This window comes from Myxococcus eversor, from assembly GCF_010894455.1.
Taxonomy (GTDB): domain Bacteria; phylum Myxococcota; class Myxococcia; order Myxococcales; family Myxococcaceae; genus Myxococcus; species Myxococcus eversor.
Genome location: NZ_JAAIXY010000034.1, coordinates 1 through 57671, shown reverse-complemented (window position 1 = coordinate 57671; position 57671 = coordinate 1). Strand labels below are relative to the sequence as shown.

Here is a 57671-nt window from a genome sequence, read left to right as displayed (position 1 = left end):
GAGGATGATGGCCGCGCCGGGTCCACCGCCCAGCACCGCCGCCGCGCGCCCCACTGGCACCGAGACTCGCTCCATGACGAGCGCACCACTCGCGGAGAGCGACAGCACTGGAACCTCCGCCGTCGCGAACGCCGTGCCTCCCATCGTCTTCGCGACGCCACTCGCCGTTCCCCACGCCGTGATGAGGCCCGTCACCAGCTTGGAGACCACTTGAATCTGCTCTCCCCGGGGCAGGTACTGGAAGTGCTCCAGGTACTCCGGCGATGACGCCAGCAAGGCCGACAGCGTGGCGGGCATGTGCTGAAGCGCGGCGAGATGGTTGGCGGGAGAAGTCGAGAAGAACTGCCCCACGGCCAGAGCAAGCTCGACGAAGGACTCCTCCGCTCCGTCCAGGACCCGGCTCACCGTGTCGGCGTCGTCGTGGACGTCGGTGAACGCACCGCCTCGCAGCTCCTCCAGTCGTGAACCCAATGGACGGAAGACGCCCCCCTTGCCCGTGTAGAAGCGCCCCAGCTCGAACAGCCCCGCTCGGAAGTTGGCGTCCTTCCACTCGACCTGACCCACGCGCTGCTGCGTCTGTCCGCTGCGCACCCAGGCGAGGCATCCATCGGGCCTCAACACCGCCACCTGCTCGAAGCGCTCCGTCCGGCGGACCAGCTCGGCGCGTGACGCCTCTCCCGAAGCCATCACCTCTCGCAGCATGAAGCCCACGGCGACTCGCGCCGGAAACTGTCCCAGCGTCACGGCCTTGTCGGGCAGTCTCGCCAACAGCCGTGCCGCTTGAGTGGGCGTGAGGGACTGACCGGACAACGGGCGCTCATCCCGTTCATCCAGCCCCGCCACCGCGAGCAACCGCTCCCAGGCATCTACACCGACGACGGCTGAATCCACCGACCGCGCACTGGATGCGAGGAGGCGCGTGTCGCGTCGACGGTGGCTTCGAGAATCCGCGCTCGACAGTGCATCCGAGCGCAGCGCTCCGCCAGGAGGAGGCGGAAGTGATGCGCAGCCCGTGCTCAACAGCACCACGCTCAACAACACGACCTTCATGTCCATGGACTGGTTCCCCAGAAACTCCGAGGCGGAAGACCCGTGATGCAAGCTCACGGTGAACCTCGACGCACCCGCGTGGGCCACGGTGTCGAGGCGAAAGCCTTTCGCCTCACGTTCACCGCGCGCCGCGACGAGCGGGCCCTCGGGCCCGCCGCGCGTCCGTATCGCTCAGCTCCCGCTCGTCGCCGGTGTTTCCGTGCGCGGCAACAGGCGCCCACCCAGCATGGTGATGCGCCGTGCCGCCAGTCGCTCACGCGCCTCGGGCTGGATGTCCTGCGGCGTCCACTTCAGGTCGTGGTCGAACTCCACGTGCACGGACTCGACGCCCTCCTGGCCCGTGAGACGCTGCTCGATTTCCCGCATGAAGTACGCGGCCATCATGCACATGGGAGACGTGATGTGCAGGCGCACCGTCACCTTCCCATCCTCGTGCTTCACGCTCTGGATGAGCCCCATCTCCCCAATCCCCAACGGCACGCCCGTCGCCAGGCTGCACGGGTCCGGAATCGACTGGATGCGCTCTCGCAGCGCCGCTTCCGTCGTCACGGCCGCGCCTCCGGCTTGTAGCTGTAGGGCTTGATGTCGCCCTTGGCGCGCTTGCGCGAGAACTCGTCGTTCTCGATGCGCTTCTTCACCGCCTCCACGTCCACCCCGGCGTAGCGCGCGTAGTTGTCGCAGAGAATCATCCGCTTCACCTCCGGCGTTACCTGCATGCCCGCCATCTGCACCAGCTCCTCGGGCAGTTGGAAGTCGTGCCAGAACTTGTGCAGCGCCGGCTGCGGATGGCTGAACACCGTGCCGGAGCCCCACATGATTTTCGCCGGGCCCGCCCACTTGAGCAGCGCCGCCAGCGACTCCGCGAACCAGCGCTCCCGCTTCACCAGCAACGCCCCCGTCACCTCCAGGTTGACGTACACGTTGGGGAACAGCGACAGCTGCATGCCCGTCTCGTCCAGGAACGCCATGCCCCCATGGACGATTTCGAAGTTCAGGTCCGGGAACGCATCCGCCGCGCCGCCGATGTCGTCGACCTTGTACGGCTCCAGAGGCACCGCCCCCATCGGCAGGCCCTTGTGCACCGCGATGTTCTTGATGCCCAGCTTGCGCGCCCGCTCGAACAGCGGAAACGCGATGCTCGGGTCATCCATCCGCCAGCCGGTGTGCTTGAACGAGTCCCCCAGCCACGCGGCTGGATAGAGCTTCAACCCCGTGGGCTTGAGGTCCTCCGCCTGGCGCTCCAAATCCTCCAGCGCCGCCGTGCCCCGCAGCGGGTCCACGCCCGCGTAGACGAGGAAGCGGTCCGGGAAGCGCCGCTTGATATCCACCGTCTTCTCGTACGAGCACAGCCCGTCCGTGTAGAGCGTCTGGAGCGGCAGCACGTGGTGCACCGCCAGGTCGATGTCGCTCTCCACGAAGAGGATGTGGGCCAGCTCGTCCACGGACCAGTCCTTCATGAACTGGTCTGCCTGCGGGACGCGGTGCGAGTCGTTGGACAACCCGCTGTGCAGTCCGAAGATGAGCTGTGCCAGGGACTCGGCGTACTTCCCCGCGCGCCAGTTGGACGGGTGCAGGTTGTACGCATGCGTTACCGCATCGATGACGAAGCCGCCGCCAATCACCAGGAACTCCCTTCGGTTGCGCGCCGGGAAATCCGGCACGGTGAAGTCTCACTCATTCGTGGCAAGCGCGGCGACGTCAGGAGAGTCGACCGCCAGCACTTCTCCGACGATTTGTTGAATCATCTGCGCATCGAAGGGCTTCTCGATGCGTGGATTCGGAATGCGCTCCAGGAACTGGCGCGCCCGGGTGGTGTACGAGCCACCGGTGATGAAGATGAAGCGCAGGCTCAGCCCGGGCTCACGCTCCCTCACCCGCTCGTACACGTCCATGCCGGTGATGCCCGGCATCATCAAGTCACAGAAGATGGCGTCGAACGGGCCTCCGGAGGACAGCTTCGTCAGCGCCTCCTCGCCACTGCCCACCACCGTCACCTGGTGCCGCTTGCCGATGATGCGCGCCAGCGAGCGTCCCACCGCGGGCTCGTCGTCAATCACCAGCAGCCGACCGCTGCGCTCCGACGAGGGCGCGGGCAACGCGGGCACCTCGCGCGGCGTCGCGTCCGCGGGCGCGGGCGGCAACTGCACGGTGAAGGTGGTGCCCCGCCCCGGCTCGCTGCGCACGGTGATTTCCCCACCCAGCCCCCGGATGATGCCGTGGCAGATGGACAGCCCCAGCCCCGTGCCCGAGCCCACCGCCTTCGTCGTGAAGAACGGGTCGAAGATGCGCGCGAGCACGCTGGGCGGCATGCCAGAGCCGGTGTCGCTCACGTCCACCGCCACGCCGCCATGCACGCCCGGACGCACCCAGATGGTCACCTGCTGGTTCGCCGGGTCTCCCTCCGGAATGGCCTGCGCCGCGTTCACCACCAGATTGAGGAACACCTGCCCCAGCCGGGACGCGTCCGCGTGCACGGGCGGCACGTCCTCGTAGCGTTTGACGACCTGGGCCCGGGGACGCAGCTCGCTGGAGGCCAGCTTGAGGGAGAACTCGAGCGACTCGCGCACGTCGAGCAGCTCCCGGCGCTCCTCGTCCTGACGGGAGATGTACTTCAAGTCCCGGACGATGTTGCGCACGCGGGTGGCGCCCTCGAGCGCCTCCTTGAGCAGCTCCCCGGTGTCCTTCAGGGACCCGGACCAGCCCGGCGCGAGCGCCCCATCCGGGAGCATCCGCCCCAGCTCCCCGCCCAACCGCTGCATGGACTCCATGGCCGACTCCAGATTCGCCATGACGTAGGTGAGCGGGTTGTTGATTTCGTGGCCCACGCCCGCCGCGAGCGTGCCGGCGAGCACCATCCGGTCCGACTGGAGGAGCTGGGCCTGCATGTTCTTGCGCTCGGTGATGTCGCGCGCCATGACGACCACCGCGCCCACGCCGTCGAAGTCGACGGGCAGGCCCGCGCTCTCCGCGTCGAACCAGGTGCCGTCGCGGCGCAGGTAGCGAATCTCGCGCAGCGGGGCCAGCTCGCCCCGCGCCACCACCGCATGCACGCGCTGGCGCACCACATCCAGGTCGTCCGGGTGGACGATGGTCCAGATGGGACGGCCCAACAGCTCGCTGGCGTGCTCGTACCTCAGCGCGCGCAGCAGCGTCGGGTTGACGTAGACGAAGCGCTGGTCCCGGTGGACGAAGATGGCCTCGGGTGCCGTCTCGATGAGCTTGCGGAAGCTCTGCTCGGAGCGGTGCAGCGCTTCCTCCGTGCGCTTGCGCTCGGTGACGTCCTCGAAGGCGAACAGCCGGTAGCGGGACTCGTCACCGCTGGCGCCCATGGGCGTGGAGAGCCGGCGCAAGGTCCGCCCGTTGGAGAGCACCGCCTCGTCCCCGTGCAGCGGCGGGGGCGCGTCCGTCTCCGTGGTGGCGGGATTCAAGCGCAGGAAGGCGGCGGCCTCACCGGCGCGCAGGCAGTGGCCCAGCACGTCCTCGTGAGAGACCTGACCCTTGCGCATGGCGGCCTCGAGCGACTCGATGCCCCACAGCTGGCAGAAGCGACGGTTGGCGTAGAGGACGGTGCCGGAGCGAACCTCCACCACGTACAGGCCCAGGGGCAGGCTGTCGCTCATCGCCCACGGCGGCACCGGACCACTCGAATCGGCGACGGGGCTGCGGTGCTTGTCCAGCGCGGGAGGTGACTCCAGCCTCCGCACCGTGCAGTACAGCGGCCCCCCCGCCGCGGAGCACGCCGCGCTCCACACGAGCCAGGCCCACGTCCCATCGCGACAGCGCCACCGACAAGAAAAGCGCATGGTGCCCGTCGTGCGCGCCAGCGACTCCAGCCGCGCATCCACGGCGGAGACGTCCTCCGGGTGGACGAAGCCCCGGTAACCTTCCAGCCGCAGCTCCGTGGGAGACCAACCCACCGTCACCGTCCATGCGGGATTGGCCTCCAGAATCCGGCCCTGCGCACCCAGCACGACGAACAGCTCGGTGGAGAGCTCGAAGAAGCGGTGAGCCCACTGCTCCATCAACATTGCGTTCCTTCAACGCCCAGGGGCGCGAGACGCCACGGCCCTGGGGGGAGGGGGCCGCACGTCGCTTGGTGCATGACGGGGTGAAACGAGTCTTCGCGGACATAGACACCATTTCAGGAAAAAATGCATGTCCGTAATTCATTGGGGCAGGCGCGCGGGTGTGTGCCCGGATGCAGGGCAACCACAGGGGCGAGCGTCGACGGCTCAAGCCAATTCCTGTCGCATTCCTGAGGAGTCGCGTCGAGGTGGGTAGGAATCCACCGCGATGGGTGCGCGTGGCTCCGGTCCACACCCCGCGTCTGTCTTCGGACGACCGAAACCCTTATCCATTCCGTCAGGGATGAGCGGAGGCTTGGGCAGACGTCATGGGGTAGCGTGGCTGTCCGCGAGTCCGCCGTGCGCTCGGCATGAGACAGCCCCATGCCTTGGGTCGCCGCGGCGGCATGGCAGGCTTTGGATCTCCACGGGAGGTTCAAACCACACTTGCGCACCTTGATTTGGTGGTGTGGCTGTAAAATTGAACCCCTTTCCGGGAAATAACGTCCGCTTGTACGCTGAGTGAGGCACCGGGCTTGACGTCGTTGCGAATGATCTTCAACATGCCCGGCACGTTTCCTCCCAAAGAGTGAGACGCAGCGGCGGTAATCGCCTCCCCCAAAAGCGATATCGCCGTATGAAGTCCCAGTTGAGCCCCGCGCGCCGCGTTCCCCCTCTCGGCGCGCGGTGGCCCCTGGGATTCCCCACGAAGTCCTGAAGAATCCCTTCGGTCCCCACCAGGCAGGCATCCGGCGCTCGCACCGGGCGTGGAGAGCATCTCGCTTGCGAGGCCCGGAGGCCGGGCGGAGAGTGGGCGCCTCTTCCGGAGGTCCTCTTGCCCGTCTCCACGTTCATCCTGTCGTCATCCCTCGCGCTCCAGCTCGTCTCGGGTGCCGCGCCGGCCGCCACGAAGTCCACGCCCGCGGCGAAGGCCTACGCGCCGCCCCTGGCTGTCGCGGAGAAGCTGGTGGGGCCCGCGCTGACGGAGGGCCATTCGTATGCGCGGCTCGCGGAGCTGACGGATGGGATTGGCCCGCGCTTGTCGGGCTCGGAGGGCGCGGCGGCGGCGGTGCAGTGGGCGCTGCGCAGCTTCAAGGCGGACGGGGTGAAGGCGTGGACGGAGCCCGTGAAGGTGCCGCGCTGGGTGCGCGGCGAGGAGCGCGGCGAGGTGCTCGCGTCCGAGCGCACGCGCGGCCATCCGCTGTTCCTGCTCGCGCTGGGTGGCAGTCCTCCCACGGCGCCGGAGGGGCTCACGGCGGAGGTGGTGGAGGTGACGTCGCTGGAGGGGCTCACCGCGCTGGGTGACTCGGTGAAGGGGAAGATTGTCTTCTTCAACCACACCATGACGGTGGCCGCGGACTACGGGCGCTTCGCCGGACTGCGCGGCCGAGGCCCCGCGATGGCGGCGAAGGCGGGCGCGGTGGGGGCGCTGGTGCGCTCGCTGGCGACGGCGTCCCTGCGCACGCCGCACACCGGCTCCACGCGCTTCGAGGACGAAGGCCCGCGCATCCCCGCGGCGTCCGTCACGACGGAGGACGCGGACCTGCTGCATCGCCAGCTCGGGTTGGGGCCGGTGCGGGTGAAGCTGGTGCTGGGGTGCTCGGAGCTGCCGGACGCGGACTCGCACAACGTCGTCGCGGAGATTCGCGGCCGGGAGAAGCCGCAGGAAATCGTGCTCATCAGCGCGCACCTGGACTCGTGGGACGTGGGCACGGGCGCGCATGACGACGGCGCGGGCGTGGTGATGGTGATGGAGGCGGCGCGACTCATCGCGAAGCTGCCGCAGGCGCCTCGGCGCACGGTGCGCGTGGTGCTCTACATGAATGAGGAGAACGGTCTGCGCGGTGGCCGTGCGTACGCGGAGACGCATGCGGCGGAGCTGTCCCGGCACGTGGCGGCCATGGAGATGGACGCGGGCGGTGGGCGTCCAGTGTCCGTGAGCCTGCGCGCGGGCGCGGGTGGGCAGGAGCTCATCAAGCCCTGGCTGACGCCGCTGGTGGCGCTGGGCGCGGCCAACTTCTCCGCGCGCGAGGCGGGGGGCGCGGACATCAGTCCCCTGGTGCCGGCGCGGGTTCCGTTCTTCGGCGTGGAGGTGGACTCCAGCCGCTACTTCGATGTGCACCACACGCACGCGGACACGTTGGACAAGGTGGATCCGCAGGACCTGGCGCGCAGCACCGCCGCCACCGCGTGGGTGACGTACGCCATCGCCGAGTCCCCGGACACGCTCGTCCGCCCGGAGGCGCCCACCTCGCCGCAGCCCGGCTCGGCGCCCGTGGCGACTCCCCCGAAGGCCAGCGCGGGGCACTGAGCGGGGGCCCCCGCGGTTCGCTGCGGGTGGAGGCACTCAATTTTGTCGATATCGGGCGGTTTGCTTTCAATCCGCCGCCGGATTGCTGTCAGAGCCGCCGATATCGACAAAATTGGATGAAGCCTGAGCGCCCGCATCTCAGGGAAGAGCTCTGGGAGCATCCGCCCGCGTCTCCATAAGGCGTGGCGCTGATGCGCAAGGAGGCATTGGTCGTTCAAGATCGTCAAGGAACCCTCGTCCCTCCACGCCGAGGGGCATCTCTTCGCGACGACCGCGTTCGACGTGTGGCTCGAGTCGAGGCCTCTCCCTCCTTGCGTCCGGGATGGGGCGAGGCCGGGCACCTGCCCGTGCACATCTACACGCTCGAAGCCTGGTCCACCGCGCGCACCTTCGCGTGAGCCCCGCTCACTCCGAGGGCGCCGGCTTGCGTCCGCGCTGCAGCGGCTGCTCCGGCAGTCGCAGCGTCACCAGGAACGCGAGCAGCGCGACCAGGATGGCGCAGCGGTACACATCCGACACCGCGCGAGTGAAGGACTCCTTCAGCGCCCGGCTCGTCCGGTCCACGGCCTCCAGCGCGCTCTGCTCCTGTGCATCCACCTGCGCCACCGCGGAGTCGGACGCCTTCACGCGCTGACGCTCGGCCTCCAGCTCCGCGCGCACGCGCTGCTTCACCTCCTCCGCCTGGAAGACGGTGCGCGCCGAGCCCCCTTCACCTCCCGCGCCGGGTGTGGCGGAGGCCAGCTCGGCGCGAAGATGCGGAGGAAGTCCCTCGGTGGCCTGGGCCACGCGGGTCCCCATCTCATGGGACAGCGTCGTCGCGAACACCGCGCCCATCAGCGCCACCCCGAGCGTCATCCCGAGCTGCCGGAAGAACGTCGCCGCCGACGTGGCCACGCCAATGTGCTGCGGTGACACCGTGTTCTGGATGGCCAGCGTGTAGAGCGGAATGGTCGGCCCCAGGCCCACGCCGACGAGGACCATCTTCACGGTGACTTCCGCCTGCGTGGAGTCCGGCGTCAGCGTGAAGCCCATCACCGTGAAGCCCACCATCAGCAGCACGAGCGCGCCGAGCATCAACACCTTGTAGTGGCCCAGCCTCGAGACGAGCTGCCCGCTGAGCACGTTGCCCGCCACCACGCCCAACGTCAGCGGCGTCAGCGTCAGCCCCGAGTGCGTCGCCGACAGCCCCACCACGTTCACCATGAACAGCGGCAGGAACACGACGCCCGACAGGAACACCGCGCCGATGATGAACACCGCCAGGTTGCCCAGGGCGAAGGTCTTCTGTCGGAACAACGTCAGGTCCAGGAGGGGCTCGTGCGCGCGTCGCTCCTCGCGGATGAAGAGCGCCGTGCCCACCGCCGCCAGCGCGAACATCCCCAGCACCTGCCAGGAACTCCACGCCCAGCCGCCCCCGTGCGCCACCTGCTCCGCGCCGCGTCCCAGACTGAGCGCCATGAGCAGCGGCACCACCGCCAACGCCAGCAGCACCGCGCCCACCAGGTCGAGCTTCCCCCGAGGGATGCCCTCCGGCCGCAGACGGGGCATGCGCAGCAACACCAGCGCGAGCGCCACCGTGCCCACGGGGAGGTTGATGAAGAACACCCAGTGCCAGCCGAGCCTGTCGGTGATGAAGCCACCGGCGAGCGGACCCACCACGCTCGACAGGCCGAACACCGCGCCGAACAGGCCCTGGTACTTGCCTCGCTCGCGGGGCGAGAAGAGGTCGGCGACGACCGACAGTGCGCCGGTGAACAGCGCCGCGCTGCCCAGCCCCTGCACCGCGCGGAACAGGATGAGCGCCACCGTGGAGCGCGACACGCCACACAAGAAGCTGCCGAGCAGGAAGATGACGATGCCCGCGGCCAGCACCGCGCGGCGGCCGAGCAGGTCCGACAGCTTCCCCCACACGGGCACCATCATCGTCGACGCGACGAGGTACGCGGTGGTGAGCCACGGGTAGAGCGCCGGAGAGATTCCCAGGTCCGCCTGGATGGACGGGCCCGCGGTGGCGACAATCGTCTGGTCCAGCGCCGCGAGCAGCAGCCCGAGCAGCGCGCCCAACAAGCTGAAGACCTTCTGTGAGCGCGTGAACGCGGGGAACGCGGCGGGCGCTGCCTCGAAGGACGTGGGCGCGGCGGACGGAGCCATGTTCGCGAGCAGGACTTCCAGCGCGGAAGCCTTCGCGCGAAGGTGAGCCCTGTCCGGTGGATGCGCCACCGCCCTCGCACGACAGGTTGCTCGGCGAACATCCGACGTGCGCGCCGCTCGAGTCCGCCACGTCGCGCCCGCGTGTCGCGCGGATACGTGTCAGGCCCTGCCCACACCTCGGGGAGCGCTCCTCCAGGGTGCGAAGACAAACACTCTGGACGACTCGGAGTAGATGCTTGTCACGTGACAAGCATTTGTCCGCGTCGCGGGTCCTTGGGAATAGCCTCCGGTCCCCTTCATCCCGGGCCGGGGGTTCGTGCGCTTCGGCGCATGACAAGGAGTGGCATCGATGCGTCTGTCCGCTGTCCTGTCCCTGTCCACGCTGATGGTCGTCTTGTGTGGCTGCCCCGACGACCCGGACCCCGCACCCGACTCGGGGACTCCCGATGCAGGTGCACCCGACTCGGGGACCCCCGACGCCGGTGCACCTGATGCGGGCGAGCCTGATGCCGGTGCTCCCGATGCAGGGACGCCCGATGCGGGCAACGAGCTCTCCGAGGTGCCCCTGTGGCGGGTGGACCATGACGCCACCTACGCGGCGGGGTGCTTCGGCCGCACCATCGCGATGGGAGACCTGGATGGTGACGGTCAGAAGGACCTCGTCGTCGGTGCCCCGCCCTGCATGGGCCAGACGCGTGAGCCCGGCCGCGTGTACCTCTTCCCCGGACAGGCCCCGTACTTCGCGAAGCAGGGGCCCTCGTGGACCATGGACTGGCGCAACAGCAACTCGCGCACCACCGGTAACGGCATGACGGTCTCCGTGGGCAACATCGACGGAGACGCCTACGCGGACCTGCTCATCTCCGGTCTGTATGGCGCGCTCGTCTTCAAGGGGCGCCCCGTCCTGTCGGAGCTGCTCTCCGAGGTCGCCTTCCAGGTGCCGGGCGGTGGCTTGTACGGCAACACGCTGCTGACGGATGTCACCGGCGACGGCCTGGATGACCTGGTCAGCTCGAAGGGCGGCATCGTGTCCGTCTATCGGGCGCAAGCAGGGCAGGTGCCCTTCGTCCTGGTGTCCCGGACGGCCTCTCTCTTCGGGACGAGCTTGCGTCGCGTGGGAGACACCAACGGCGACGGCGTGCAGGACGTGGTGGCCTACAGCGCGGAGACCTTCCGCCTCTACCTGGGCTGCAAGCAGGACAGCGCGCTCACGTGTGACGGCGCGCTGACGGCCGAGCCCGTGTGGTCCCTGAAGGCCTGGGCCATGGGCCTGTTCCCCGACCTCAATGGAGACGGACAGCCCGAGCGCTTCACGGGACTCGGCGGTGGCACCTGGCAGCTCTACCTGTCGGACGCGCAGTCAACGGGTGGCTATGGGCCGATGCCCACGTGGCAGTTGGTGGAGGACCCGCTGTTCTCGCTGCTCGGCTCACCGCAGCCGGTGGGGGACCTGGACGGAGACGGACAGGCGCACGACTTCATCGCGAGCTCGATGGGCCGGCTGTACTTCTTCTCTCCCGGCGCGGCCATCTCCTCGGACTTGAAGCCCTCCTTCGCGTGGCCTCGCGCGGACGCGCTGCCCTCCAACTTCGAGGGCTTCATGAGCCACGCGGTGCTGGCGCCCGGAGACCTGGACGGCAATGGCTTCCGTGACCTCGTGGTGGGCATCGCTCCGCCGACGGGGCTGGTGGATGGGCCCGCGGGCCGCGTCGTCATCCTCGGGGGCGGGCACGTCCCCGCGCCGCCCGCGCCGCGTCCGCACCTGCCGGAGTCGAAGAGCTGCGGACTGGTGGTGGACCCGGTGAATGGCAAGCCGGACCTCACCGTGGATGGAGACGTGCTCGCGCGCTCGCTGTACGTGGAGCGGAAGACCTTCAAGGCGGACGCCTGCGAGGTGCTGGAGGGCTGCGTGCCGGCCGCGGGGCAGCGGCGCCTGCTGCGCTTCAGCACCTCCATCCTGAACCTGGGCAACGCGGTGGCGGACGTGCCCACGTCCGAGGAGCGGCCCGACCTCTACGTCTACGACGAGTGTCACGGACACGAGCACCTGACGGACTTCGCCGGCTACGCGCTGCGCGACGCCCAGGGCAACGACGTCGTCACCGGCCGCAAGCAGGGCTTCTACCTGGTGGACTACCACCGGCAATGCTCGGACGCCGCGCCGATTACCATCGGTGAGCGCATGAGCATCTCCGCCGGCTGGTCGGACATCTACGTCGCGGATATCCCCTGCCAGTGGATTGACATCACCGACCTCACCGACGGCACGTACACCCTGCGCGTCGGCGTGGACGAGAAGGACATCATCGAAGAGGCGAACGCGATTCCCAACGAAGTGAAGCTGGATGTCCGCATCGACGGAGACACCGTGACGGTGGTGCGCTGACCCCGTCCGCCGAGGCGGCAGGGCCGGGCGCGCTGAGTCCTCGCGCGCCCGGCTCGTGACACGAGGTGTTTTCCCCGCGGTACCCCAGAAGAGGAGTCGCTCATGCGTGTGCCCTCGAGGTCGCTGGTCGTCGTGTGTCTGCTGTCGGCGCTGGTGGGCTGCAAGGATGACGACCCGCCTCCCGCGCCGAAGCCCACGCTCTCCGAGACGCCGCTGTGGCAGGTGAAGGCGGACCCGAGCTTCCCCAACGAGTGCTTTGGCGGCGCCGTGGCGCTCGCGGACTTCAACGGGGACGGGCGCAAGGACCTGGTGGTGGGCTCTCAGGCCTGTCAGTTGCTGCTCACCAGCACGCTCAACCCCGGGCGCGTGTCCATCTTCGTGGGACAGGAGAAGTTCTTCTCCACCCAGGCCGTGTCCGCGCCGATGACCTGGCAGAACACGCACCCGAGAACCTCCGGGCAGGTGCTCCGGGTGGCGGCGGGCGACGTGAATGGAGACGCCTACGCGGACCTGCTGGTGCATGGCCGCTACGGCTCCTCCGTCTTCCTGGGCCAGGCGGACCTGGCGGCGATGCTGGCCGCGCCGACCTTCCGTGTGCCGGGAAACGGCATCTTCTTGAGCTCCCTCTTCGTGGACTTGAATGGAGATGGCCGGGATGACCTCATCGCCACCCGCGGCACCGAGCAGCTCTTCTACCTGTCCACGCCTGGGGCCCGGGAAGAGGGGCTCTTCACGCTGGCGCGCACTCGCACGGGCTACTTCTCCGCTTCGGCCGCGGGGGACCTGAATGGGGATGACGCGGGGGATGTGGCGCTCTCCCTGGAGGATGGCCGGCGGGGCTACTTCCTCGGCTGCAAGCCTGGCAGTGCCTTCGCGTGCGATGGCCCCATCTCCACGGAGCCGTCGCGAATCGAGACCCTCCTCGGGCCCATCGACCTCCTGCCGGACTTGAACGGAGACGGGCATCCAGAGGCCTTCCTGTTGGCGGACTCGGGCCCGTTCCAGTTCCACTTCTCCCAGCCGGACGGCGCGTTCTCCTCCACGCCGGCGTGGTCCACCCTGGGGGACCCCTCCTTCCCCTTCTTCGGCGCGTTCTCCGGCGCGAGCCTCGTGGGCGACATGGATGGCGACGGCCAGCGCAACGACTTCGTGGTGGGCTCCGCGGGGAGGCTCTACTTCTTCTCACCGAAGGACGGCATCTCCCAGGCGCTGCAGCCCGCCTGGTCCTGGCCCCGGGGTGACGTCGTCCCCAACGGCTATCGGACGTACCGGCGCTATTCCGTGGTCGCGCCAGGAGACCTGGACGGCGACGGGTTCGAAGACCTGGTGGTGGCCTCCACCGAATTCGGCGACGTCCTCGACAAGCCCATGGGCGACGTGTCTGTCTTCGGAGGAGGTCAGGTGCCGACGACGCCCACCGCGCCTCCCTACCTGCTCGCGCCGAGGATTTGCGGCCTGGGGATAGACGAGGTGAACGGCAAGCCGGACCTCACCGTGGACCAGGACGTGCTCGAGCGCACGGTGCACGTGGTGTGGAAGGACTTCCCCGCCGACTCCTGCGAGGTGAAGGAGGAGTGCGTGCTCGCGCCGGGTCGTCGCAAGCTGCTGCGCTTCAGCACCTCCATCCAGAACCTGGGCAGCAAGTCCGCGGTCCTCCCACCCATCGAGGAGAACCCGGACCTGTATGTCTATGACGCGTGCCATGGGCACGACCACCTCACCAACTTCGCGGCCTACGAGCTGAGGGACTCCGGCGGCAACGCGGTGATGAGGGGGCGCAAGCAGGGCTACTTCCTGGTGGACCTCCAGAGCTACTGCGCGGAGTCGCCGGTGTGGACCGTCCACGAGCCCATGGGCATCTCCCCGGGCTGGTCGGACATCTACACGCTCGACACCCCGTGCCAGTGGGTGGACATCACCGACGTGGCGGACGGCACCTACACGTTCCAGGTCAGCGTGGACACGCGCGATATCGTCGAGGAGGGAACGGTCCACCCCAACACCGTGGGCTTCCCGGTGCGCTTGGAGGGAGACACCGTCACGGTGCTGCCGTAATCCTGCGGGGCCATGAGCCCCGAGCGCCCGCTGTACCTGGACCACAACGCCACCACCCCCGTGGACCCGGAGGTGGTGGACGCCATGCTGCCGTACCTCCGCGAGCACTTTGGCAACCCGTCCAGCGGCCACCCCTACGGACGCCGCGCCCACCAGGCGCTGGAGGCGGCCCGCGCGCAGGTCGCCGCGCTCATCGGCGCGAAGCCCTCTGAAATCCTCTTCACCTCCGGCGGCACGGAGGCCAACAACCTGGCCATCCGTGGCACCGCCGAGGCCCGCGCGGAGCGGCGCCACCTGCTCACCTCCACGATTGAGCACCCCGCCACGAAGCTGCCCTGCGACGCGCTGGAGTGGCGGGGCTGGCGCGTGACGTGGCTGCCCGTGGACACAGAGGGCCGCGTGCGTGTGGAGGATGCCGAGCGCGCGCTGGACGCGGAGGGAGATGAAACCGCACTCGTGTCACTGATGCATTCCAATAACGAAACGGGCGTGTTGCAACCCGTGGCGGACATCGCCGCGCGGGCCCACCGTCACGGCGCCACCGTGCACACGGACGCGGCGCAGTCGGTGGGCAAGGTGCCGGTGGACGTGAAGGCGCTCGGCGTGGACCTGCTCACGCTGGTGGGCCACAAGCTGCGGGCACCCAAGGGCGTGGGCGCGCTGTACGTGCGTGAAGGCACTGCGCTGCGCGCGGTGACGTTGGGCGGAGGCCAGGAGCGCGGGCTGCGGCCGGGGACGGAGAACGTGCCCTACGCGGTGGGGCTGGGCGTCGCGTGTGAGCTGGCGGGCCAGCGGCTCGCGCGGGGTGGAGACGCGGCGCTGGTGGCCCTGCGGGAGCGACTGTGGGCGCGACTCTCCGAGGCGGTGCCGGGCGTGGCCTTGAGCGGGCAGGGGGCCCAGCGGCTGCCCAACACGCTCAATGTCCGCTTTCCGGGCGTCCGGGGCGGCGCGGTGCTGGCGGCGACGCCGGAGGTGGCCGCGTCCACGGGGTCCGCGTGTCACGACGGGGGCGAGTCCGCCTCCCTGGTGCTGCGGGCCATGGGAATCCCGGAAGCGGACGCCCTGGGGGCGGTGCGACTGTCCCTGGGGCCGGACACCACCCAGGAAGAAGTAGATCGGGCGGTGGTTGTGCTGGCGCGCGGGTGGCGGCAGGTGGCGGGCTGAATTCTCCGTGCAATCATCGCCCCGCTTCCGGCGTAGGGCGTGGTACCGGAGCGTGCCGCCGGTGCGGCGCCACCGCCGACGCGAGAGGGTGTTTCACGTGAGCATCAGGGTCGACGTGTGGGAGGGCGGGCGCATCGCGCTGTTTTCGCTGCGAGCCAACCGCCTGCGGACGGTGCTGACGACGGTGGGGATTGGCGTGGGCGTGTGCACGCTCCTGGCCATCGTCGGCATCATCCAGGGCATCAACCAGTCCTTCGCGGACCAGCTCGCGCAAATCGGCGCCAACACCATCCAGGTGTCCAAGTTCCCCTGGGCCATGGGCGGCGACTGGTGGGAGTACCGCAACCGGAAGAACCTGTCCGTGGACCTGATACCCGCCATCCTCCAGTCCTCGGAGCACGTGGTGGCGGCGGCGCCCGTCTTCTTCGACCGGGCGGAGGCGCGCTTCCTGGACCGGCGCATGGCGGGCGTGACGGCGATAGGGACGACGGCGGACTACTCCCTCATCTCCTCCTACACCGTGGACAAGGGCCGCTTCCTCACCGACGCGGACGTGAACACGCGCTCGCCGGTGGTCGTCATCGGCGCGGAGTTGACGCGCACGCTGTTCCCCGGATTGGACCCGGTGGGCCACCGCATCCTGCTCGCGGGCAGGCCCTACCGCGTGGTGGGCACGCTGGAGCCCAAGGGCACCGTGCTCGGGGAGAATCAGGACACGGCGGTGCTGATTCCCTACCGCACCTTCCAGGAGCACTTCGGCAAGCGCAACTCGCCCAACATCATGGTGTCGGTGGACTCGCCCGACCACACGCTCGACGTGGTGGACCATCTGACCTCGGCGCTGCGCCGCGCGCGCGGGACGCAGCCCGGGGTGAAGGACGACTTCGCCATCAACCGGCCCGAGCAGCTCGCCAACATCTACGCCAAGCTCACCGGCGCGCTGTACGGCGCGGCGACGGGCGTGGGGCTCATCACCCTGCTGGTGGGTGGCATCGGCATCATGAACATCATGCTGGTGTCGGTGCGCGAGCGGACGCGGGAGATTGGCGTGCGGCGCGCGCTGGGCGCGAAGAAGCGCACCATCATCATCCAGTTCCTCCTGGAGGCCTCCAGTGTGTCCGCGGTGGGCGGCACTCTCGGGACGCTGGTGGGGCTGGGCCTGGCGAAGACGGTGTCGTTCATCACGCCGCTGGCGGCGGCGGTGGAGCCGCTGACGGTGGTGGCGGGCGTGGGTTTCGCGGCGACGGTGGGCCTGCTGTTCGGCATCTGGCCCGCGGCGCGCGCGGCGAACCTGGACCCCGTGGAAGCGCTTCGCCATGACTGAGGAGACGCCGCGATGATGGCCTTGCTGGACACCTTGCGGCTGGCGTTCGGGACGTTCGTCTCCAACCCGCTGCGCTCCTTCCTGACGCTGTTGGGCATCGTCATCGGCGCCACCACGGTGGTGGCGATGATGGGGCTCATCGAGGGCCTGCGGAACCAGGTGAACGAGAACCTGTCCGAGCTGGGCGCCAACTGCTTCCAGGTGCAGCGGCTGCCCTTCGGCGCGGGCAACCTGTCCCTGGCGGAGCTGTCGCGCCGGCCGCGCTTCACCTTCGAGGACCTGGACGCCATCCGGGAGATGCCCTCCGTGCTGACGGCGGCGGGCGAGGACTCCAAGGGTGGACAGAAGCTGTCCACGCAGCACCGCGAGACGCGCGCCAACATCGGCGTGTGGTCCGGGACGCCGGAGTACTTCCAGACGAACTCGGTGGTGGTGGCCTCGGGCCGCGCCTTCACGGACACCGAGTACCTGGATGGCCGGCGCGTCGCGGTGATTGGACCGGACCTGGCGGACACGCTGTGGCCGGGGATGGAGCCCCTGGGGCAGACGTTCCGCCTGCTGGGCCGCAACTTCACGGTGGTGGGGACGACGAAGCGCAAGGGCAGCTTCCTGGGCGGTGGCGGCCAGGACAACACGGTGATGATGCCGCTGACGGCGTTCCGTCCGCTGTTCGGCTTGAGCAATTTCCGGGTGAGCGTGCAGGCGCACTCGGCGGAGGTGCTGAAGCGGGCGCAGGACGAGGTGACGGTGCTGATGCGGCGGCGTCACGGACTGAAGCCGATGGATGCGGACGACTTCTTCGTGTTCTCCAACGAGAGCTCCACGGAGATGTTCAACAACATCTCCCAGGTGATTTCCGTGGCCAGCTTCGGCGTGTGCCTGCTGTCGCTCCTGGTGGGCGGCATCGGCATCCTGAACATCATGCTGGTGGCGGTGACGGAGCGGACCCGGGAGATTGGAATCCGCAAGGCGCTGGGCGCGAAGAAGCGGCGCATCCTCGCGCAGTTCGCCACGGAGGCGGTGGTGCTGTCCTTGACTGGCGGGGTGCTGGGGGTGCTCCTGGGGATAGGGCTGGCGCACCTGGCGCGCTGGGTGCTCGGCCTGCCCACCGAGGTGCCGGCCTGGGCGGTGGGCCTGTCCCTGGCGATGAGCTGCGGGGTGGGGCTGGGGTTCGGAATCTATCCGGCCGCTCGCGCCGCGAAGCTGGACCCCGTGGAGGCGATGCGCACGGAATAAATGCGCCACCTGTCAGCGCTGTGTGTCCCATGAAAAGGGGCCCCGCCCGCGTACAGCGGACCGGGCCCCTTTCTCGCGTCTAGGCCGCGAGGATTACGGGCAGGGCGCGGTGCAGATGAGCTGGCCGGTGATGGGGTGCTTGTAACAGAACGGGGCGCACTCGGACTTGGGGGCCTCGGTGGTGAAACCCGTGGTCACACCAAAGACAGCGGCGAGGGCAACGGCAATGCGGAGAGTCTTGAGGGCCGACATGGGGTGTGTCTCCAGACTGCGTGTCTGTGCTGCCCGGCAAGGATGGTATTGATTGTAATTGATGACAACTAATAAATGGCGAGCAGTGCGGTGCGTGTGGTTTTGACGGAAAGACTCGCACGGAGCGCGCCAGTGAGACATCACGGCTCGCCGGCGGGGTGTGGCGCGCCTGTAACTATCGAGTGTGTTGGTTGGAGCGTGGGCCGCCGCCGGCCCATTGGTAGCCGAGCGTCGCGCCGGTGCCGATGAGGGCGAGGCCGATGAGGGAGCGGGCGTACTTGAGGCGGATGCTGGGCTCGGCCAGCTTGGTGAGCAGGCCGTCGACGGCGGCGGCGAGCAGGGTGCCGGTGGCCGCGCCAGCGAGGGCTCCGAGGTACGCGTCGCCCTGGTTCTGGCTGCGTCCGAAGGCGACTTCCCCCATGCCCCAGGTTCCGAGCGCCGCGAGCGGCGGGGTGAGCAGGAGTCCCCCGGTGAATGCGGCGACCTCCAGGTCCATCCAGCGCGCGGAGCCCGGCGTGATGGGTCGCAAGAAGAGCAGGCGCGAGGGCCCGTAGCCCGCGAGCATTCCGGCGGCCGTCTCAGCGGCGGTGGCGCCCAGGCGTGTGTCACCGCCGACGCGTGTCGCGCCCCACACTCCGCCGAGCGGGAGCAGGGCCAGTCCTCCGTGCGCCACCCAGGCACCCGTGGACAGCGGGAGGTCTTCCCGCTCGGCGAGGACGGGGACATCACTCATGTCGCCGGGCAGACGTGTGCCGTCGGGGGGCGCTGTGTCGGCGCGGAGGGTGAGGCTCGCGCGGTCGGAGCGTCGTGCCGAGGTGATAGTGGCGGCGCGGAGCGCTCGGCGCGTGCCGTCGGAGCTCGCGGTGTCGGCGCGGAGAGCGCGGCTCGTGCGGTCGGGCTGCGCCGAAGTGATGGCGTCGCGGAAGGTGACCGTTTGTCCCGAGCCGACCTGGTGGAGTGCTCGTGGAGGTGCGTCCGCGCTCGGAGATTCGGCACTCGGCACGCCGGCATTCGACGGGAGTGTCCGCCGGAGCGGTGCATCAGCAGCCAGGCGACGCGGTGGTTCAGCGTGCGCGGAGGTGGTTTCGAGCAGGAGCCCGAGAAACCAAAAGCGCAGGAGGATGCGTGCACTCGGAGGAGGTCGTGACATGGGGCTCGCGGGGGGAGGGTGCTCACGCGCCGGCCCTGGCTCCACCGGGCACCTGGCCCGAGTGCCCTGCGTCGCACATTGTGCGGGTCCCCAGGTGTTGGCGGATGGACGCCCTGGAGTGTCCGACGGCAGGTGCCGACCTGAGGGAGAGCCACTAGCTTCGTGCGGTGAAGCTGGCCTGCTCCGTGCTCGTCGCGTTGCTCGTCGCCGGGTGCCCTGCTCCGAATCATCGGCATGACCTCCGGCTGCGCACGCTGCCCACCGGGGAGGGCGAGACGCGCTCGCTCGCGTTCTTCCAGTCGCTCGGGGTGCCGCTGTCTCCCGGGCACGGCGTGGAGCTGGTGGAGAACGGCCGCGTCTTCGACGTGCTCGAAGCGGAGATTCGCGCCGCGCGCTCCAGCATCCACATCGCCAGCTACATCTGGCGTCCGGGAGAGCCGTCGGAGCAGTTGGTGCGCGCGATTCGCGAGCGGCATCCCGGGGTGGCGTGTCGCGTGCTGGTGGACCCCCTGGGCAGCATCAACTTCGAGCCGGTGGGGCTGGCGCTGTCCAACGCCGGCTGCGAGGTGCGCATCTTCCGGCCGATGCAGGGGGCGTTTCCATCACTCGACGCGGCACGCATCAAGACGCGCATGCACCGCAAGCTGGTGGTGCGTGACGGCGAAGTGGGAGTCACCGGAGGCTTCGGCATCTGGAAGAGCTGGCTCGGCGATGCGCAAGGGGAGGACTCCTGGCGCGACATGAGCGTGCGCGTCGAGGGCCCCGTCGTGCGGGACATGCAGGTGGCCTTCGCGCAGAACTGGCAGGAGGCGGGCGGTGACTTCCTGCCGGGGGAGGCGTTCCCGGAGCTGTCCGTCCGCGGTGGAGCGCGCGCGGGCTTCGTCGCGAGCACGCAGAACCGGTTCCTCTCCGACGCGCGGCGGATGACGCTGCTCACCATCGCGGCGGCGCGGCGGCGACTCTGGATATCCAACTCGTACTTCATCCCCTCCGACGCCATCAGCGACATGTTGCTGGAGAAGGTGAAGCAGGGCGTGGACGTGCGGGTGGTGGTGCCCGGCCGTCATCACGACATCGCGCCCGTGCACGCGGCGCAGCGCGCGACGTATGCGCGACTGCTGGAGGGCGGCGTGCGCATCTGGGAGTACGAGCTGTCGATGATGCACTCGAAGACGATGCTCGTGGACGAGGACCTGTCCGTGGTGGGCTCGACGAACCTGGACCCGCTGGCGCTGAGTACGTCGGACGAGTGCTCGCTGGTGGTGGAGGACGAGGCGCTCGCGGCCCAGCTCGCCGCCGCGTTCGAGAAGGACCTGCGCCACTCGCGGGAGATTCACTGGGATGGCTGGCGCAGGCGCGGCCTGTTGCAGCGCCTGGGCGAACAGCTCCCCGGGTTCATCAGCGACTATCTCTGACGGTGCCCGCGTGGGGCGCGCTCCGGTCAGAAGCGGAAGGTGGCCCCCATCTGGACGAGCGGCTCCACCGCCTTCTCGTGCTCGACCTTGTCCAGGATGTCACTGCCCGAGCAGAAGCCGAAGAGGCAGAGGGTGGGCGGGCGTACGGTCTCCGTCCGGGTATGGGTGGACTGCGCTCCCGCGCCCAATGTCACGAGCCACCTGTTCCCCAGTGGGTGGGCATAACCCACGAGCCCGGCCAGGGACTTGCGGGTCGCGTCCGTGTTGCTGTCCACCTCGAAGGCGGTGTAGCTCGCCTGGGCCGACATGAAGAAGCCGTGGAAGGTCTGCTCGCTGCTGAGGAAGAAGCGGCTGCCGACCTGGAAGCCGATGGCGTTGAAGTCGAGGCCGGCATGCGGGCCGCCGTACACCGTGAAGTGCGGCAGCAACTGCTGCTCCATGTTCACCGTGAGGGCGGGTGTCTTCGCGAGGCCCTCGTCCACTCCGAGCGAGTGACCCCGAATCCCGATGTTGAGCGCGGCGAGCCACGACGCGGGACCGGATTGCGTGCCCTGGCGGTGATGCGTCCGACTCGATGTGTCGTCCTGGGCGAGCGCCACGAGCGGAGTGGCGAGGAGTCCCGCGAGGAGGCCGAGTCGATGGGGGTGGCATTTCATGGGAGCGCCCCAAGGCAAGCGGTGTGCCGTATGCAAACACGCGAGATGACGACACCTGGCGCGTCCGGATTGTGCAGCGCCCTGCACAAGTGCGAAGGCCGCCTCGCCTCGCCGCCACGGTCCGGTGGCGGGCATGGCCCCTGACGAGCCTTCGCTCCGCGTGAAACACAGCGTCGTTGGGCTCGCCCCCCCGCCCAGGTGCGTCCCACCCCTCCTTCAGGGGAAGCCCGGAGCGGAAAGCGAGACGGAAGCGCGTCACGCGCCCGCGTGTTATTGGCTGCCCGCATGAGCATCCGTGACTTGGTGGGTAGGGCTGTCATCCGCGAGATACGGCCCGAGGATGACGCGGCGGTGGGGGAGCTCCTGGTCGAGGCCTTCACCACGCAGTACGCGAAGAAGCTCCCCGACGTCGTCTACACCGACGAGCGCAAGCGGGAGCTGCGGGACGTGGCCGCTCGCCGCAAAATCGCTTCGCTGCTGGTGGCGGAGCTGGATGGCGAAGTCGTGGGCACCGTGGCCCTCTTTCCCCCGGGGGCTCCTGGCTCCGAGGCCTGGCTGCCTCGCGCCGCGGACCTGCGCGGCCTGGCCACCGCCGTGAAACTCCATGGCTCCGGGCTGGCGCAGCCCCTGCTCGACGCCGCGGAGGCGATGGCTCGACGCTGGGAGGTCGACGCCGTGTGCCTGCATGTCCGTCGCGGGGCGACCGGTGTGGCGCGCATGTACATGGCCCGTGGCTACCAGCGCGAGCCCGGGGGCGACCTGGACCTGCCCTCCGTGTACCTGGAGGCGTACGTCCTGTCCCTGAATCACACCACGCACTAGCGAGCGCACCGCCGAGTTCGGGCTCGGAGCCGCTCCGCGCCCTGATGACGGCGGTCATCAGCTCCCCGACGTCTGTCATCAGGCCCGCCCCCGTTTCGGGCCTGGCCTCACGTGTTTCCTCCGTGGTTCCAGGGACTTGGCGCACGGCCTCCCGCGTGGAGACCCTGGCACACCATGTGCTCAAGGGTCCTGCATCGGCCGACCCCATCGGTCCCTTCGCCCCCAGCCCCGAGGAACATCGTCATGGCGCTCTCCCCCATCTCCCGCCCCGTTGGTTCCTTCTCCGCCCCCTCGGTCTCCCCCCGCCCGGAGCTGTCGTCGCAGGCGATTCCCCCTCTCCCGAAGGCATCCTCGGCCCCGTCCCTCTTCCAGAAGGACGGCTTCGAGTCCGCCGGGGGCCTCAAGAGCGCCGAGGGTCTCCAGCAGCTCGTGAAGATGCTCGCCTCGCAGGTGCAGGTCCTCGGTGAGCTGGCGCAGGCGCTCGGGGCCGACAAGGCCGGCGGCCCGGGCAAGCTCGGTGAGGCGGGCATCCAGCCTCGCGTGGGCGGAGTGCGGAGCCCCGGCGTGCAGGGTGAGGGTGCGCCGAGCCTGGGGGGCCTCGACGGCGCTCAGCAGGCCGGGCTCTCGTCGTTCGAGGGCGGAGTGTCGGACCTGGGCGCGGAGGGCTCGGAGTTCGGCGGAGTCCCGGACCTGGGCTCATCGTTCGACCCCGGACTCTCGGAGCTGGGCCCGGAGGCGATGGGCGTTCCCGACCTGGGCGCCGAGTCGAGCATCCCGGACAGCATGCTCCCCCCGATGCCGGGCGCGTCCACCGCGCAGCCCAATGGCGTCAAGAAGGACGGCAACACCCTCACGCTCAACAACGACGGCAACAAGCCGATGACGGTGAACTTCACCCCCAACGCGGGCGAGAAGGCTGTCGACTCCATCACCCTCCAGCCCGGTGAGAATCGCACCGTGAAGTTCCCCGAGGGCTGGTCCGGCAACTTCCGCACCGACACCGGCGACGGCAAGAACGCCACCCTGGGGGAGGTGAAGTTCAACGGCGGGCACGGTCAGACGTACTACGACGTCAGCTACATCGAGGGCCACAACACCGCCATGACGATGGCGCCGGAGAGCGGTGGCCGGAAGTCCGGGACGCTCGACAACCTGCTTGCTTCCGCCCCCGACGCCGTGAAGGCCAAGGGCCCGGACGGCTCCGCGTACGGCATCAAGAAGACCACCACCTCGGATGTGCAGGACCCGTCGGTGGTAGACTTCTTCCGGAAGCACGTCGGCGCGGACCAGGGCTACGTCATCCCCAAGGACGACGCGAGCACGCTGGGAAGCGGCGACAGCAACATCGTCGTCCACTTGAAGAACCTCACCTGAGCCGCCTCGACGCACCGGCGTCGACCCCCTCGCACCCATGAGCGTCCGCTGGCCCCAGAATGGTCCCCGTCCCGGGGTCCCCCCCAGGCAGGCCAGGGAGGAAGCAGCTCGCGAGCAGGCGAAGCCCGCTGACTCCAAGTCCTCGAGCAAGCCCGCGGCGAAGGGCCCCACCACCGGGAAGCCGGCGACGGGAGGACGCGCCGGTGCCCGCCCCGCGGAGGGCGACAAGGACAGCGCCCAGGGAGGAGTCCATCGCGACGGGATGGAGTCCGGCACCCAGCGCGGCTCCGCGGAGGGCCTGGCCGGCGGCTCCGCTCGCGGTACCCCGGAAGGGCTCGCACCCGGCACCACCCGGGAGACGGCCCCCACCGCTCGCAACGCTCAGTCCACCCCGAACCCCGGGCAGGCGCCGCAGCTCCAGGACCCGAGGCTCGCGCGTCAGGCGCCCACCGTCTCCACCGAATCCGCGCGTGAGCGTGACGTCGCGGAGGAGGGCTCCAGCGAGGATGCCCGGGCCGCGCTCGAAGGCCGCGCCAAGCTGCGCGCCGCCGTGGTGGAGCGGCTCGTCCGAGGGCTCACCGAAGTCGAGCAGAAGCTGGCCGCGTTTCTGGAGAACCCCGGTCGCCAGGGCGTCGTCACCCTCCCGGTGGTCCTCAGCGAGAGCTCCGTCACGTACGAGTTCTGGAAGCTCGTCAGCGTCGAGGCCGATGACCGGAACTTCCTCTGCCACGCGCTCGGCCTGCCCGTCAGCACGGACGACGCGCCGCTGCTGATGACGCTCCGTGATGAGGTCCACGCGGCCTTCGGCGAGTTCCATCATTCACCTGAAGGCAAGCAGGCCCGCGCGGGCTACGAGGCGGTGCTGGCCCGCTACGAGACGGCGCGAATCCAGCCCGTCATCTCCGGCCATGACGTCGGCCCGGTCGCCGCCGAGTGCGCCCGTCTCCAACTGCCCTGTGGGCTGGAGTTCACCCGTTCGCTGCTGCTGTCCCCGCTGCAGCTCGCCGTCGCCCTGTCTCCGGAGGAGGGCACGGCGAAGCAGGTCATGGTCGCCGGCTTGACGCTGCCGCAGCTCGGCTCGCTGGTGGGCCACCTGCGCCGCCTCAACCCGATGCTCAACAACTCGCAGGTGCGGCAGTTCCTGCTGCTCGCCGCCACGGACATCAAGAACGCGCTTCGCAAGCCGCTGGGTGACGCGGAAGTGGAGCGCGTTCAGGAGCTGGCGAAGCAGCTCCTGCGCCTGCAGGCCATGGCGATGCTCCACGTCTGAAGTCGGCGCCTGGGTTCAGCCCACTCCATCAACAGACCCGCTGGCGATGCGACGCGCGGCGGGCATTGATGGAGGTGCTGGGGTTCAGCTCAGCTCAGGAGGACTCACGGGCGAAGTTCGCCTTGGACCGGGAGCCGCCACCCTCGGTGTTGCCGAGCGCCGCGGCCTTCTGGCCACCCTGCTCCGCGCGCTGCGCCTCGGTGGTGCCCTCGGCCTTCTCGACGACGAGCATTCCGCCGCTCTGGTGCTCGCGCCAACTGGTGCCGACCGCATCCTCCAGCTCGCCGGCCTCCAAAGAGACTGTCTTGCCGGTGCCAGGGTCCTTCACCTTGTACTTGCCCTGGTCGTCCTTGCCATCGACGGTGACCCAGTGCGCGCGGCCCTTGCCCGCGTCCTTCGCCGTCGGGTCCACCTTGTTCGAGTCCACCAGCACGGCGGCCTTGCCGTCGCGCTTCAGGGCCTCGTCCATCATGCCCCGGTCGAACGAGGTGGCGCTCTGGGTCACCTGCGCGCCCTCGTGCGCAATCATGTTGGACAGCTCGTGCGCCGTCGTCCCGCCGCCATCCGTGAAGCGCGACTCCAGCGCGTCCATCGCCGCTTCCTTCGTGGTGGCGCCTTGCGTCTCGGTGCCGTGCGACTTGCCCAGCATCATCGCCACCGCGGACCCGCAGTTGGAGTCCTTGGTCTGCTCGAGCACGGACGCGTCCTTGTCCCAGCCGCCAATCTCCGGCGCGGCCTGCGTCTTGGACAGGTCACTCACGCAGCCGACGGGGTTGGCCGTGGCGGGAGCGGACTCGCCCGAGGCCGCGGTGGCGGCGGAGAAGAGGTTCGTCAACGCGCGCCGGACCGCCTCCTGCGCGGCGAACGTGTCCGAGGGCGCCTCCACCGGCGTCGCGGCGGAGGGGGTCTGCTTCTGGAGCTCTTCGGCCTGCCCCGCGACGGGCACGCGCGGAACACCCGAGCGCGATTGCTCGACGACGGTGGACCGCACCAGGTTGGGGGGCAGGGAGATGCTCACGGGGGGCTCCGAGGCAGAGGGAGAGCGTGGGAGCCCAACCTACCTCAAAACCGGCCCGGCGTTAAGTCTCCCGCCCCGCGTCCAGCTCGTGCTTGCGCAGGAGTTTCTTCAAGTAGACACGGTCGATGTCCGCTTCTCGGGAGGCCCGGGAGATGTTGCCCTCGCAACGCTCCAGGAGGTTCTTGAGGTAGTCGCGCTCGAACCCCTCGATGAGCCGCTCCTTGGCCTCCTTGAAGGGGAGGTCCAGTTCGACCTTGGCGCCCCCCTCTCCGGAGGACTCCAGGTCCGGCAGGGCCTCCTCGCCCAGGCTCATCACCTGCTCCACCACGTTGCGCAGCTCGCGCACGTTGCCGGGCCAGGGGTACTGGGCGAGCAGCGCGCGCGTCTGGTCCGACAGCGCGCTGGGCGGACGGCCCGTGTTCTGGAGCATGTGGTCGATGAGCACCGGGATGTCCTCCGGGCGCTCGCGCAGGGCCGGCAGACTCACACGCAGCACGGCGAGCCGGTGGAACAAGTCCCGGCGGAACTTCCCCTGCGTCACCGCCTGCTCCAGATTCACGTGCGTGGCGGCGACCACGCGCATGTTCACCGTCTGGTAGTCGTTGCCGCCCACGCGCTTCACCTGCCGGCGCTCCAGCACGCGCAAGAGGCGGGGCTGGAGCTCCAGGGGCAGCTCGCCCACTTCATCCAGGAAGACGGTGCCGTTCTGGGCGCGCTCGAAGGCGCCCGCGCGGTCTCCCTGCGCGCTGGTGAAGGCGCCCTTCACGTGGCCGAACAGCTCGCTCTCGATGAGCGTGGGGGGCACGCCCGCCAGGTCCACGATGACGAAGGGGCCCTTCTTGCGCGGGCTCTGCTGATGGATGGCCTCCGCGCACAGGTCCTTGCCGGTGCCCGTCTCGCCCTGGATGAGCACGTCCGCGCCGCCGGGGGCCAGCCGCTCCAGCAGGGTGAAGGCCTCGCGCATCTTCCGGCTGTTGCCCACCAGCGCGCCGAAGCGGTCCTTGGAGGACAGGAGCACCGAGCGCTCGCGGGTGTCCTCCGCCATCAGCTTCAGTTCGGTGGTGCCCAGCGTAATCACGATGCCGGGGCGCAGCTCCAGGGACGTGAAGCGCAGCCGCTCGCAGAAGGAGCCGTTGTGCGAGTCCAGGTCCGTGGCCAGCACGTGCTCGTCATGCACCTCCAGGCGGAGGTGCTGGCGCGACACGGCCTTGTCATCCAGGACGATGTCGCACGTGGGGGCCTTGCCCAGCGTGTAGATGCCCTGCTTGAGCGGGTGCACCTTGCCGGAGTCAGGGCCCGAGAGGACCTTGAGCACCATCTTCACCTGACCGGCACGGCCCCGCGTCAGCGTGGCCGTGGCATCCAGGTTCATCTCGTCGTCATCCGGCGGCGCTGACACGGCGTGGACGGTAGCACTTCCGGGGAAGGCCGCCACCCGTCAGTCGCGGCTCTCACCTCCTCCGAGGGCGAGCAGGCGCGCGGATGGGCTTCAGGGGTGCGGGCGCGGGCAGGGCCGCGAGGAAGGTGTCCACCTCTCCCACGCGCTCGTCCATCCCCGCCTCCGTGAACCAGCCCCGTGCGCGCGTGGCCTCACCCCGCGCCTCCGGTGACTGGCCCGACTTGACGAGCGCCTTCGCCAACGCGAAGCCGGACTCCGCCAGCGCATCCGGCGGCGCGGAGGCGAACGTCACCGCCAGGCGCAGGGGCTCCACCGACTCGCCCACGCGGCCCAGGCCGAGCAGCGCCTGTCCCACCCCGTCGTAGGACGGCTGGAGCTTCTCGTCGTCCGCGGGCAGCGCCTTGCGCTTGAGCGCGAGTGCCCGCTCGTAGGTCTTCAGCGCGTCCTCGAAGCGGCCCAGGCCGAGCTGGCACATGCCCACCTCGTCCAGCGTCTCCGCGAACTTGGGGCTGTCAGCGCCGTAGATGGCCTGGGTGATGTCCGCCACCGCTTGTGCATGAGGCAGCGCCTTGTCGTCCTGCTTCAGCTCGCGCAGCGTCATGGACAGCAGGCCATGGCGTCGGGCCACGTCCGGGTGCTGTGGCCCCATGGCGGCGGTGGTCTTCTGGAGCGCGTCCTCCATCAGCGCCAGCGCGCGCGGGGAGTCGCCGAGCTCATGCACCACGTGCGCGAGCAGGTACGTCGTCCGCGCGCGCTTGGGGTGTTGCGCGGGCAGGGACTTCTCATAGAGGGCGCTGGCCTCCTCCAAGCGCGCCTTCGCTTCTTCGTACTGGTCTTGCGAGATGGCGAGGTTGCCCTGGTTGACGCGCACGTCGCCCAGCAGCACCGGGTCTCCACCCAGTCGCTCCAGCGTGGCCTCCGCGAGCGCGCCCCAGCGGGCCGCGGGCTCGTAGTGCTTCAGCCCGTCCTCCACGAAGAGCAGCTTGTTGAGGGCCGTGACTTTCAACCGGTCCGCGTGGCCGGCCTCCGCGTCGAACACCGCGCTCGACAGGAGCTTCGCGGCCTCGGGCGACTCGCCCACCTGCTCCAGCAACCAGCCATTCAGGAAGCGCGTCTCCGCGCGCAGCGGCAGATAGCCCGTGGCCTCCACCGGCGCGACGAGCGCCTTCACCGCCTCCAGCGCCTGCGGGTGCTTGCCGGCATCCATCCGCGCGCGGACGTGGGAGAGCTTCTCCTCCAGCGTCTCGATTTCCGCGCGGCGCACCGGGTCCGTGGGCAGGCGCTGCCGCTCCGCCAGGGCCTCCGTGTCCTCGCACTCCGCCAACGAGGGCAGCGCGAGCGCGGCGTCCAGGGACTTCTCCACCAGGGCCGCGTCCGCGCTCGACAGCAACTCCACCGTGGCGTGGAAGTCCTTGCGGCGGCGCTCCAGGCACACGAGCTGCCGGTCCAACTGCTCCTCGGGTTTGACGCCCTGCACGCGCGTGGCCTCACAGGCCTGTACGCGCTGGAGCTTCCACGTGTCGGCGTATTCACCGAGCGCCGTGGACACGCTCTGGGCCATGCCTTCGGCGAAGGGCCTGCCCGTGGCCTGGAACGCGGTGGTCAGCTTTTCGCGCGCGGTGGGAGACCACTCGCCGTCCATCTGCGCGCCGGCATCCACGCACACGCGCGACTGCTGCCACGCGGCGCCGCCCGTCAGCGCGAGCGTCGCCGTCAAGGCACTGGCGGCCGTCACCCACCTGCGGCGCAGCGTGCGGCGATGCTCCTGCGACAGGGCCTCCAGCAGCGCGGCCATGGACGGGTAGCGCGCGTCCGTCTCCAGCGCCAGGCCACGCAGCACGACGTCTCGCACCCAGCCGGGCACCTGGGTGTCGCGCGGCGGCTCGCGCACGGCGGGTACCGGTATCGTCGAGGCCGAGGTCGAGGGCATGGCGCCAGGTCGCTGCGAGCCCAGCGACTCGGTGCGCTCGGACTCGACGCTGACGGCGGTGCTGGAGAAGGCATAGGCCCGCAGGCTGCCGGGCTCGAAGGGCCGTGCGCCGAAGAGGGCGCCGTAGAGCGCGGCGCAGAAGCTGAACTGGTCCGTGCGCCCGTCCAACGTCGCGCCCCGGAATTGCTCAGGGGACATGTAGTTGGGCGTGCCCACCATCAACCCGCGCTCGGTGAGCGTCGTGTCCAGCATGCGCCGCCCGGACGAGGAGGCCAGGGCCTCGCGCGCCGCCTCGGGCAGGGGCTCCTCGTCCTCGGGAGGCAAGTCGCCCATGGTGCGCGCGAGGCCGAAGTCCGTGACGTAGACGCGGCCCGCGCGGCTCACCAGCACGTTGGCGGGCTTGAAGTCGCGGTGCACCAGGCCCGCCGCGTGCGCGGCCTCCAGGCCCCGGCCCGCTTCCACATAGCGCGTCACGATTTCGCGCCAGGAGCGCGGCGAGGCCTTCAGCCACGAGGCCAGCGTGCCGCCGTCCACCAGCTCCATGGCCACGAAGACCTGGTCGCCCCACATGCCCACGTCGAAGACGGGGATGACGTTGGGGTGGGAGACGCGCGCCATGGCCTGCGCCTCTCGCAAGAGCCGGGCGCGGGCCTCCTCCGAGTTGTCATGCCGGCCATCCGGATGCAGCAGCTTGAGCGCCACCTTGCGGTCCAGGTCCGGGTCATAGGCGGCGTACACCACGCCCATGCCGCCCTGGCCCAGCCGCCTCAGGAGCAGATAGCGGCCAATCTGGGAGAAGGGCGGCACGGCGCGGCGAGCCTCGTCGGGCCCCGTCCCGGAGAGGTCCTCCCTCGGGCCGGTGCCCTGGGGGCCAGTGCCCACGGGGCCGGCGCCCAGGTCTTGCGTGCCGGTGTCCTCCTGACCCGTGCCCGCGTCCCGCCCGCCTGTGTCTCTTCTCGTCATGTCTGGCGCACCTCGGGGGCGGAGTGTAGCCAAGCTCTCGCGACAACCCGAGTTCTCCGCCGCCGTGCGTCAGTGCCTGCTTGCCTGAGGACCCGAAGTCCCCCGGCTCCAGGGACGCGTCATGAGGCGGGGGGCTCGAGCTCATCCCTCGGAATCGGGAGGTTCGACCCTGGCGCGGCCCCACCCATGGCGACCTCGATGCGCGCCTCCCTCACGAGCTGGGAGGCGCGCATCGGGGATTCAGTACACCACCACCGAGGCGTAGACGCTGGTGCCGTTCGTGTAGGCCACCAGGGCTCCGCCGTTCGACGGGAGCGCGGCGACTCCTGGCGAGGCGCCTGGCCCCACGGTCCTGGCATCCACGGTCAGAATCGTGGCGGCCCCGACGAGCATCCGGTCCAACTGGATGTTTCCCGTCCCTCGTTGGGAGGCGATGTAGCCGTTGCCGAGCGCATCCGCGTCAATCGACCGGAAGGGACCGGGAGCGACGTCCGTGGGGAGGCCGGGCACCTGGGTGCTCGTCCCCGGCGCGGACATGGGGATGACGTCCACGTTGTCGTCCCCGAAGGAGCCCGTGGTGTAGATGAAGCCGTTGGAGCCCGTCCAGTCCGAGAAGAAGGCCTGCCCCGGCGGGGAGCTCAGCGGGCCGAAGGTGGTCCCCTGGTCGCTGCTGCGACGGATGCGGAAGGCGGGGTCGTCGCTCACCGAGAAGACGTCTCCGCTGATCTTGTCCACGATGACGTCGAAGAAGGCATTGCTCTGGTCCACGTCTGTCGCGATGAAGTCGTTCGCGCCTCGCGCGAAGTTCCGGAGGACGCGGACCCCGACGCCGCCTCGCGAGACGGAGATGTAGAGGGCGTCGCCCCTGGAATCCAGACTGAGGGTGGGGTTGGCCGCCGGGCTGAGGGTTCGCGGCGCTTCCCAGCTCGCTCCCGCGTCGACGGTCCGGGTGAATATCAGCACGCCCGGGTTCGCCGTCGCCGCGACGTAGGCGACTCCCGTGGGGCCACCTTCAATCGCGACCTCCGCCGCGTTGGTGATTCCCAGGGGCGTGGGCCCCACCCAGGTGAGGCCACGGTCCACGCTCACGCTGACATGGACCGCGCCACCGCACGTCATGACGGCGTAGAAGCGCCCCAGCGCATCCACCGCCACCTTGCGCCCCGTGTTCGAGTTGGCGGTGGTGCAGTTCAGCGTCCCGCTGATGAGCGTGGGGGGCACATTCGAGAAGGCATCCAACTGGCACGTGGCGTCGCAGCCATCCCCGGGAGTCGTGTTGCCATCGTCGCACTGCTCTCCCGTGAGGCTGTCGACCAGGCCGTCACCGCACACCTCCACGCCCTGGCAGTCCGCTCGGCAGCCATCCCCCGCGACGCGGTTGCCGTCGTCACACACCTCGCCCGAATCGAGGAAGCCGTCGCCACAGACAGGCGGCCCCCTGACAGTGAGGGTGATGGTGGCGGTATTGGAGGTCAGCGCGCCGTCGCTGGCCGTGAAGGTGAACGAGTCCGCCCCCTGGAAGTCCGCGTTTGGCGTGTAGAGCAACAGGGCGCCCGTCCCGGACAGGGTTCCGTTGGCGGGAGGAGTCGTCACGGTGTACGTGAGCGTGTCCCCTTCCACGTCCGTGGCCACCAACGTGATGGGCGTCGACGTGTTGTAGTTCACCGTCACCGAGGCGGAGGCGGCCACGGGTGCGTCGTTGACCGGCGTCACCGTGACGAAGAGGGTGGCCGTTGCCTGCTTCGCTCCGTCGGAGACAGTGACTTGGAAGGAGTCCGCTCCGGCGAAGTTCGCGTCCGGGGTGTACGTCACCGAGGCCCCCGTGCCCGTGAGCGTGCCGTGGCTCGGCGTGGTGTAGGAGAAGGTTAGCGCGTCGCCATCCGGGTCCACCGCGGGGATGGTGATGTTCACCGCGGTGTCCTCGGGGGTGGTCGCGTGGACGTCCTCGACCGTGGGCGCTGAGTTGTTGTCGCAGACGCTCGGCTGTCCCGTGCAGGTGTAGCCCGGCTCCACCTCGCAGACACTGTCACAGCCGTCTCCGGAGAGTTGGTTGCCGTCGTCACAGACTTCGGCCCCGGCAATCACCCCGTCACCACAGATGGGCCGGATGGACGTCTCCACCGCGTCCACCTGGTAGGGCCCGAACAACGCGCCCCGCAGGCGCACGTAGCGATAGGGATAGTTCCCGGGGTACCTCGCCACCGCGACATGGGTCCCCAGGCCCAGGTGCAGCAGGCTGGAGCCGACGGAGGTCCCATCCGCTTTCAGGAAGTCCACCTGGGCCACCAGCAGCACCGACAGGCCCCGGTAATAGACGCGCAGGTCTCCAGTGCCCTCCTCGCCCTGCCCCAGGTCCAGCACCAGCGCCGAGAGCAGGCCCGGTATCGTCGCCCGCTGCTCGTCCGGTGCGCCCAGCGCCCTGTTCGGATGGAGCACCGCCAGCGTGGTGCCCGGCGCCACCGCGTCCGCATACAAATCCCACGGCGGCGCGAGCTCCTGGCTCACTTGCGTCAATGCCTCATCGCCTTCCGCCGCCGCCCCTTCGTCGACGGGCTCCACCCCGCACGCAGCCAGCAACAACACCAGCGTCGCCCGCAGCCCCCACGACAGCGAGGCATGTGTAAGGCTTCTCATTGGATGGCTCCCCCCAAGGAGCAGGATGAAACCCAGAATGGGCCGTTCCCCTCATGGAATGAATCACATCCCTTGTCACAGTCGGTTTGTTCGCGCGCAATACGCGGAGGGCCAACGTCGTCCGGCAGCCAGTCGACAAGCACTCGGGGGCCAGGGATTCAAGAGTCCCTGACATTCATCCGCCTGTTTCAGCGTCTTCTTGAAGACAGACGCCGTGCCCGCGGACGTCTGTCTCAATGCCTGTCGGTATGGCGCCTCGATTTCGTCAGGCGCGCAGCGGCAGGGTGAAGGCGAGCTGGAAGCGGGTGCCGGCGTGCTCGGGCCGGACGGTGGCGGTGACGTGGACGCCGTGGCCGTTGCCGGTGGGGACGACCTCGCCCTTGAGCTGGCCGTCCTCGGTGGCGCCCCGGAAGAGGAACACCTCCGCGGCCTGCGAGAAGATGGAGGCGACCTCCGCGTTGCCGGAGCCGGGCGGCAGTTGGTCCCTCACCCACGTCGCGAAGCGGACGATGCGGCCGGTGAGCACCTGGGCCGGAAGCGGCACCGCGTAGCCGCCGCCGTACACCGTGGGCGCCCCCGCCAGCAGCACCGCGTCCGCGTTGCGCCCGCTGCCCAGGCCCAGCACGCCGTTCTCCTCCAGCTTCGCCTGCGCGCGGATGGGCAGGAAGACCTCGGTGGGGATGGACAGGCCCTTCTCGCGGCCGGAGGGAATCTCCCACGTCGTCGGGGCGCGCACGCCTCCGGCCTGGCCGAAGATGCGCGCGAAGGCGCTGGTGTCGCGGAAGCTGGACGCGAGCATCGCCGCCACCGCGAGCGCGGGGCTGGTGAAGGCCGCGCGCTTCGCCCGGGCCTCGCTGGCCACGACGACGCGGTTGACGACGGCGCACAGCCACCGCGAGGACTCATCCTGGCGCAGCTCCGTCCACGACTCCGACACGTGCTCCCGGCCCTCCTCCAGGCCCAGGGACAGCTCGTCCGGGGACAGGCCCAGGAGCGACGGGGCCACGGCGGCGATGATGGGGAGCTGCGCGAGCTCGCCCATCGCGGCCAGGCGCGCCAGCACCGCGACGTCATCGTTCGTGTCCATCACGAAGACGGCGTCGGGCCGGTCGAACGGCTCGCCGGAGAGCGCGGCGTCGAGCGCGCCGAGCAAATCCCCCCGGCTCACGTCGAGCACCTCCACCGCCATGCCCGCGGACGCGGGGCACTGGTCCACCAGCCACTTGAGGCCGCGCCACGCTGACTCCAGCCGGGCCACGGGCTCCGCGATGAGCACGTCGTTCGCGCAGCGCAGCACCGTCTCGTCCAGCAGGTCCCTCACGGACTTGCGCGCGGCCGTGGCGGGCGCGGACGTCGATGAGCCCGAGGCCGGCGCGCGCGGGTTGAGGGCCTTCACGAACGCATCCACGGCGCGGGCCGCGGTGGCGGGCGAGGGGGGCTCGGCCTGGTTGAGCAGCGCCTCCACCAGGGCCGCGTCATTGGACGACACGGCGGGCGCGGGAGTCGGTGCGGGCCGCGGCGGAGGCGCCGCGTCACGCAGGGCCGCGGCCACCGCTTCGGGCAGGCGGCCCGGGCCGGTGATGGCCTCCACGCGCCTCGCCGCCTCCTCGGGCGACAGGGCGGGGGTGAGCTGGTCTCGCAGCGCGTGCAAGTCGCGCAGCGCGGGGATGCGGGTGAGCACGTCGGCGACGCCGAAGTCGCGCAGCCGCTCGAAGGACAGCTCCAGGGCGCGGGTGTCGTCGGCGCCCAGCCGGTCCGGGACGATGAAGCGCACGTGGCTGGCGGCCTTGGCGAGCTCGCTGGCGAAGGTGTCGGAGCTCACATGAAAGCGACGGCCCGAGGGTGTGGAGGAGAACGCTCCCGCCACCAACCACCGCACGCGAGCACCCTCGGCACTGCTTCCGCTCTGACTCATGCACCGCCCCATCCGTGAGTAAGGCGCGGCACGTTAGCCCGAGGGAGGTGTTCTCCGCGAAGGCATGGCGGTTTCCCACACCTTTCCAAACCCCTTGCATCGCTCCCACCCAGGCCCCAGCCTCCACCCGCCATGTCCATCCGCAAGGACTACATCGAGCGCCTCGTCGAGCAGTTCGCCGAAGCCCTGTCCCGGCTCCTCAAGGCCCGCCAGGAGAAGCGCTTCGCCGAGGCGGCCGGGCTCATCCGCTCCACCGCGCTGGACACGCTGGGCATGGAGTACGACGCCCTGCTGATGGTGGACGCGGCCTCCACCTCGCGGATGCTCGGGGACCCCTTGCGGGTGAAAATCCTCGCCCGGCTCGTGGCCGAGGACGGAGAGCTGCACCTGGAGCAGGGCGACACGCGGACCGCCACCGCGCGCTTCCACTCCGCGCTCGCGCTGTATGCCGAGTCCCGCGCCCTGGGCCGCCCCCATGACGACGAGGACACCGCCGTCCTCACCCGCCTGCGCGCGTGGCTGGGGCCCGCCGCCTCCGCTTGAAAGACAGCACTCCCACCTGAGTCCACTCCCACCCCTGTTCCTTTCGATGACGCGTCGCGGCCTTCGTGACGCCATGCATTAAAGGAAGATGAGGCTTCGCGAGAGCAGGTCCTCTTTCCGACAGGGAAGTGCTCGGTTGCCGGACACTCGGCGGCCGCGCTGACAGGCTTTCTGGGGGGTGGGTTGCCGATCTGTCTGCATTCCCGGATACGATGAGGTGCACGTCCTCACCCGAATTTTATGGGGGTGCGCTTGTCGTTCGTTGAGCTTCCGCAGAGCGTTGTTCCGTGTCGAAACCTGGTGGGCGGCGAGTGGCGGGTGCCTCAAGGCGCGCAACTGCTGGACGTACGCAGTCCGTACACCGGCACCGTCATTGGCCGAGTTCCACTCACCTCCGCGGCGGGTGTAGCCGAAGTGGTGGAGGCCGCGCGGGCCGCGGCGCCCCAGTGGGCCGCCACGTCGCTGCGTGAGCGCACCCAGTTGCTCTTCCGCTTCCGATATCTCTTGGAGCAGCACCTCTCGCGGCTGTCGAACCTGGCGGCGAGCGAGGCGGGCAAGACGGTGGCGGAGGCGCGCGCCGGACTGCTCAAGGGCATCGAGGTGTGCGAGTTCGCGCTGTCGCTGCAGAACCTGGACAGCGGCGCGCACATGGAGGTCAGCCGGGGCGTCACGTGTGAGCTGCGCCGCGAGCCGTTGGGCGTCGTCGCGGGAGTCACGCCCTTCAACTTCCCGGCGATGGTGCCCATGTGGATGTTCCCCATCGCGGTGACGCTGGGCAACGTCTTCATCCACAAGCCTTCGGAGAAGGTGCCCCTCACCGCGTGCGCGCTCGGCGAGCTGATGCTGGAGGCGGGCTATCCGCCCGGCGTCTTCTCCATCGTCCACGGTGGCAAGGAGGCGGTGGACGCGCTGGTGGCGCACGAGGACGTGAAGGCGCTGGCCTTCGTCGGCTCGTCCGCGGTGGCGCGGCACCTGTATGCGGAGGGCAGCAAGCGCGGCAAGCGGGTGCTGGCGCTGGGTGGCGCGAAGAACCACCTCATCGTCGCGCCGGACGCGGACCCTGAACTGACGGCGCAGGCCGTGGTGGACTCGTTCACCGGCTGCGCGGGGCAGCGCTGCATGGCCGGCAGCGTGGTGCTCGCGGTGGGCAACGTGGAGTCGCTGCTGGCGGATATCGTCCGCCGCGCGGGGAGCATCGAGGTGGGTCCGGGCATGGGCGCCATCATCGACAAGGGCGCGGTGGACAGGCTGGAGACGGCCATCGACAAGGCCGCGTCGGAGGGCGCCAGGCTGGCGCTCGACGGGCGGGGTCGCCGTCCCAAGGGAGACACGTGGGCCGGTGGCAACTGGCTGGGCCCGTCCATCCTGGACCAGGTGCGGCCGGACATGGAGGCCGCGCGGCGTGAGCTGTTCGGCCCGGTGCTGTCCATCATCCGGGTGCCCACGCTGTCCGCGGCGCTCGCGGTGGAGAACGCGTCGCCCTACGGCAACGCGGCGTCCATCTTCACCACCAGCGGCATGGTGGCGCAGACGGTGGTGGAGGGCGTGCGCGCGGGCATGGTGGGCGTCAACGTGGGCGTCCCCGTCCCGCGTGAGCCCTTTTCTTTCGGCGGCACCGGCGAGTCGCGCTTCGGCCACGGGGATATCACCGGGCCGTCCGGACTCGACTTCTGGACGCAGCTCAAGAAGGTCACCCGCAAGTGGTCGGCGCGCACCGACGGCTCCTGGATGAGCTGAGTCGCGCGCCCTCACGTCCACTTCGCCCGAGCTCCAAAAACGCGCCCGCAAGGAGGGCGCTCCCATGGCAGACAAGAAGCCCGTCAATTCCATCCGCCTCACCTCGCATCCAGATGGGGACGCCGTCTCCATCCGTTGGGGAGAGGCGGACCCGACGCGCCGAGGCCCCGTGGTGGCCACGCTCACCGAGCCCGCGCACCGCAACGTCATCGGTACGCACGCCGGCTCCTACGCCGTCTATCGCGCGCTCGCCGTGGCCGCCGGCATGCTGCCGCAGGACCACCGCGCCGACCTGAAGGACACCTCGCCCGCGGCGCGGATTGGCCCGCACCCGTCCTGGAGCAACCCGGACCGGATTGTGTCGTTGGACCCGTGGGGCGCCGTCGCGCCGCAGGCGTTCAGCGCGCAGTCCGAGCAGGGCATCGACTTCCGTCCCACCATCGCCGTCACCCGCGCGCACATCAACCTGCCGGAGCTGCGCGACGCGGTGGTGGCGGGCCGCCTCAAGCCCGACGGTGACCTGCTCACCGCCAACGGCGACATCAAGGTGGTGAAGGCCGCGGTGGACCCGGTGTGGCACCTGCCGGGCATCGCCAAGCGCTTCGGCATGACGGAGAACGCGCTGCGCCGGGGCCTCTTCGAGCAGACCGGCGGCATGTTCCCGGAGCTGATTACCCGCCCGGACCTGCACGTCTTCCTGCCGCCCATCGGCGGGCTCACGCTGTACGCCTTTGGAGACATCAACTCGGTGTCCAACAAGGACATCCCGTTGGCGGTGCGCGTGCATGACGAGTGCAACGGCTCCGACGTGTTCGGCAGCGACATCTGCACCTGTCGTCCCTACCTGGCCCACGGAATCGAGGAGTGTGTCCGCACGGCGCAGGCGGGCGGCGCGGGCGTCATCGTCTACTTGCGCAAGGAGGGCCGCGCGCTGGGCGAGGTGACGAAGTTCCTCGTGTACAACGCGCGCAAGCGGCAGGAGGGCGGCGACTCCGCGGCCACCTACTTCCAGCGCACCGAGTGCGTGGCGGGCGTGCAGGACATGCGCTTCCAGGAGCTGATGCCGGACGTGCTGCACTGGCTGGGCATCACCCGCATCCACCGCTTCGTGTCGATGAGCGACATGAAGCACGACGCGATTGTTCGCTCGGGCATCGAAATCCTGGAGCGCGTGCCGATTCCGGAGGAGCTCGTCCCCGCGGACGCGAAGGTGGAGATGGAGGCGAAGAAGGCGGCGGGCTACTTCACCAAGGGGCCCGTGGCGGACGCGACGGCGCTGACCCAGGTGAAGGGGCGTGGCCTCGATGTCTGAGCAGCCGCTGGCGAGGGCGGACGTGTCCCCGGCGGTGGCGTGGCTGCGCACGCCGGCCGCCATCCGCGAGCGCTGCCACCAGCTCCTCGACCTGGGCCTGGCCGGCAAGCTGTCGCACTTCCGGGTCGAGCCCTCGCGGCTGCCGGTGGTCGTCGACACCGTGCTGAGCGTGACGCGAGAGGCGTACCCCACGCTGGACATCCCCGTGCACAGCCGCTGGCGCCACTTCGACGCGGGCGGCGTGCAGCGCGTGGCGGAGCTGGAGGCGCGGCTGAAGGACGCCACGCCGCAGGAGCGCGCGCGGGCGAAGCTGGACCTCGCGGTGGTGAGCGTGCTCCTGGACGCGGGCAGCGGCCCGAAGTGGAGCTACCGCGAGCAGGGCGGCGCGACGTGGGCGCGCTCGGAGGGGCTGGCGGTGGCCAGCTTCCGCATGTTCATGGACGGCCTCTTCTCCTCGGACCCGGACCGGCCGCTGCGCGCGGACGCGGAGGCGCTGGGGCGCTTGTCGCGCGAGGCGCTGGCGCGCGGGCTCCAGGTCTCCGACACGAATCCGCTGGATGGCTTGGACGGACGGCTGCACCTGATGCACGGCCTGTCGCGCGTGCTGCCCCGGCCCGGCACGCTGCACGACATCGTCGCCGCGCAGGGGCGGAGCGTGAGGGGCTCGGAGCTGCTCGGCGTGGTGCTGGAGACGCTGGGCCCCATCTGGCCCGGCCGCGTCATGGTGGACGCGGTGAACCTGGGCGACGTGTGGCCGCACTCGGCGCTGGGCGCGGTGGAGAGCGTGGACGCGCTGGTGCCCTTCCACAAGCTGTCACAGTGGCTGACGTACTCGCTGGTGGAGCCGCTGGCGGAGGCGGGCGTGCGGGTGGTGGAGCTGGACGGCCTCACCGGCCTGCCCGAGTACCGCAACGGCGGCCTCTTCGTGGACCTGGGCGTGCTGGTGCCCAGGGACGAGCGGCTCACCCAGGAGGCGCTGCACCCGAGCGAGGAGCCCATCGTCGAGTGGCGCGCGCTGACGGTGGCGCTGTTGGACCGCGTGGGGGCGCTGGTGCGAGGCCGGCTGGGGATGACCGCGGAGGAGCTGCCGCTGGCGAAGGTGCTGCAAGGCGGGACGTGGACGGCGGGGCGCAAGGTCGCCGCCGAGCGACGCCCCGGAGGCGTGCCGCCGATTCGCGTCGAGAGCGACGGAACGGTGTTCTGACAACCGCTGACCGAAAGGGAGGACGCAATGGAGTTCCCCAACTGCACCGTGGTGGACCATCCGCTGGTGAAGCACAAGCTGACGTTGATGCGCCGCGCGGAGACGAGCACCGCCTCCTTCCGGGCGCTGCTGCAGGAAATCTCCCTGCTGCTGGCCTACGAGGCCTTGCGGGACTTGAAGGTCCGCGACGAGGAGATTCAGACGCCCATGGCGCCCATGAAGGCGCCGGTGCTGGAGGGCAAGAAGCTGGTGCTGGTGGCCATCATGCGCGCGGGCCAGGGCATCCTCGACGGAATGCTCCAGCTCGTGCCCTCCGCGCGCGTGGGCCACATCGGCCTGTATCGGGACCCGGAGACGCTCACTCCGGTGGAGTACTACTACCGGGTGCCGGGCCAACTGGCGGACCGCGACGTGGTGGTGTGTGACCCGATGCTCGCCACGGGCAACTCCGCGGTGGCGGCGCTCCAGCGGGTGAAGAAGAGCAAGCCCGGCTCGCTGCGCTTCGTCTGTCTGCTGGCGTGTCCGGAGGGCCTGGCCAACCTGCGCGAGCACCACCCGGACGTGCACGTGTACACGGGCGCGGTGGACGAGCGCCTCAACGAGCACGGCTACATCCTCCCGGGCCTGGGCGACGCGGGAGACCGGCTCTTCGGCACCAAGTAGCCGCACCCAGGCAGTTGCCTCCGGCAACGATGTTTTGGCTGTACCCGCTGGCGCGCGACAGGATGCGCGCCGCGGGGGCCAGCACGTCGAGACGGAGGTACGCGGGATGCGAGCGAGGACTTTCTGGCCCCGGAATGGGGCCGCATGGCTTGGGTGGCTGCTGCTGACAGGGCTGGGTGGCGCGCTGGCGGCCCACGCGGAGAGCGACCCGTGTGACTGCGTCACCGACCGTCAGAGCGTGGTGTCAGAGATGCCATGCCTCATCATCGCCGCCTATTCGAGCTGTGGCGCGAGCACGGTGCGCAATGCCTGCGACACGCCGGTGACGTTGGTGAGCTGGCCGCTCGTCGGTTGCGCGGATGGGCTGTGTGATTTGGAACTCCAGCCGAACGAGCAGGCCTCCTTTCACTTCGCGGACGGGCGGGGGCGGTCCTCGTCCATGAAGTGGGGCGTGGAAGAGCGCTTCGAGGAGGAGACCTTCACCGTCTCCGTCGATGGCGAGGAGCGCGACCTCGTCGTCTCCGCGAGCGTGTCGTGTGTGACGGGGAAGGAGTCACCGAGTGGCTGCGCGTCCTCGCCGGGAGGGATTGCGCTCGCGGGCGTGCTGGCGCTGCTCGGCGGCTGGCGTCGCGCCCGTAATCGCTGACGGGGGGGGCGGACAAAGACAGGCACGGAACCTGGGTTCTGTCCGAGACGGAGCCGGGCTACACCTGCGACGGGCACCGACCGAGCGTATCGACGAGGGCTCCCTGACCACCGACACATGCGGGCTGGATTCGCGGTGTGTCAATACGCCCGGAAGCTTCGAGGCAGATGGGTCAACTCCCTGTCTCGCGGGGGATGCGGCTGCTGGATGGCTGACGTCCCCGCCGGAAGACTCGCATGTATCAAGCCTGACGCTGGCTTCCGCGCGGGTGTCGGCTGGTGCGCGCCTCCACGATACATGACGCATGGGCTGTCGGCTGGGACACGAGCAGGTCCGTGGAGAAGAGGCGCCCGCTCGCCGGAACAATCCTTCATGCGTTTCATGTCGCGACGGCGAGCCCTCGGTGATGTTTCACCCGAGGGCTTCCTCCGGTCCGTCGAGCGAATGGAGCGAAACATGAAGGTCGGTCATGATGTCTCGGCGTCGCGCGGATTGCGCGCGGCCCTGATGGTCCTTGCTGTCGGTGCGTTCAGTGCATGCGGCGTCGGTCCCGAGGAGGAAGCGCTCCTCGAGGCGGAGTCTTCGAGCGAGGTGTCCGCGTTGGCGTGGGACGCGTATGCGGACGCGGTGGCGTCTGGCACCACGGCCGCGGTGCTCAACCCGAACAGGGCGCTGGGCGCACCGGACGGGCAGGTGGCGACGATGCTGGGCCTGCTCAACTCGGCGCTGGTGCTGGATTTGGGCGCGGGCGAGGAGGGCACTGGCGACCTGCGCGTCCATTACCGGGGTCTGAACGTGGCGCTGGTGGCCCAGGTGGACTTCCTGAAGGCGGATGGGAGGACCACCATCAGCTCCAGCCCGCTGCGCCTGGTGGAGCTGGGCCTGGGGACCCATGTGGCGGTGGTGAGGTACTCGGGCAACGAGCCCTACCGCTACGTGCGCCTGCGGGGCGTGCTGCTCGCGCTCTACCTGGTGGACGCGGTGGAGACGTCCATCCGGCCCTTCTGTGGTGACGGCGTGCTGGATGGGGACGAGGCCTGTGACGACGACAACCAGGCCTCCGGAGACGGCTGTAACAGCGTCTGTCAGGTGGAGCCCGGCTACACCTGCGCGGGAGCGCCGAGCGTCTGCACCGACATCGACGAGTGTGCCCTGGGTACGGACACGTGCGCGCCGGGCGAGGTCTGTGTCAACACGCCCGGAGGCTTCGAGTGCCAGGCGCGAGCCTGTGTTCCGCCGCGCATCGTCTGCGGCGGGTTTTGCGTGGACCCGAACACCGACAACAACAACTGTGGCGCCTGCGGCAACGTCTGTGGCGAGGGGAAGACCTGCTCCTCGGGCGTGTGCCTGGGCACGGGCACCCTCCAGTTCACCGCGACCTGGAGCCGCAATGGTGACGCGGACCTCATCGTGGCGACGCCCAGGGGCAAGCGCATCTTCTATGGGAACAGGGGACCCAACGAAGGGACGGACTTCGGCGAACTGGATGTGGATGACACAGCGGGTGACGGGCCAGAGAACATCTTCTGGGCGCCGGACCGGACGCCGCCTGCCGGCAACTACAACTTCTGTCTCCGGGTGGGCAACTTCAACCCGGCGCCGAGCCCCACCAACCCCGTGGAGTACAACATCCGCGTGCGGCGTCCTGGCCAGCCGGACTTCTCGTTCGTCGGCTCGGCCACCCAGAACAGGCCGCTCGGGATGTGCGTGCCCGGCGAGCCCGCATACGTCGGGTCCATTCCCTATCCTTGAGACCCGGTAAATGACAGACACCGGTCCGCGAGGGGAGGGGGCCCCCGCGCGGGCCGGTGATGGGTCGGTTGGGAACCCTGTCTCGGAGTGCCAGGGGATGCAGGAGAATGGCTTGCTCCAGTCCCTGGGGCGCTAAGGACACCCACGTAGCACGTGTCATGCTTTTGGCGGGAACGGTGTCGACTGGCTCGCTCCACGTCGACCTTCAGCGTCTGGCTTGTCGGCTGGAACACGGGTAAAGCAGGCAATTGAGGGCCGGACCTCACGGAAAAAACCCTCCATGCGTTCCATGCGCAAGGCGGGTGCTCGAGGTGGATGGCTTCACCGGAGCGCTTCGTCTCGTCAGCCGAATGGAATGGAGCGAAACATGAAGGTCAGTCGCGGTGTGTCTGTGACGCGCTGGTTGAGCGCGGCCCTGGCGTTCGTCGTTGTCGGAGCGCTCGGCGCGTGTGGCGCCAGTTCCGAGGAAGAAGTGCTCTTCGATGCTGAGACTTCGAGCGAGGTGTCCGCGTTCGCGGGTGACCCGTATGCCAATGCGGTGGTGCAGGATGGCCTGCTCGGTGTGAACAACCCCCAGAACGCGGTGGGTGCTCCGAATGGGACCACGGCCAGCTTCCTGGGGCTGTTGGGGGCGTCGCTCACGCTGGACATGGGCGCGGGTGAAGAGGGGACCGGGCCGCTGCGCATCTATTACCGGGGGCTGAACCTGGCGGTGATAGCGCAGGTGGAGTTCCTGCGGGCGGACAGGAGCGTCATCTCCACGGGACAGGCGCAGTTGCTGGACCTGGGGCTGGGGACGCACACGACGGTTGTGTCCTTCAGCAATCCCACGCCCTACCGCTTCGTGAGGCTGCGCGCCGGGCTGCTCGCCATCTTCCAGGTGGACGCGGTGGAGGCGACGAGCATGGTGGGCACGGTCGTCTGTGGTGATGGCATGGTGGGCATGGGCGAGGGATGTGACGACGGCAACCGGATGGCGGGGGACGGCTGTAGCGCCCAGTGCGCGGTGGAGCCGGGGTACACCTGCCAGGGCCAGCCGAGCGTCTGCCATGACGTGAACGAGTGCACCAACGGCACGGCGCAGTGCTCGCCGAACGCCTACTGCACGAACACGCCGGGCAGCTACACCTGCACGTGCAAGCCGGGCTACATGGGGGATGGCTGGACGTGCAATGACATCAATGAGTGCACGAACGGCACGGCCCACTGCCAGCCGGGCGAGACGTGTGTGAATACGCCGGGCAGCTTCGAGTGCCGGCCGGGGACCTGCGCGCCGCCGCGAGTCCAGTGCGGCACGCAGTGCGTGGACGTGTCGTCGGACGAGCACAACTGCGGCTACTGCGGCAACGTCTGCGCGACGGGGAAGACGTGCACGGCGGGGGTGTGCACGGGCGGTGGCGGGGGCATCGCGCTGCAGGTCACCGCGATGTGGGGCCGTGACGGGGATGCGGACCTGGTGGTGCGGACGCCCACGGGGAAAATCATCTACTACGACAACCGCGGGCCGGGGACGAGCACGGATGGGGGCGAGCTGGACCAGGACGCGTCGGGTGGGCGGGGGCCGGAGAACATCGTCTGGAACCCGGGCTTCACGCCGCCGAACGGCACGTATGACATCTGCCTCAAGGCCGCGGGCTTCTCGCCGCTGCCGTCGTCCGAGAACCCGGTGCCCTACTCGGTGACGGTGAAGCGCGCGGGGCAGGCGGACCAGGTCTTCACGGGCGTTGCCACCAGCTCCGACGTGGGGTCCGCGTGCTACCCGTGCCACCCGTCGTACATCGGCTCCATCATGTACCCGTCCGGTGTCAGTGGCGGCGGCGGGACGCACTGCCCGCTGTGAGTTGACGGTGGTTCCCCGGTGGGCGCGCGAGCCAGGTGCTTCGCGCCCACCGGGGGTCAGTCGTACTCAAAGCCTTCGTAGTCGAACGCGCGCTCGATGGCTTTCAGGTCGGCCTCGGTGCCTCCACACTCCTTCACGACGTCGCGCCAGCGGGCGGACACGGTGGCTTTCATCTTGTCGATGAGGCGGGAGGCGTCCTCGCGGGACATGCGGAACCGGCCGCATTCCCCACCTCCATGGCCAGGTCCCGCTCGGTGCTGGCCTGTGGCATGGGTGTGAGGTCATAGGCGGGAGACAGGCTCCATTCCGAGCCCGTGGCAATCAGCGCATGGTTGCGGGGATGGTCATCCACGTTCGAGATGAGCGCGTTGAAGACCATCCGCGAGAACAGCTCGCGCAAGTCTTCATCGGGATTGCCCACCCAGCGCGTCAGCTCATCGGCCAGCCGGATGTATGACCATTTCGAGCGGTCCAGTGGGTTCTCGTCGGCGCGGAGGACGGTCAGCGCGCTGACCATGCGGTGCCGCAGGTAGCCCTGCTCGACACGTCTCCGGTCGAACCGGCGCACGAGCAGGACATCGCGACCCGCGACCGAAGTGACCTGGCCGAAGGCGGCTCGCAGGCCACACTCGGCGGCGAGCCGCAACATGCCTCCCTCGACCGCGGCGTTGTTCCAGCGGTCATTGCGCGCGGGGAACTTGGCCACCCACAGCCCTTCATCATCTTCGACGACGTTCTTGGGTCGAGCGCCACCCAGCGAGCTGCCCGGGTTCACCAACTCGTCCACCTGAGGCGTTGATGGCGGAAGGCCCTGCTCGATTCGGGCTGCTTCCTCGAGCAGGCGGCCCAACTGGAGCACCTTGTTGAATTGATGAACGGGGGCGGGAGGTGTGGGGCTTACGCCAAAGGACAGCGCACCCGCGCGGTCCTCGGGGGAGTGGAGCAGGAAGTCGACTTCGGTCAGTGCCGTGCGTCCGAGCTGACGTTCGATGACCGTGCGTCCCCATGCGTCGGGCGAGGCATCTCGCAGGGCGCCGAAGATGCCGCCGAGCCTGGCCGTTTCGAATGTGCCCGAGCGCAGGGCGAGCTCGAACTTCTCCAGTTCGACCGCACGCGGATTGGCGAGGTAGCTGTTTCCGTAGACGAAGCGGCCGACGTTGTCCTGCTGGACGAACAGGCCGCAGGTGACGACGTCCAGGGTGCCTGGAAGTTGGAGATAGACATAGCAGCGGGCCTCCTCAGAAGTCGGCATCGAGCCCTCCCGAAGTGCGGACCCGCTTCGGCTGGCGCGCCAGCTCCAGCGTCTTTCCCACCTCGTCCTTGTCGGGAGCGCCGAGGTTCTCGAACTCACGCTCGAGCCCCAGGGCCCACAAGGCCGCGAAGTAGGCGCTGATCGCCGTGGTGGGGTTGCCCGCTTCAATGCGCTGGAGTGTCCCGAGCGCGAGCCCCGTCTTCTTCGCGAGGTCCGCCTGTCTCAGGCCCCGCCGGATGCGAGCTCGCATGATGTTCTGCCCCAGGCGACGGACCGCGCGGACCACATCCAGGGGCGTTGTTTCGGGAGTGAGGTTCTGTCGGGGCATGGTTCAATCAATTGGGTATATGTCGTGGTCAGATACAGTCTATGGATCTGAACCCTGAATAGCAATCGATCTATTAGGTTTTGTCCGCACGGCTTGGGCATGAAGGGATGAGCCTGCATGACTGCATGGGAGGCAGACGGGCTCGGGGTGCGATGAGCGTCGAAGAGTGCTCGCGGTCGCTCCGCATTGAGTGGCCCCCCATGTGCTCACGCCCCTCGCGGACATGCGGGGCAGCGGGACTTGGACCTTCGGACCACGACAGCATCCAGGGGGTAACGGCCTGGGGCGTTGGCGCGTGTTTCATCAGACGATGACTCAGGGCTGGTGGGCAAGAAGCCGCGGCTGCTCCGTAGGCTTTTCGTGACGGCAGTGAAGGAGCGATGGGAATTGCTCCGAAGGCTTCCGTCACGAGCCTCACGTCCGTGAGGCTTCGTCACCTCGCTAGGAGCCGTTGTCATGACGTCCACCGTCCTCTTCAAGTCCTTGTCTGGGTTGTTCCTGGTGTTGTCCCTGTTTGTATCAGTGGAGGCGCGAGCAGAGACCGTCCTCCTCACGTGTGTCGGGGCGGAAGTCGCTGAGTTCGAGCCGGGCCTCACCAACGACGCCAGGCCGACCCATGTCTCCGCCATTGGCACCCACGGGTGTGCGGGATTGCCGCTGAATCTGCCCTCCGCGATTGTCACCACGGAGGCGAATGGCATCATTGGCTGTGGGATTGGGCAGGCGACCTCCACGATTCAAATCAAGTGGAGTGATGACACCGTGAGCGTCGTGTCGGGCACCACCGTGGTGAACTTGAAGCCGGCAGGGGAGAACGTCATCGTGCTCACTGGGACGGTGGTGAGCGGCCGGTTCCAGGGCGCGACGGTCCTGCGCACGCTGACGCTGCTCAACACGGACCCATTGGGATGTTTCACGGCGCAGGGAGTCACCGACGTCGCGGGCCCCGTCACGCTGGTGGTGACGAAGCTGTTGTGAGTCCCTCTGTTCTGGCGGTCTGAGCCGAGCGTCCAGGACTCGTTGAAGTGGTCGCGGAGGGCCGCCGCGTCGTTCCACGGCGGCTCCAACGCGCGAGCTGGACGTTCTCGACTCGTGCGCGCTCCAGGGTCACCTGGATATCCTCCGAGCGGCCACCATCCTCCTGCGCCAGTACCTCGCCTCGGCGCGCGGTCCTGACGTATCCTCGCGACCGGTCGAAAAACGGCGGACCGGTTCGGTGAGCCCCGGTCACTCCCACGGTGGGAGCGCTTGTTCCTCCTTCACGGATGAGAACCCCCGGCCTTGAGGGCATCGCCATGCCCCGAGGGTCTCACCATGAAGCTGAACCACATCGACCTGCAGGTCCCCGACGTCCAGCTCACCGCGGCGTTCTTCGAGCGCCTCTTCGACTTCGAGCACACGAGCAACCGCGCCTCCCCGGCCATCGCCATCCTCACGGACCGCGAGGGCCTGGTGCTCGTGCTCCAGCGCCTCAAGGTCCCCACGGAGAAGTACCCGGAGGGCTTCCACATCGGCTTCCTCGTCGACGATGAGGCCACCGTGCTCGACTTCCAGGCACGAGCACGCGCCGAGGGACTCGAGGTCAGCGACGTCATCCGCAACAACCGGGGGACGATGGTCTACTGCCAGGCCCCCGGAGCGCTGCTCGTCGAGGTGAGTGTCCGCCCACGCGCGCGCTGACCGGAGCACCGGCGCCGTGAGCCAAGGCGCGTCGCGTCGATGAAGCGGCGAATCCTGTCGAGGAGCGCGGCGCGTCCCAGTCCGACGTGCCCGAGACGCGGCGCGTCTCTTCGGTGAGTCGATGACGGGACTGCACGGCACGAGCATGAGGCGGGGCGGCGCTCACCCAGGGGACCCACGGCCAGGGATTCTGTGTCCGTGGAGGGGCTGGACTAAGGTGACAGGCGTGCCTTCGCCCGCGCTGTTGCTCATGCCATTGCTGTTCGCCGCCGCGCCCGCCTCGCAGGTGGAGCTCGTGTTCGGCGGGGATGTGATTCCGCACGGCGAGGTGAAGCTGGTGGCGAAGCTGCACGCGCGCACCGGAGCGGTTCCACCCGAAGGAGGGGTGGCGCCGTCGCTCAACAACGAGGGGTGGGACCATGTCTTCGGTCCCATCGCGGACGTGCTGCGCACCGCGGACGTGGGCGTGCTGAATCTGGAGACGCCCGTCACGGACAACAAGAAGGCGGTGACGCGGGAGCTGCTCTTCAACGCGCCGTCGGCCATGGCGCGAGCGCTCGCCGCCGCTGGCGTGAAGGTCGTCTCCACCGGCAACAACCACGCGAGGGACCAGCTCCCCACGGGGCTGGTGGAGACACTGCGCCACCTGGATGCGACAGGTGTGCGCCATACGGGCACGGGCGCGACGAGGGACGCGGCGTGGGAGCCCGTCTTCGTGGACGTGCGAGGGATGAAGGTGGGCTTCCTGTCCTTCACGCGGTTGCTGAACGGCTTCAGCAATCCGAAGGATGCGCAGGCGCCGCACGTGGCCTACGTGCCGTACCCCGCGTTCCGTCTTCACCGGGGGCTCACCACCGATGAAGCGGTGGAGAAGGTCCGTTCTGTCGCCGCGCGCTGTGACGCGCTCGTCGTCCTGGTGCACTGGGGGACCGAGTACGCCGACTCGCCGAACGCCGAGGACCGCGAGCTGGGCCGCGAGTTGCTGGACGCTGGGGCGCTCGCGGTCATCGGCCACCATCCGCACGTGCTCCAGCCGCTGGAGGGCTACACGACGGCGGACGGGCGCAAGGGCCTCATCGCCTTCTCCCTGGGCAACCTGGTGGCGAACCAGGACCGCTTCTACCTCCACGCGCCGAAGAAGAAGGGCGTGGCGGGGGACAAGCGAGACTCCATGCTGCTGCGAGTCTCCCTGGCCCGCTCCGCGCCCGGTGCGCCGGTGGTGCTGGGGGAAGTGGCGGTGCTGCCGGTGTGGATTGAGAACAACGCGGTGGGGCGCAAGGGCAAGGAGCGGCGCAACATCCAGCCGGTGCTCATCGACCGGGAGCTGGAGGCGGTGACGGAGCGGCTCGCGGCGCTAGCGGCCCGTCCCGCGCCGTTGGACAAGGCGACGCTCGCGGAGAAGGCACTCCTGGAGAAGCGACTGGTGGGCTCCCAGCACCGGCGCACGCGCATCCTCCGCATGCTGCCCGAGGGTTTCGCCGTGGCCTCCTCCGAGCTGCGCCAGCGCACGGCCTTCGTGCCGCCCGCGCCCGAGGCTCGGAGCGTGGCGACGCAGACGGCGCCGTAGCGGTGCGGCACCGTTGCGTCTGTCACGGAATGGCGTCGGCCGGCTTGAACTTGGGGTGTCGGGTGGCGCTAAGTGGGGGATTCCACTTGCAGGGAGTCCCCCATGTCCCTTTCGCGTCGTCTTCGATGGTGTTCCACCTGGGTTCTGGCCATGGCGTTGTCGTGCGTGCCGGTGGAGGAGGAGGAGGGCCAGGCGCCCGCCGAGCCCCTGGACACGGAGGAGCAGGCGCTGGGCGTGCCGGGCTTCGCGGAGCTGCACCACCACATGTTCGCGGAGGAGGCGTTTGGCGGGGGCTGGTTCCACGGCACCGTGACGGACGCGCTCACGCGGTGTGACGGCGGGTGGCCGGAGAGCGACCACGCTCGGGTGCGGATGGACCTGAGCCACCTGCTCAACCTGTGTCCGAACTCGAGCAACATCGACCTGCGCGGGGTGCCGGTGCTGTCGCAGTTGTTCGGCGTGGCAGGGGCGGTGGGCTCGGAGTTCCTGGGGAAGATTGAAGGCACGGAGGGGGACACGGGCCTGCACGACGGGCGGCGCAATCCGAACACGGAGTGGCCGCGCTGGGACACGATTGCGCACCAGCAGTCGTGGGAGGGGTGGCTGCGGCAGGCGCACCAGGGCGGCATGTCGCTGGTGGTGGTGTCGGCGGTGAGCAACGGCTTCTTGTGCGAGGCGCTGCCGCCGCAGAACCGCACGCGGCCGTGTGACGAGATGATGGACGTGGAGGTGCAGTTGCAGAAGGCGCGCGAGTTCGCGGCGACTCGGGACTGGGTGGACCTGGCGCTGACGCCGGCGGATGCGCGGCGCATCATCTCCGAGGGCAAGCTGGCGATGGTGCTCTCCATCGAGACGAGCAAGCTCTTCGGCGCGAAGGACTGGCGCGCGGAGCTGGAGCGCTTCCACGGGTTGGGCGTGCGCACGTTGCAGCCGGTGCACCAGTTGGACAACCGGTTTGGAGGCGCGGCGCCGCACAACGCCATCTTCCAGGCGGCGCAGTTCATCGAGAACTGTCACATCGACACGGACTGTGGGCTGACGGTGGGAGGGATGACGCTTGGCTTCGATGTGGATGGGAGCTGCCGCAACGTGAAGGGGCTGACGGGGGAGGGGCAGTCGCTGATGCAGGCGATGATGGACAAGGGGATGCTCATCGACCTGGCGCACCTGTCGGAGAAGGGCGTGCGGGATGCGTACTCGGTGGCGGAGCGCAACAAGTACTACCCGCTCTATGTGAGCCACGGGCATTTCCGCGAGGTGATGAACGGGAAGCTGGCGGAGAACGAGAAGACGACGCCGGCGTGGGTGGTGCAGATGTTGCGGCGCACGGGTGGCATGTTCGGTCTGCGCACGGCGCATGACGAGACTCGGACGTATACGAAGTCCGGCGTGGCGAACAACTGTCAGGGGTCGACGCGCTCGTTCGCGCAGGCGTACGAGTTCGGTCGTCAGGGCTTGAAAGTGCCGATGGCGTTTGGCGCGGACTTCAACGGGTTCATCCAGCAGACGCGGCCGCGGTTCGGAGACGACGGGGCGTGTTCGGCGGGGTTCCAGGCGGAGGCGGACGCGCAGGCGCGGCAACAAGTGTTGCAGGGGCCTGGGCGATTGGGGACGCCGTTCGACGAGCAGGGCCTGGCGCACGTGGGCCTGTTGCCGGACATGGTGAAGGACTTGAGGAACCTGGGGGTGAACACGGCGGGGCTGACGGGCTCGGCGGAGACGTTCATCCGGATGTGGGAGCGCACGTCGGTGGTGCGCACGGGGATGGCGGACGCGGCGCTGGATATCGACACGTCGGGAGTGGCGGCGTGGGTGAAGCCGGAGGACCGCGAGGGGGCGTATCCGACGGTGTGTGGGAAGCCCTATTCGCCGGACAGCAAGGAGTTGAATCAGGAGTGCAGGTTCGACGACGAGTGCTTGAGCGAGCAGTGCACGTCGGTGTTGTGCAGCACGTTCGATGGGCGGTGCGTGTGCAACGGGGACGAGGATTGTGGAGGGGTGGGGTACTGCCAGAAGGACACGCCGGGGAATCCGGCGGACAACGACTGCGTGCCGAAGAAGACGGACTGGACGTCGTGCAGTCGGGATGGGCAGTGCTTGTCGGGGGAGTGTGGTGGGTGCGCGGACACGGTGGGGTGGTGCTACACGCCGCGGTCGAAGGCGTACGGGCAGACGTGCAAGTCGGATAACGAGTGCACGACGGACCGGTGCAGCGCGGACTGTTATCTGAATCCGACGGGGAGTTGCCTGTGTGACAGCGACTCGCACTGTGGTGCGAGCCAGTACTGTGGCTGGGGGCTGAACTCGGGCAAGTGCCAGAACAAGAAGGGCCGAGGGGCGGCGTGCGGCTCCGGGCGCGAGTGCCAGTCGGGGGAGTGCCGGTGGTCCTTCACGTGTAAGTAGGCGTCAGCCTTGGGGATGCTGGGGGCGAGGAGCCCCTGGCGTCCCTGGGCGCGGGTGGGGGTGCTCGGAATCTTGGATGGTGGGAGAAGGGGACGGGGGGCCTGTGTGCCTGGACGGCCGGGCGGGAGTTTTGTGGGAGGGGTGACGGCGAGGGGGCAGGGTGCAAGAGGGGCGCGCGAGCGGGACTGAGGGTGCGGTAGAGTGCGCCCCATGCGTCGTCTTGCCTTGCTCCTACTCCCTCTGCTGGTCCTCGCGTGCTCCAAGTCGAAGGAGCAGGCGGGGCAGCAAGTCATCATCAAGTACACCAAGGGGTTCCACAAAGGCTGCTTCCGGGTCGTGGCTCAGGACCTCGTGAACACCAGTCTGCCGCCGCTGACCTCCTCGGTCGAGCCACGAGCGGACCGGGATGACGTCGAAGGTGGACCCTTCGTGGCGGTGGGAGTGCTCCAGAAGGAGGGGTGGAGCAACCGCATCAATGTGAAGGTCACAGTGCACGAGGAGCCGTGTGCCGAGAACGGCAAGGAAGTGGCTACGCAGAACAGAGATCTCACGTTGCCTGGTGAGGGAGTCTCGAAAGATGCGTTCACGATGCAGTTCGACACGCCGGACGCGGATGACGACGGCTTCCTGCCCGAGGACAAGGGCGGCACGGACTGCGGAGACAACGACCGGGAGCGGAACATCAAGTTCGCCGAGGTCTGCGACAACAAGGACAACAACTGCAAGGAAGGCGTCGACGAGGGGTTCGACAAGAGCTGGTATCTGGATGATGACGGTGACGGCGTGCCCCGGGGGCCCGACTTCGTTTCGTCATGCCTCCCGCCCAACAATAAATACAAACATTACGCTGCGTCAGGCCCGTTCGACTGCAGGGACTCGGGCGCGGATGCGGCGAAGATGTTCCCTGGGAACATAGAGAAGTGCGACAACCTCGACAATGATTGTGACAACGTCGTCGATAATAACTTCCCAGCTAGGGGAGTGACTTGCAATTCCGAGTGCGGAGGCGAGACGGTGTGCTCGGGGGATGGCAACGCCGTGGTGTGTAGTCGCGACCCGGGGAGATACTACTACCGCGACGCGGATGGTGACGGGGACGGTGACTCTTCTGCGACCGCTGTCCTGAAGTGCCAGGACCAGCCGCTCGACCCGGGGTATGTGCTGAACAACCATGGGGACTGTGATGATTTTGACCCTGCCGCGAGGTCCTCATTCGCGGAGGTGTGTGACGCTATCGACAACAATTGTGATGGTACCGTGGACAACAACACGGCGGTGGCGTGTGGTGGCACGCTGAAGGACGTGGTCAATCATCACGTGGGAGGGGCTAACCACGACTGGAGGACGGTGTCGACGGGGCCGAGTGGCTATCCGGTGTGGATTGCTGGTCGCGGAGGCAAATTGGCGGTGCGTAGGACGGCCAATAGCAAATTCGAGAGTTTCAGCTTTGGGGATGGGACTGGTACGCCGCCAGATGAGAGCCTGCCGGCCAACAGCAACACCTGTGGCAATACGAATTGGACGGTCTCCTGGGTGAACTCCAATGGAACTGTGTTCCTGGGCGGCGAGGGCGGATTGCTGGCCATCCATACAGGGGATACTGCTGCCGCGTGCGGCACAGGCGCCTTGACGGTTGATAGTGACAACCTCACGGGAATGGTGGGCTTCGAGGTTGGCGGGGTGACCACCATCTATCTTACCGACAGCTCAGGTCGATTGATCAAATGGGTGGTGGGTGGCAATCCGCAGCATGTCCTGGTGCACGACAGCATGAACTTCAACGCCTACGGCGTCCACGGCCTAAGTGAGAGCTTCCTGCTGGTGTCAGGAGGAAGCTCAGGAGGGGACGTTGGCCAAGCATTCTTGTCCTATACCAATAGCAATCCCTCCTTGTTGCATTCGACCCATCCAAACAATGGGGATGGCAACGCGAACGCGGTGTGGATGGGGAGGGCTGACAAGGCGTGTGCGGTGGGTGATGGAGGATTGGCGTGGCGCTGGGATGGCTCGACGACGTGGAATCAGGCTGAATCCTCGGGGACGACGGTCGATTTCAGCAGCGTAGTGATGCGGTACGATGCGCAGAACTTGGCGAATCCACTAAACGACCAGTGCTACATCGTGGACAAGGGTTCGAACGGCAAGCTACGCCGGCTGACACCGTTTGGCTGGGCCAAGCCGTTGGATCTGCTGCCGTCGAACAGGGCGAATGTCCCCTTGCGTGACATCGCCATTACCGCGACTGGAAACCTATGGATCGTCGGTGACGACGGCCGGGTGTTCCACTACCCGGAGCCGTAGCCGTCGCTCGTGGCCTCCACCACGCTTCGGGCCAGGAGGGCTGGAGCGTGGTGTCTTGGACAGGACAATCCCGTCTGGATTTTCCGTGGTTCTGTAGTCGGACTTAGAGTCCAGGCATGTCCAAGTCATGCCTGTGGGGGGAATGCCTTGCGGTCTTCGTCTGCGTGTCGGTGGCGATGCCGCTGCGCGCACAGGGAGCCGAAGGTGAGGTCCAACGCCAAATCACGGAGGCCATCGGTCTCTACGAGGACCTCGAATACGAGCGTGCGCTGGAGCGACTGAAGCACGCCAGTCGCCTGCCGCACGGCCCTGACGAGGCGGTCTCCCTGTCCCTGCTGCGCGGCATCATCCAAGCGGACATGGGAAGGTGGGAGGCTGCGCGCAAGGACTTCCGCGAGGCGCTCCTACGCCAACTTGACGCGACGCTTCCTTTGCACGTCTCGCCCAAGGTGAGTGGCGAGTTCGAGGCGCAGCGCACGAAGGTGCGTGAGGCCACGGCCGGTCGACGCAAGGCTGCTCCTCCGGTGCCCACGCCGCAATTGGTGGAGGCCTCGCCCGTGGACGAGAAGCCACTTGCCAAGGAGCCAGAGGTTGTCCGGCCGGACCTGACTCCTCCCATCAGGGAAGACAAAGCCCCGCCGGAGTGGGCAACAAATGCCGTGGAGGGCGACGTGGAGCGCGCGTCCCAGGGCGTGCGCATCGCGGGACGCCGGGTTCCGGTGGTGAGTTGGGCGCTGCTGGGCGCGGGAGTCGCGGCGGGTGGAGTGGGGACGGTGTTCGGCCTGGCATCGCAGAGCCAGGTTGACGATGCGCGGGCAGGACAGTTCGAGGACCTGGAAGCCAACCATTCACGGGCACAGGGAAGTGCCAGGACGGCGAACATCCTCTTTGGTACGGCGACGGTTGCTGCTGTGGGCGCGCTGGCGACGTGGCTCTTCATGGGCTCCACTGACGAGACCGTGGCCCAGGAGGGTGCGCGATGAGCCGCGTGGGAATCCTGGCCGTCACGAGCCTGATGGTGCTGGGCGGCTGCTCCGTGCCGAGCCTCGAGGAACTCGAAGCCGAACGAGGCGTCCCCATCACGGTCAATTACACGTCGACCTTCAAGACTGGCTGCATCGTGATGCGAACCCAGGATGAAGCGAACGCGGCGAATTTCACGGCGCAGACGGTTGATGGCTCCGCTCTCGCGACCAATGCCCCTCCCTTGAGGCTCAGGGCGCTCCGCGGGGGTGACTGGGGCACCAAGCTGCGGGTGACCATCGTCGCGCACGAGCGGACCTGCACGGGCAAGGAGGTCGACAGGGCGGAGTTGTCCGTCGACTCATCGGGAGAGAGAGGCAAGGAGCCTCTCGCGGTGACGCTCAACACGCCGGACGAGGATGGTGATGGATGGGTCGCCACGCTGGGGAACGGAAAGGGAGGCACGGACTGCGACGACAGCGACGCCGTGAGGAGCCCATCGACGCAGGAGATTTGCGACGACAAGGACAACAACTGCGTGGACGGGACTGATGAGAACCTCCCCATGGTGTCCATGTTCCGTGATGTGGATGGAGATGGCGTTGGTGGGGAGGCCATTCAGCACTGCATGCCAGCGACTGGTGTCAGTGGATACACAGCCATTGGTGGGGACTGTGACGACAGGAACTCGAATAACACGCCTGGGAAGACAGAGACTTGCGACAACGCAGACAACAACTGCAACAATGTCGTGGACGAGGGCCACGACAGGAACTGGTACCTGGACAATGACGCGGATGGGGTTCCGCAGGGGCCGACCGTCATCGTCCAATGTGGCTCGCCAGGGCCGAAGTACATGAAGTATCCCTCGGGGCCTCCGTTCGACTGTGATGACACGAACGATAGACGTGCCCCGAACAGGCCCGAGCTGTGCGACGAAATCGATAACAACTGCGCGAGCAACAACGGCGTCGAGATTGATGAGAACTTCCCCACGAAGGGGAGTTCCTGTGCACAGGGCTGCGGAACTCTACAGTGCTCACAGGACGGTGCCAGCCTGCAGTGCAGTGCATCCGAGCCTGGTATCTACTATCTGGACAGGGACGGTGATGGGGATGGACTTGCTACGGAGATTCCAGGCTTGAATCCCTTGGCTGTCTGTCAGGGACGTCAATCACCGTCAGGATATGTCCTGAATCAGGGCTCGGATTGCGATGACGCGGACCCCGCAGCGAGTTCGCTGCGCGCGGAGGTGTGTGACGCCATCGACAACAACTGCAATGGTATCGTGGATGGTGGGCTGTCGTGTGGTGGCACGCTGAAAGATGTGGCCGACTATCACCTGAGTTCGGCCGACCAGGATTGGAGGACGGTGTCGGTGGGCCCCGGGGGATATCCTGTCTGGGTTGCAGGCATGGGGGGGAAGTTGGCGGTGCGCAGGACAGCTGGTGCGAAGTTCGAGAGCTTCAGCTTTGGAGACCCCACAACTCCGCCCGCTGATGGGAGCCTCCCGGTTCACCCGAACAACTGTGGCAGCGGCGATTGGTTGGTCTCTTGGGTGAACTCCACCGGTATTGTGTTTCTGGGCGGTGCGTCCGGGGGGCTGGCCATCCATACCGGGGCGACCGATTACTCGTGCGCCCCAGGCGGCGTGCCAAGCAGTAACAATCTTACGGGAATGGTGGGCTTCGAGTCTGGGGGGATGACTACCATCTACCTCACTGATACCTCGGGGCGTTTGTACAGGTGGAACGTGGGTGGTACGCCAGCGTTCACCGAGTTGAACGACAACAACCTCAACTATTACGGCATCCACGGTCTGGAGGAGAACTTCCTGCTGGTGTCAGGAGGGCGGACAGGGCCGTCCGAGCAGCGATTCGCGTCCTACACTGGGGTCTCGTCTGGGACGACCGCGTCTCCAACGGCGCACACGGCGAACCCGAACAACGTAGCGGGAGCGGCCAATGCGGTGTGGATGGGGACTGCGAGCAATGCATGCGCAGTGGGAGATGGCGGGGCTGCGTGGCGTTGGGATGGCGCGACGACGTGGAACAAAGTGGATGTCCCCGCCGGAGTGTCAGTCGACTTCAGCAGTGTGGTGATGCGGTACGACCCGCAGAACACGACGAACCCGCTGAACAGGCAGTTCTACATGGTGGACAAGAGCGCGAACGGCAAGTTGCGCCGCCTGACACCGTTCGGCTGGGCGAAGGGGCCGGATTTACCTCTGCCTAGAGCGGACAGGCCACTGCGCGACATCGCCATGACTCAAACAACAGGAGAGTTCTGGATCGTCGGTGACGACGGCCGTGTGTTCCACTACCCGGAGCCGTGACCTCCCGGTCCTGAATCCCCGGGCCCACGAGGCCCGGGGGCCTCCAGCTCACGCAGGGGCACCCACCGCTCCAGCAGCGGCCCGCCGTGCTTGCTCCGTCCAATCCGCTGCGACGGATAAATCCCCCGGTGGCCCGTCAGCAGATACGCCACCGTCGCCACAATCATCACGTGCGGCAGCACCCCCGCGCCCACCAACTCCACCGACATGATGGACAACGCCAGCGGTGTATTCGCCGCCGCCGCGAACAGCGCCGCCATCCCCACCGCGGCCCCCAAATCCACCGGCAATCCCAACACCCGCGCCAACACGTTCCCCAGGCTCGCGCCAATGAAGAACAGCGGAGTCACCTCTCCGCCCAGGAACCCCGAGGCCAGCGTCACCACCGTGAACGCCAGCTTCCAGGCAAACGCCGACACAGGCAGCGCCGGGTCCTCGAACGCCCTCACAATCCCCGGCACCCCCAACCCCAGATACGCATCCGTCCCCACCCACAACCAAAGCAACACCACCGCCGTCCCACCCATCGCCATCCGCAAAGGCAACCACCGCAACCGCTTCTCCAACAAAGCCTTCAGCCGGTGCAGCCCATCCACGCACACCACC

The 57671-nt window shown here is 68.5% G+C and carries 41 protein-coding genes (1 of these 41 running past the window's edge); 25 read left to right on the top strand and 16 right to left on the bottom strand.

Features of this window, described 5'->3' with window-relative positions; translation table 11 throughout:
* The 4 genes from G4D83_RS43115 to G4D83_RS43100 all read right to left on the bottom strand — a co-directional run.
* A protein-coding gene (locus G4D83_RS43115; protein ID WP_163870782.1) for a Tox-REase-5 domain-containing protein crosses the window boundary here: on the bottom strand, positions 1 to 1056 show its 5' portion. The gene continues 429 nt to the left of window position 1, outside the view; 1056 of the gene's 1485 nt are visible here — the first part of the coding sequence; it begins with the start codon at positions 1054 to 1056; the stop codon falls past the left edge of the window.
* Between the two features lie 165 nt (positions 1057 to 1221).
* Entirely contained in the window at positions 1222 to 1599 is a 378-nt protein-coding gene (locus G4D83_RS43110) for a metal-sulfur cluster assembly factor (protein ID WP_163870781.1), read from the bottom strand.
* A complete protein-coding gene (locus G4D83_RS43105; protein WP_240357143.1) occupies positions 1596 to 2711 on the bottom strand; it encodes an amidohydrolase family protein in 1116 nt (371 codons plus the stop codon). Before G4D83_RS43105 ends, G4D83_RS43110 begins: the two co-directional genes overlap by 4 nt.
* 9 nt (positions 2712 to 2720) lie before the next feature.
* The gene (locus G4D83_RS43100; RefSeq protein WP_240357142.1) at positions 2721 to 5072 is read right to left on the bottom strand and encodes a PAS domain S-box protein; all 2352 of its coding nucleotides are present in this window, start codon (positions 5070 to 5072) and stop codon (positions 2721 to 2723) included.
* An 877-nt stretch (positions 5073 to 5949) separates the two neighbouring features.
* Between G4D83_RS43100 and G4D83_RS43095 the strand changes: the two genes are divergently transcribed.
* Entirely contained in the window at positions 5950 to 7425 is a 1476-nt protein-coding gene (locus G4D83_RS43095) for a M20/M25/M40 family metallo-hydrolase (RefSeq protein WP_163870779.1), read from the top strand.
* A gap of 405 nt (positions 7426 to 7830) precedes the next feature.
* Here the strand turns inward: G4D83_RS43095 and G4D83_RS43090 are convergent, their stop codons facing one another.
* Positions 7831 to 9576 carry an MDR family MFS transporter gene (locus tag G4D83_RS43090; protein WP_163870778.1) on the bottom strand — a complete coding sequence of 582 codons (1746 nt, stop codon included), beginning with the start codon at positions 9574 to 9576 and terminating at the stop codon, positions 7831 to 7833.
* 349 nt (positions 9577 to 9925) lie between these two features.
* Between G4D83_RS43090 and G4D83_RS43085 the strand changes: the two genes are divergently transcribed.
* From G4D83_RS43085 to G4D83_RS43065, 5 genes are all read left to right on the top strand, one after another.
* Positions 9926 to 11962 carry a lysyl oxidase family protein gene (locus tag G4D83_RS43085; protein WP_163870777.1) on the top strand — a complete coding sequence of 679 codons (2037 nt, stop codon included), beginning with the start codon at positions 9926 to 9928 and terminating at the stop codon, positions 11960 to 11962.
* Between the two features lie 102 nt (positions 11963 to 12064).
* Positions 12065 to 14017 carry a lysyl oxidase family protein gene (locus G4D83_RS43080; protein WP_163870776.1) on the top strand — a complete coding sequence of 651 codons (1953 nt, stop codon included), beginning with the start codon at positions 12065 to 12067 and terminating at the stop codon, positions 14015 to 14017.
* Positions 14018 to 14029: 12 nt separating this feature from the next.
* Positions 14030 to 15181 carry a cysteine desulfurase family protein gene (locus G4D83_RS43075; protein ID WP_163870775.1) on the top strand — a complete coding sequence of 384 codons (1152 nt, stop codon included), beginning with the start codon at positions 14030 to 14032 and terminating at the stop codon, positions 15179 to 15181.
* Positions 15182 to 15278: 97 nt separating this feature from the next.
* A complete protein-coding gene (locus G4D83_RS43070) occupies positions 15279 to 16505 on the top strand; it encodes an ABC transporter permease (protein ID WP_163870774.1) in 1227 nt (408 codons plus the stop codon).
* 12 nt (positions 16506 to 16517) lie between these two features.
* Positions 16518 to 17741 (top strand): ABC transporter permease, encoded by a 1224-nt coding sequence (locus tag G4D83_RS43065; RefSeq protein ID WP_163870773.1) that lies wholly within the window; start codon positions 16518 to 16520, stop codon positions 17739 to 17741.
* A 93-nt stretch (positions 17742 to 17834) separates the two neighbouring features.
* On the opposite strand, the gene G4D83_RS45730 is transcribed toward G4D83_RS43065, so the two are convergent.
* Together G4D83_RS45730 and G4D83_RS43060 are read right to left on the bottom strand one after the other, a co-directional pair.
* Positions 17835 to 17993 (bottom strand): hypothetical protein, encoded by a 159-nt coding sequence (locus tag G4D83_RS45730; protein ID WP_176435050.1) that lies wholly within the window; start codon positions 17991 to 17993, stop codon positions 17835 to 17837.
* 175 nt (positions 17994 to 18168) lie between these two features.
* On the bottom strand, positions 18169 to 18726 hold the full coding sequence (locus tag G4D83_RS43060) for a hypothetical protein (protein WP_163870772.1): 558 nt from the start codon (positions 18724 to 18726) through the stop codon (positions 18169 to 18171).
* A 584-nt stretch (positions 18727 to 19310) separates the two neighbouring features.
* Between G4D83_RS43060 and G4D83_RS43055 the strand changes: the two genes are divergently transcribed.
* On the top strand, positions 19311 to 20558 hold the full coding sequence (locus G4D83_RS43055; protein WP_163870771.1) for a phospholipase D-like domain-containing protein: 1248 nt from the start codon (positions 19311 to 19313) through the stop codon (positions 20556 to 20558).
* Between the two features lie 26 nt (positions 20559 to 20584).
* Here the strand turns inward: G4D83_RS43055 and G4D83_RS43050 are convergent, their stop codons facing one another.
* Positions 20585 to 21214, bottom strand: a complete 630-nt coding sequence (locus G4D83_RS43050; RefSeq protein WP_163870770.1) for a DUF3575 domain-containing protein — start codon at positions 21212 to 21214, stop codon at positions 20585 to 20587.
* Positions 21215 to 21499: 285 nt separating this feature from the next.
* Here G4D83_RS43050 and G4D83_RS43045 point away from each other — a divergent pair, with 285 nt between their 5' ends.
* The 3 genes from G4D83_RS43045 to G4D83_RS43035 all read left to right on the top strand — a co-directional run bounded on the left by G4D83_RS43045 (position 21500) and on the right by G4D83_RS43035 (position 24680).
* Positions 21500 to 22036 carry a GNAT family N-acetyltransferase gene (locus tag G4D83_RS43045; RefSeq protein ID WP_163870769.1) on the top strand — a complete coding sequence of 179 codons (537 nt, stop codon included), beginning with the start codon at positions 21500 to 21502 and terminating at the stop codon, positions 22034 to 22036.
* 243 nt (positions 22037 to 22279) lie between these two features.
* A complete protein-coding gene (locus G4D83_RS43040; RefSeq protein ID WP_240357141.1) occupies positions 22280 to 23410 on the top strand; it encodes a glycoside hydrolase 64/thaumatin family protein in 1131 nt (376 codons plus the stop codon).
* A gap of 37 nt (positions 23411 to 23447) precedes the next feature.
* The gene (locus G4D83_RS43035; RefSeq protein WP_163870768.1) at positions 23448 to 24680 is read left to right on the top strand and encodes a hypothetical protein; all 1233 of its coding nucleotides are present in this window, start codon (positions 23448 to 23450) and stop codon (positions 24678 to 24680) included.
* Between the two features lie 94 nt (positions 24681 to 24774).
* Here G4D83_RS43035 and G4D83_RS43030 read toward each other — a convergent pair whose 3' ends face one another.
* The 5 genes from G4D83_RS43030 to G4D83_RS43010 form a co-directional block, all read right to left on the bottom strand.
* Positions 24775 to 25698 (bottom strand): hypothetical protein, encoded by a 924-nt coding sequence (locus G4D83_RS43030; RefSeq protein ID WP_163870767.1) that lies wholly within the window; start codon positions 25696 to 25698, stop codon positions 24775 to 24777.
* A 61-nt stretch (positions 25699 to 25759) separates the two neighbouring features.
* Positions 25760 to 27070 carry a sigma 54-interacting transcriptional regulator gene (locus G4D83_RS43025; protein WP_163870822.1) on the bottom strand — a complete coding sequence of 437 codons (1311 nt, stop codon included), beginning with the start codon at positions 27068 to 27070 and terminating at the stop codon, positions 25760 to 25762.
* Between the two features lie 79 nt (positions 27071 to 27149).
* Positions 27150 to 29990, bottom strand: a complete 2841-nt coding sequence (locus G4D83_RS43020; protein WP_163870766.1) for a serine/threonine-protein kinase — start codon at positions 29988 to 29990, stop codon at positions 27150 to 27152.
* A gap of 240 nt (positions 29991 to 30230) precedes the next feature.
* Positions 30231 to 32624 carry an Ig-like domain-containing protein gene (locus G4D83_RS43015; RefSeq protein ID WP_205522854.1) on the bottom strand — a complete coding sequence of 798 codons (2394 nt, stop codon included), beginning with the start codon at positions 32622 to 32624 and terminating at the stop codon, positions 30231 to 30233.
* 265 nt (positions 32625 to 32889) lie between these two features.
* A complete protein-coding gene (locus G4D83_RS43010) occupies positions 32890 to 34539 on the bottom strand; it encodes a type VI secretion system contractile sheath domain-containing protein (RefSeq protein ID WP_163870765.1) in 1650 nt (549 codons plus the stop codon).
* Between the two features lie 132 nt (positions 34540 to 34671).
* Between G4D83_RS43010 and G4D83_RS43005 the strand changes: the two genes are divergently transcribed.
* From G4D83_RS43005 to G4D83_RS42970, 8 genes are all read left to right on the top strand, one after another.
* Entirely contained in the window at positions 34672 to 35082 is a 411-nt protein-coding gene (locus G4D83_RS43005) for a hypothetical protein (RefSeq protein WP_163870764.1), read from the top strand.
* Positions 35083 to 35322: 240 nt separating this feature from the next.
* Positions 35323 to 36819, top strand: coding sequence for a CoA-acylating methylmalonate-semialdehyde dehydrogenase (gene mmsA / locus G4D83_RS43000; RefSeq protein WP_163870763.1), 1497 nt, complete (start codon positions 35323 to 35325; stop codon positions 36817 to 36819).
* A 64-nt stretch (positions 36820 to 36883) separates the two neighbouring features.
* Positions 36884 to 38131, top strand: coding sequence for a GTP cyclohydrolase II (locus G4D83_RS42995; protein ID WP_163870762.1), 1248 nt, complete (start codon positions 36884 to 36886; stop codon positions 38129 to 38131).
* Complete coding sequence (locus G4D83_RS42990) at positions 38124 to 39335, top strand: URC4/urg3 family protein (RefSeq protein ID WP_163870821.1); 1212 nt, start codon at positions 38124 to 38126, stop codon at positions 39333 to 39335. The genes G4D83_RS42995 and G4D83_RS42990 overlap by 8 nt, the downstream gene beginning before the upstream one ends.
* Positions 39336 to 39362: 27 nt before the next feature.
* A complete protein-coding gene (upp, locus tag G4D83_RS42985) occupies positions 39363 to 39998 on the top strand; it encodes a uracil phosphoribosyltransferase (protein ID WP_163870761.1) in 636 nt (211 codons plus the stop codon).
* A 106-nt stretch (positions 39999 to 40104) separates the two neighbouring features.
* Positions 40105 to 40644, top strand: a complete 540-nt coding sequence (locus G4D83_RS42980; RefSeq protein WP_240357140.1) for an MXAN_0125 family MYXO-CTERM protein — start codon at positions 40105 to 40107, stop codon at positions 40642 to 40644.
* Positions 40645 to 41100: 456 nt separating this feature from the next.
* Complete coding sequence (locus tag G4D83_RS47355) at positions 41101 to 42396, top strand: DUF4215 domain-containing protein (protein ID WP_240357139.1); 1296 nt, start codon at positions 41101 to 41103, stop codon at positions 42394 to 42396.
* A gap of 367 nt (positions 42397 to 42763) precedes the next feature.
* Positions 42764 to 44236, top strand: coding sequence for an EGF domain-containing protein (locus G4D83_RS42970; protein WP_163870759.1), 1473 nt, complete (start codon positions 42764 to 42766; stop codon positions 44234 to 44236).
* A gap of 169 nt (positions 44237 to 44405) precedes the next feature.
* Here the strand turns inward: G4D83_RS42970 and G4D83_RS42965 are convergent, their stop codons facing one another.
* Both G4D83_RS42965 and G4D83_RS42960 read right to left on the bottom strand, forming a co-directional pair.
* Positions 44406 to 45488: a type II toxin-antitoxin system HipA family toxin gene (locus G4D83_RS42965; RefSeq protein WP_205522853.1), complete on the bottom strand. Its 1083-nt coding sequence runs from the start codon at positions 45486 to 45488 to the stop codon at positions 44406 to 44408.
* A complete protein-coding gene (locus G4D83_RS42960; protein WP_163870758.1) occupies positions 45475 to 45816 on the bottom strand; it encodes a helix-turn-helix domain-containing protein in 342 nt (113 codons plus the stop codon). Before G4D83_RS42960 ends, G4D83_RS42965 begins: the two co-directional genes overlap by 14 nt.
* Before the next feature lie 456 nt (positions 45817 to 46272).
* Between G4D83_RS42960 and G4D83_RS42955 the strand changes: the two genes are divergently transcribed.
* The 7 genes from G4D83_RS42955 to G4D83_RS42925 all read left to right on the top strand — a co-directional run bounded on the left by G4D83_RS42955 (position 46273) and on the right by G4D83_RS42925 (position 57065).
* Entirely contained in the window at positions 46273 to 46794 is a 522-nt protein-coding gene (locus G4D83_RS42955; protein WP_163870757.1) for a hypothetical protein, read from the top strand.
* Positions 46795 to 47130: 336 nt separating this feature from the next.
* Entirely contained in the window at positions 47131 to 47496 is a 366-nt protein-coding gene (locus G4D83_RS42950; protein ID WP_163870756.1) for a VOC family protein, read from the top strand.
* A gap of 250 nt (positions 47497 to 47746) precedes the next feature.
* Positions 47747 to 49063: a CapA family protein gene (locus G4D83_RS42945; RefSeq protein WP_420826705.1), complete on the top strand. Its 1317-nt coding sequence runs from the start codon at positions 47747 to 47749 to the stop codon at positions 49061 to 49063.
* A 150-nt stretch (positions 49064 to 49213) separates the two neighbouring features.
* The gene (locus G4D83_RS42940) at positions 49214 to 51466 is read left to right on the top strand and encodes a membrane dipeptidase (RefSeq protein ID WP_240357138.1); all 2253 of its coding nucleotides are present in this window, start codon (positions 49214 to 49216) and stop codon (positions 51464 to 51466) included.
* A 210-nt stretch (positions 51467 to 51676) separates the two neighbouring features.
* Positions 51677 to 53767, top strand: a complete 2091-nt coding sequence (locus G4D83_RS42935) for a putative metal-binding motif-containing protein (RefSeq protein WP_163870753.1) — start codon at positions 51677 to 51679, stop codon at positions 53765 to 53767.
* A 116-nt stretch (positions 53768 to 53883) separates the two neighbouring features.
* Entirely contained in the window at positions 53884 to 54750 is an 867-nt protein-coding gene (locus G4D83_RS42930) for a tetratricopeptide repeat protein (RefSeq protein ID WP_163870752.1), read from the top strand.
* On the top strand, positions 54747 to 57065 hold the full coding sequence (locus G4D83_RS42925; RefSeq protein WP_163870751.1) for a putative metal-binding motif-containing protein: 2319 nt from the start codon (positions 54747 to 54749) through the stop codon (positions 57063 to 57065). Before G4D83_RS42930 ends, G4D83_RS42925 begins: the two co-directional genes overlap by 4 nt.
* On the opposite strand, the gene G4D83_RS42920 is transcribed toward G4D83_RS42925, so the two are convergent.
* Positions 57050 to 57671, bottom strand: a 622-nt coding sequence (locus G4D83_RS42920) for a chloride channel protein (RefSeq protein WP_205522852.1), incomplete at its 5' end; no start/stop codon positions are given. The two genes, G4D83_RS42925 and G4D83_RS42920, sit on opposite strands and share 16 nt — an antisense overlap.

Coding starts and splice junctions, on each gene's coding strand:
- G4D83_RS43100 (WP_240357142.1), bottom strand. CDS start 5,072: ATGGAGCAGTGGGCTCACCGCTTCTTCGAGCTCTCCACCGAGCTGTTC.
- G4D83_RS43090 (WP_163870778.1), bottom strand. CDS start 9,576: ATGGCTCCGTCCGCCGCGCCCACGTCCTTCGAGGCAGCGCCCGCCGCG.
- G4D83_RS43085 (WP_163870777.1), top strand. CDS start 9,926: ATGCGTCTGTCCGCTGTCCTGTCCCTGTCCACGCTGATGGTCGTCTTG.
- G4D83_RS43080 (WP_163870776.1), top strand. CDS start 12,065: ATGCGTGTGCCCTCGAGGTCGCTGGTCGTCGTGTGTCTGCTGTCGGCG.
- G4D83_RS43075 (WP_163870775.1), top strand. CDS start 14,030: ATGAGCCCCGAGCGCCCGCTGTACCTGGACCACAACGCCACCACCCCC.
- G4D83_RS43065 (WP_163870773.1), top strand. CDS start 16,518: ATGATGGCCTTGCTGGACACCTTGCGGCTGGCGTTCGGGACGTTCGTC.
- G4D83_RS45730 (WP_176435050.1), bottom strand. CDS start 17,993: ATGTCGGCCCTCAAGACTCTCCGCATTGCCGTTGCCCTCGCCGCTGTC.
- G4D83_RS43060 (WP_163870772.1), bottom strand. CDS start 18,726: ATGAGTGATGTCCCCGTCCTCGCCGAGCGGGAAGACCTCCCGCTGTCC.
- G4D83_RS43050 (WP_163870770.1), bottom strand. CDS start 21,214: ATGAAATGCCACCCCCATCGACTCGGCCTCCTCGCGGGACTCCTCGCC.
- G4D83_RS43045 (WP_163870769.1), top strand. CDS start 21,500: ATGAGCATCCGTGACTTGGTGGGTAGGGCTGTCATCCGCGAGATACGG.
- G4D83_RS43040 (WP_240357141.1), top strand. CDS start 22,280: ATGGCGCTCTCCCCCATCTCCCGCCCCGTTGGTTCCTTCTCCGCCCCC.
- G4D83_RS43035 (WP_163870768.1), top strand. CDS start 23,448: ATGAGCGTCCGCTGGCCCCAGAATGGTCCCCGTCCCGGGGTCCCCCCC.
- G4D83_RS43025 (WP_163870822.1), bottom strand. CDS start 27,070: ATGAACCTGGATGCCACGGCCACGCTGACGCGGGGCCGTGCCGGTCAG.
- G4D83_RS43020 (WP_163870766.1), bottom strand. CDS start 29,990: ATGACGAGAAGAGACACAGGCGGGCGGGACGCGGGCACGGGTCAGGAG.
- G4D83_RS43015 (WP_205522854.1), bottom strand. CDS start 32,624: ATGAGAAGCCTTACACATGCCTCGCTGTCGTGGGGGCTGCGGGCGACG.
- G4D83_RS43010 (WP_163870765.1), bottom strand. CDS start 34,539: ATGAGTCAGAGCGGAAGCAGTGCCGAGGGTGCTCGCGTGCGGTGGTTG.
- G4D83_RS43005 (WP_163870764.1), top strand. CDS start 34,672: ATGTCCATCCGCAAGGACTACATCGAGCGCCTCGTCGAGCAGTTCGCC.
- mmsA (WP_163870763.1), top strand. CDS start 35,323: ATGGGGGTGCGCTTGTCGTTCGTTGAGCTTCCGCAGAGCGTTGTTCCG.
- G4D83_RS42995 (WP_163870762.1), top strand. CDS start 36,884: ATGGCAGACAAGAAGCCCGTCAATTCCATCCGCCTCACCTCGCATCCA.
- G4D83_RS42990 (WP_163870821.1), top strand. CDS start 38,124: ATGTCTGAGCAGCCGCTGGCGAGGGCGGACGTGTCCCCGGCGGTGGCG.
- upp (WP_163870761.1), top strand. CDS start 39,363: ATGGAGTTCCCCAACTGCACCGTGGTGGACCATCCGCTGGTGAAGCAC.
- G4D83_RS42980 (WP_240357140.1), top strand. CDS start 40,105: ATGCGAGCGAGGACTTTCTGGCCCCGGAATGGGGCCGCATGGCTTGGG.
- G4D83_RS47355 (WP_240357139.1), top strand. CDS start 41,101: ATGAAGGTCGGTCATGATGTCTCGGCGTCGCGCGGATTGCGCGCGGCC.
- G4D83_RS42970 (WP_163870759.1), top strand. CDS start 42,764: ATGAAGGTCAGTCGCGGTGTGTCTGTGACGCGCTGGTTGAGCGCGGCC.
- G4D83_RS42965 (WP_205522853.1), bottom strand. CDS start 45,488: ATGCCGACTTCTGAGGAGGCCCGCTGCTATGTCTATCTCCAACTTCCA.
- G4D83_RS42960 (WP_163870758.1), bottom strand. CDS start 45,816: ATGCCCCGACAGAACCTCACTCCCGAAACAACGCCCCTGGATGTGGTC.
- G4D83_RS42955 (WP_163870757.1), top strand. CDS start 46,273: ATGACGTCCACCGTCCTCTTCAAGTCCTTGTCTGGGTTGTTCCTGGTG.
- G4D83_RS42950 (WP_163870756.1), top strand. CDS start 47,131: ATGAAGCTGAACCACATCGACCTGCAGGTCCCCGACGTCCAGCTCACC.
- G4D83_RS42945 (WP_420826705.1), top strand. CDS start 47,747: ATGCCATTGCTGTTCGCCGCCGCGCCCGCCTCGCAGGTGGAGCTCGTG.
- G4D83_RS42940 (WP_240357138.1), top strand. CDS start 49,214: ATGGCGTTGTCGTGCGTGCCGGTGGAGGAGGAGGAGGGCCAGGCGCCC.
- G4D83_RS42935 (WP_163870753.1), top strand. CDS start 51,677: ATGCGTCGTCTTGCCTTGCTCCTACTCCCTCTGCTGGTCCTCGCGTGC.
- G4D83_RS42930 (WP_163870752.1), top strand. CDS start 53,884: ATGTCCAAGTCATGCCTGTGGGGGGAATGCCTTGCGGTCTTCGTCTGC.
- G4D83_RS42925 (WP_163870751.1), top strand. CDS start 54,747: ATGAGCCGCGTGGGAATCCTGGCCGTCACGAGCCTGATGGTGCTGGGC.